The 54,686-nt window shown below is 67.2% G+C and carries 63 protein-coding genes and 3 tRNA genes (2 of these 66 only partly in view); 38 read left to right on the top strand and 28 right to left on the bottom strand.

Translation table 11 applies throughout. The annotated features are described in order from the left end of the window. Positions 1–119: the beginning of an FCD domain-containing protein gene (locus tag H4Q84_RS10850; protein WP_248583398.1), read on the bottom strand. It extends 616 nt beyond the left edge of the window; 119 of the gene's 735 nt are visible here — the first part of the coding sequence; its start codon is at positions 117–119; the stop codon falls past the left edge of the window. Between the two features lie 104 nt (positions 120–223). Here H4Q84_RS10850 and H4Q84_RS10845 point away from each other — a divergent pair, with 104 nt between their 5' ends. The 6 genes from H4Q84_RS10845 to H4Q84_RS10820 all read left to right on the top strand — a co-directional run bounded on the left by H4Q84_RS10845 (position 224) and on the right by H4Q84_RS10820 (position 3,947). Continuing rightward, positions 224–619: a hypothetical protein gene (locus H4Q84_RS10845; RefSeq protein ID WP_248583397.1), complete on the top strand. Its 396-nt coding sequence runs from the start codon at positions 224–226 to the stop codon at positions 617–619. A 4-nt stretch (positions 620–623) separates the two neighbouring features. Further along, entirely contained in the window at positions 624–1,793 is a 1,170-nt protein-coding gene (locus H4Q84_RS10840) for a CoA transferase (protein ID WP_248583396.1), read from the top strand. Then, a complete protein-coding gene (locus H4Q84_RS10835; RefSeq protein WP_248583395.1) occupies positions 1,790–3,232 on the top strand; it encodes an acetyl-CoA carboxylase carboxyltransferase subunit alpha/beta in 1,443 nt (480 codons plus the stop codon). The genes H4Q84_RS10840 and H4Q84_RS10835 overlap by 4 nt, the downstream gene beginning before the upstream one ends. 57 nt (positions 3,233–3,289) lie before the next feature. Next, positions 3,290–3,362: transfer RNA gene (locus H4Q84_RS10830), tRNA-Glu, on the top strand. Positions 3,363–3,449: 87 nt separating this feature from the next. Beyond that, a tRNA-Asp gene (locus H4Q84_RS10825) sits at positions 3,450–3,523 on the top strand. 70 nt (positions 3,524–3,593) lie between these two features. After that, positions 3,594–3,947, top strand: a complete 354-nt coding sequence (locus H4Q84_RS10820; protein WP_248583394.1) for a metallopeptidase family protein — start codon at positions 3,594–3,596, stop codon at positions 3,945–3,947. Here H4Q84_RS10820 and H4Q84_RS10815 read toward each other — a convergent pair. Genes H4Q84_RS10815 through H4Q84_RS10805 form a run of 3 tightly spaced genes read right to left on the bottom strand, consistent with a single transcriptional unit; the run spans position 3,938 to position 5,606 of the window. Continuing rightward, positions 3,938–4,270 (bottom strand): CrcB family protein, encoded by a 333-nt coding sequence (locus H4Q84_RS10815; RefSeq protein ID WP_248583393.1) that lies wholly within the window; start codon positions 4,268–4,270, stop codon positions 3,938–3,940. The two genes, H4Q84_RS10820 and H4Q84_RS10815, sit on opposite strands and share 10 nt — an antisense overlap. Next, positions 4,267–4,674, bottom strand: coding sequence for a CrcB family protein (locus H4Q84_RS10810; RefSeq protein WP_248583392.1), 408 nt, complete (start codon positions 4,672–4,674; stop codon positions 4,267–4,269). The genes H4Q84_RS10815 and H4Q84_RS10810 overlap by 4 nt, the downstream gene beginning before the upstream one ends. Continuing rightward, positions 4,671–5,606, bottom strand: a complete 936-nt coding sequence (locus tag H4Q84_RS10805) for an ATP-binding protein (protein WP_248583391.1) — start codon at positions 5,604–5,606, stop codon at positions 4,671–4,673. Before H4Q84_RS10805 ends, H4Q84_RS10810 begins: the two co-directional genes overlap by 4 nt. Before the next feature lie 202 nt (positions 5,607–5,808). Between H4Q84_RS10805 and H4Q84_RS10800 the strand changes: the two genes are divergently transcribed. From H4Q84_RS10800 to H4Q84_RS10790, 3 genes are read left to right on the top strand one after another with little or no spacing between them, the layout of a single operon-like run. Then, positions 5,809–7,278, top strand: a complete 1,470-nt coding sequence (locus tag H4Q84_RS10800; protein WP_248583390.1) for an NAD(P)/FAD-dependent oxidoreductase — start codon at positions 5,809–5,811, stop codon at positions 7,276–7,278. Positions 7,279–7,282: 4 nt separating this feature from the next. After that, a complete protein-coding gene (locus tag H4Q84_RS10795) occupies positions 7,283–7,804 on the top strand; it encodes a GNAT family N-acetyltransferase (protein WP_248583389.1) in 522 nt (173 codons plus the stop codon). A 33-nt stretch (positions 7,805–7,837) separates the two neighbouring features. After that, complete coding sequence (locus H4Q84_RS10790; protein WP_248583388.1) at positions 7,838–8,866, top strand: arginine deiminase-related protein; 1,029 nt, start codon at positions 7,838–7,840, stop codon at positions 8,864–8,866. 17 nt (positions 8,867–8,883) lie between these two features. Here H4Q84_RS10790 and H4Q84_RS10785 read toward each other — a convergent pair. Next, a tRNA-Lys gene (locus H4Q84_RS10785) sits at positions 8,884–8,956 on the bottom strand. Positions 8,957–9,091: 135 nt separating this feature from the next. Here H4Q84_RS10785 and H4Q84_RS10780 point away from each other — a divergent pair. The 3 genes from H4Q84_RS10780 (at position 9,092) to H4Q84_RS10770 (ending at position 10,582) form a co-directional block, all read left to right on the top strand. Then, a complete protein-coding gene (locus H4Q84_RS10780; RefSeq protein WP_248583387.1) occupies positions 9,092–9,745 on the top strand; it encodes a maleylpyruvate isomerase N-terminal domain-containing protein in 654 nt (217 codons plus the stop codon). A 252-nt stretch (positions 9,746–9,997) separates the two neighbouring features. After that, on the top strand, positions 9,998–10,201 hold the full coding sequence (locus H4Q84_RS10775) for a cold-shock protein (protein WP_028636594.1): 204 nt from the start codon (positions 9,998–10,000) through the stop codon (positions 10,199–10,201). Positions 10,202–10,417: 216 nt separating this feature from the next. Beyond that, entirely contained in the window at positions 10,418–10,582 is a 165-nt protein-coding gene (locus H4Q84_RS10770) for a hypothetical protein (protein ID WP_248583386.1), read from the top strand. Positions 10,583–10,597: 15 nt separating this feature from the next. Here H4Q84_RS10770 and H4Q84_RS10765 read toward each other — a convergent pair whose 3' ends face one another. Next, entirely contained in the window at positions 10,598–11,632 is a 1,035-nt protein-coding gene (locus H4Q84_RS10765) for a hypothetical protein (RefSeq protein WP_248583385.1), read from the bottom strand. A 45-nt stretch (positions 11,633–11,677) separates the two neighbouring features. Between H4Q84_RS10765 and H4Q84_RS10760 the strand changes: the two genes are divergently transcribed. From H4Q84_RS10760 to pstB, 5 genes are all read left to right on the top strand, one after another. Continuing rightward, entirely contained in the window at positions 11,678–12,532 is an 855-nt protein-coding gene (locus H4Q84_RS10760) for an NUDIX hydrolase (RefSeq protein ID WP_248583384.1), read from the top strand. A gap of 168 nt (positions 12,533–12,700) precedes the next feature. Beyond that, positions 12,701–13,819 (top strand): phosphate ABC transporter substrate-binding protein PstS, encoded by a 1,119-nt coding sequence (gene pstS, locus H4Q84_RS10755; RefSeq protein WP_248583383.1) that lies wholly within the window; start codon positions 12,701–12,703, stop codon positions 13,817–13,819. A gap of 107 nt (positions 13,820–13,926) precedes the next feature. Next, positions 13,927–14,877, top strand: coding sequence for a phosphate ABC transporter permease subunit PstC (gene pstC, locus H4Q84_RS10750; RefSeq protein WP_248583382.1), 951 nt, complete (start codon positions 13,927–13,929; stop codon positions 14,875–14,877). Then, positions 14,874–15,965 carry a phosphate ABC transporter permease PstA gene (pstA, locus tag H4Q84_RS10745; RefSeq protein ID WP_248583381.1) on the top strand — a complete coding sequence of 364 codons (1,092 nt, stop codon included), beginning with the start codon at positions 14,874–14,876 and terminating at the stop codon, positions 15,963–15,965. Before pstC ends, pstA begins: the two co-directional genes overlap by 4 nt. A gap of 24 nt (positions 15,966–15,989) precedes the next feature. After that, positions 15,990–16,769, top strand: a complete 780-nt coding sequence (gene pstB, locus H4Q84_RS10740) for a phosphate ABC transporter ATP-binding protein PstB (protein ID WP_248583380.1) — start codon at positions 15,990–15,992, stop codon at positions 16,767–16,769. Between the two features lie 66 nt (positions 16,770–16,835). Here pstB and H4Q84_RS10735 read toward each other — a convergent pair whose 3' ends face one another. The 7 genes from H4Q84_RS10735 to H4Q84_RS10705 all read right to left on the bottom strand — a co-directional run bounded on the left by H4Q84_RS10735 (position 16,836) and on the right by H4Q84_RS10705 (position 23,286). Further along, a complete protein-coding gene (locus tag H4Q84_RS10735; protein WP_248583379.1) occupies positions 16,836–17,735 on the bottom strand; it encodes a hypothetical protein in 900 nt (299 codons plus the stop codon). Between the two features lie 242 nt (positions 17,736–17,977). Continuing rightward, positions 17,978–18,979, bottom strand: a complete 1,002-nt coding sequence (locus H4Q84_RS10730) for an inorganic phosphate transporter (RefSeq protein WP_248583378.1) — start codon at positions 18,977–18,979, stop codon at positions 17,978–17,980. A 3-nt stretch (positions 18,980–18,982) separates the two neighbouring features. After that, on the bottom strand, positions 18,983–19,600 hold the full coding sequence (locus tag H4Q84_RS10725) for a DUF47 family protein (RefSeq protein WP_248583377.1): 618 nt from the start codon (positions 19,598–19,600) through the stop codon (positions 18,983–18,985). A gap of 77 nt (positions 19,601–19,677) precedes the next feature. Beyond that, positions 19,678–21,873, bottom strand: a complete 2,196-nt coding sequence (locus tag H4Q84_RS10720) for an RNA degradosome polyphosphate kinase (protein WP_248583376.1) — start codon at positions 21,871–21,873, stop codon at positions 19,678–19,680. 49 nt (positions 21,874–21,922) lie between these two features. After that, positions 21,923–22,291 carry a hypothetical protein gene (locus tag H4Q84_RS10715; RefSeq protein ID WP_248583375.1) on the bottom strand — a complete coding sequence of 123 codons (369 nt, stop codon included), beginning with the start codon at positions 22,289–22,291 and terminating at the stop codon, positions 21,923–21,925. 78 nt (positions 22,292–22,369) lie between these two features. Further along, positions 22,370–22,879 carry a hypothetical protein gene (locus H4Q84_RS10710; protein WP_248583374.1) on the bottom strand — a complete coding sequence of 170 codons (510 nt, stop codon included), beginning with the start codon at positions 22,877–22,879 and terminating at the stop codon, positions 22,370–22,372. 44 nt (positions 22,880–22,923) lie between these two features. Continuing rightward, positions 22,924–23,286, bottom strand: coding sequence for a DsrE family protein (locus H4Q84_RS10705; protein ID WP_248583373.1), 363 nt, complete (start codon positions 23,284–23,286; stop codon positions 22,924–22,926). A gap of 23 nt (positions 23,287–23,309) precedes the next feature. On the opposite strand from H4Q84_RS10705, the gene H4Q84_RS10700 reads away from it, so the two are divergent. From H4Q84_RS10700 to H4Q84_RS10690, 3 genes are read left to right on the top strand one after another with little or no spacing between them, the layout of a single operon-like run. Further along, positions 23,310–23,804 carry an FABP family protein gene (locus H4Q84_RS10700; RefSeq protein ID WP_248583372.1) on the top strand — a complete coding sequence of 165 codons (495 nt, stop codon included), beginning with the start codon at positions 23,310–23,312 and terminating at the stop codon, positions 23,802–23,804. Then, positions 23,804–24,253 carry a transcriptional repressor gene (locus tag H4Q84_RS10695; RefSeq protein WP_248583371.1) on the top strand — a complete coding sequence of 150 codons (450 nt, stop codon included), beginning with the start codon at positions 23,804–23,806 and terminating at the stop codon, positions 24,251–24,253. The genes H4Q84_RS10700 and H4Q84_RS10695 overlap by 1 nt, the downstream gene beginning before the upstream one ends. Next, entirely contained in the window at positions 24,246–25,175 is a 930-nt protein-coding gene (locus tag H4Q84_RS10690) for a folate-binding protein (protein WP_248583370.1), read from the top strand. The genes H4Q84_RS10695 and H4Q84_RS10690 overlap by 8 nt, the downstream gene beginning before the upstream one ends. 106 nt (positions 25,176–25,281) lie before the next feature. Here the strand turns inward: H4Q84_RS10690 and mshD are convergent, their stop codons facing one another. Both mshD and H4Q84_RS10680 read right to left on the bottom strand, forming a co-directional pair. Further along, on the bottom strand, positions 25,282–26,094 hold the full coding sequence (gene mshD, locus H4Q84_RS10685) for a mycothiol synthase (protein WP_248583369.1): 813 nt from the start codon (positions 26,092–26,094) through the stop codon (positions 25,282–25,284). A 1-nt stretch (position 26,095) separates the two neighbouring features. Then, positions 26,096–26,842 carry a response regulator transcription factor gene (locus H4Q84_RS10680; protein WP_248583368.1) on the bottom strand — a complete coding sequence of 249 codons (747 nt, stop codon included), beginning with the start codon at positions 26,840–26,842 and terminating at the stop codon, positions 26,096–26,098. A 44-nt stretch (positions 26,843–26,886) separates the two neighbouring features. Between H4Q84_RS10680 and H4Q84_RS10675 the strand changes: the two genes are divergently transcribed. The 7 genes from H4Q84_RS10675 (at position 26,887) to H4Q84_RS10645 (ending at position 32,469) form a co-directional block, all read left to right on the top strand. Next, positions 26,887–27,192, top strand: coding sequence for a MoaD/ThiS family protein (locus H4Q84_RS10675; RefSeq protein WP_248583367.1), 306 nt, complete (start codon positions 26,887–26,889; stop codon positions 27,190–27,192). A gap of 188 nt (positions 27,193–27,380) precedes the next feature. Then, the gene (locus H4Q84_RS10670; RefSeq protein WP_248583366.1) at positions 27,381–29,543 is read left to right on the top strand and encodes a carboxypeptidase-like regulatory domain-containing protein; all 2,163 of its coding nucleotides are present in this window, start codon (positions 27,381–27,383) and stop codon (positions 29,541–29,543) included. 183 nt (positions 29,544–29,726) lie between these two features. Then, on the top strand, positions 29,727–30,185 hold the full coding sequence (locus H4Q84_RS10665; RefSeq protein ID WP_248583365.1) for a thioredoxin family protein: 459 nt from the start codon (positions 29,727–29,729) through the stop codon (positions 30,183–30,185). Positions 30,186–30,443: 258 nt separating this feature from the next. Further along, positions 30,444–30,938: a DUF4395 domain-containing protein gene (locus H4Q84_RS10660; RefSeq protein WP_248583364.1), complete on the top strand. Its 495-nt coding sequence runs from the start codon at positions 30,444–30,446 to the stop codon at positions 30,936–30,938. A 20-nt stretch (positions 30,939–30,958) separates the two neighbouring features. Then, positions 30,959–31,807 (top strand): sulfurtransferase, encoded by an 849-nt coding sequence (locus tag H4Q84_RS10655; protein WP_248583363.1) that lies wholly within the window; start codon positions 30,959–30,961, stop codon positions 31,805–31,807. Further along, positions 31,807–32,103, top strand: coding sequence for a DUF1416 domain-containing protein (locus tag H4Q84_RS10650; RefSeq protein ID WP_248583362.1), 297 nt, complete (start codon positions 31,807–31,809; stop codon positions 32,101–32,103). The genes H4Q84_RS10655 and H4Q84_RS10650 overlap by 1 nt, the downstream gene beginning before the upstream one ends. A gap of 99 nt (positions 32,104–32,202) precedes the next feature. Further along, a complete protein-coding gene (locus H4Q84_RS10645; RefSeq protein ID WP_248583361.1) occupies positions 32,203–32,469 on the top strand; it encodes an acylphosphatase in 267 nt (88 codons plus the stop codon). 120 nt (positions 32,470–32,589) lie between these two features. Here the strand turns inward: H4Q84_RS10645 and dtd are convergent, their stop codons facing one another. Further along, entirely contained in the window at positions 32,590–33,012 is a 423-nt protein-coding gene (gene dtd, locus H4Q84_RS10640; protein ID WP_248583360.1) for a D-aminoacyl-tRNA deacylase, read from the bottom strand. Between the two features lie 34 nt (positions 33,013–33,046). Here dtd and H4Q84_RS10635 point away from each other — a divergent pair, with 34 nt between their 5' ends. From H4Q84_RS10635 to H4Q84_RS10605, 7 genes are all read left to right on the top strand, one after another. Beyond that, the gene (locus H4Q84_RS10635) at positions 33,047–33,892 is read left to right on the top strand and encodes a 3-keto-5-aminohexanoate cleavage protein (protein WP_248583359.1); all 846 of its coding nucleotides are present in this window, start codon (positions 33,047–33,049) and stop codon (positions 33,890–33,892) included. A gap of 16 nt (positions 33,893–33,908) precedes the next feature. Beyond that, the gene (locus H4Q84_RS10630) at positions 33,909–34,991 is read left to right on the top strand and encodes an alpha/beta fold hydrolase (RefSeq protein ID WP_248583358.1); all 1,083 of its coding nucleotides are present in this window, start codon (positions 33,909–33,911) and stop codon (positions 34,989–34,991) included. 368 nt (positions 34,992–35,359) lie between these two features. Further along, positions 35,360–36,199, top strand: a complete 840-nt coding sequence (locus tag H4Q84_RS10625; protein ID WP_248583357.1) for a class I SAM-dependent methyltransferase — start codon at positions 35,360–35,362, stop codon at positions 36,197–36,199. Between the two features lie 66 nt (positions 36,200–36,265). Beyond that, positions 36,266–36,505, top strand: a complete 240-nt coding sequence (locus H4Q84_RS10620; protein WP_248583356.1) for a hypothetical protein — start codon at positions 36,266–36,268, stop codon at positions 36,503–36,505. Positions 36,506–36,594: 89 nt separating this feature from the next. Beyond that, positions 36,595–37,023 carry a VanZ family protein gene (locus tag H4Q84_RS10615; RefSeq protein ID WP_248583355.1) on the top strand — a complete coding sequence of 143 codons (429 nt, stop codon included), beginning with the start codon at positions 36,595–36,597 and terminating at the stop codon, positions 37,021–37,023. Between the two features lie 76 nt (positions 37,024–37,099). Further along, on the top strand, positions 37,100–38,242 hold the full coding sequence (locus tag H4Q84_RS10610) for an aminotransferase class I/II-fold pyridoxal phosphate-dependent enzyme (RefSeq protein ID WP_248583354.1): 1,143 nt from the start codon (positions 37,100–37,102) through the stop codon (positions 38,240–38,242). Next, the gene (locus H4Q84_RS10605) at positions 38,239–38,850 is read left to right on the top strand and encodes a sugar transferase (protein WP_248583353.1); all 612 of its coding nucleotides are present in this window, start codon (positions 38,239–38,241) and stop codon (positions 38,848–38,850) included. Before H4Q84_RS10610 ends, H4Q84_RS10605 begins: the two co-directional genes overlap by 4 nt. Positions 38,851–38,968: 118 nt before the next feature. Here the strand turns inward: H4Q84_RS10605 and H4Q84_RS10600 are convergent, their stop codons facing one another. The 11 genes from H4Q84_RS10600 to cysC all read right to left on the bottom strand — a co-directional run bounded on the left by H4Q84_RS10600 (position 38,969) and on the right by cysC (position 51,518). Next, positions 38,969–39,724 carry a metallophosphoesterase family protein gene (locus tag H4Q84_RS10600; RefSeq protein WP_248583352.1) on the bottom strand — a complete coding sequence of 252 codons (756 nt, stop codon included), beginning with the start codon at positions 39,722–39,724 and terminating at the stop codon, positions 38,969–38,971. Then, positions 39,721–40,611, bottom strand: coding sequence for an NAD(P)-dependent oxidoreductase (locus tag H4Q84_RS10595; protein ID WP_248583640.1), 891 nt, complete (start codon positions 40,609–40,611; stop codon positions 39,721–39,723). Before H4Q84_RS10595 ends, H4Q84_RS10600 begins: the two co-directional genes overlap by 4 nt. A 20-nt stretch (positions 40,612–40,631) precedes the next feature. Further along, positions 40,632–41,597, bottom strand: coding sequence for an ATP-grasp domain-containing protein (locus tag H4Q84_RS10590; protein ID WP_248583351.1), 966 nt, complete (start codon positions 41,595–41,597; stop codon positions 40,632–40,634). Positions 41,598–41,645: 48 nt separating this feature from the next. Further along, positions 41,646–42,926, bottom strand: a complete 1,281-nt coding sequence (locus H4Q84_RS10585; RefSeq protein ID WP_248583350.1) for a hypothetical protein — start codon at positions 42,924–42,926, stop codon at positions 41,646–41,648. Continuing rightward, positions 42,923–44,101 carry a hypothetical protein gene (locus H4Q84_RS10580; protein ID WP_248583349.1) on the bottom strand — a complete coding sequence of 393 codons (1,179 nt, stop codon included), beginning with the start codon at positions 44,099–44,101 and terminating at the stop codon, positions 42,923–42,925. Before H4Q84_RS10580 ends, H4Q84_RS10585 begins: the two co-directional genes overlap by 4 nt. Positions 44,102–44,105: 4 nt before the next feature. Then, positions 44,106–44,774, bottom strand: a complete 669-nt coding sequence (locus tag H4Q84_RS10575; protein ID WP_282580330.1) for a glycosyltransferase — start codon at positions 44,772–44,774, stop codon at positions 44,106–44,108. Between the two features lie 500 nt (positions 44,775–45,274). After that, entirely contained in the window at positions 45,275–46,387 is a 1,113-nt protein-coding gene (locus tag H4Q84_RS10570) for a glycoside hydrolase family 99-like domain-containing protein (RefSeq protein WP_248583347.1), read from the bottom strand. Positions 46,388–46,447: 60 nt separating this feature from the next. Continuing rightward, complete coding sequence (gene cysN / locus H4Q84_RS10565; RefSeq protein ID WP_248583346.1) at positions 46,448–47,731, bottom strand: sulfate adenylyltransferase subunit CysN; 1,284 nt, start codon at positions 47,729–47,731, stop codon at positions 46,448–46,450. Continuing rightward, a complete protein-coding gene (gene cysD, locus H4Q84_RS10560) occupies positions 47,731–48,645 on the bottom strand; it encodes a sulfate adenylyltransferase subunit CysD (protein WP_248583345.1) in 915 nt (304 codons plus the stop codon). Before cysD ends, cysN begins: the two co-directional genes overlap by 1 nt. Positions 48,646–48,729: 84 nt before the next feature. Continuing rightward, the gene (locus H4Q84_RS10555) at positions 48,730–49,740 is read right to left on the bottom strand and encodes a sulfite exporter TauE/SafE family protein (RefSeq protein WP_248583344.1); all 1,011 of its coding nucleotides are present in this window, start codon (positions 49,738–49,740) and stop codon (positions 48,730–48,732) included. Then, positions 49,740–51,518, bottom strand: a complete 1,779-nt coding sequence (gene cysC / locus H4Q84_RS10550) for an adenylyl-sulfate kinase (protein ID WP_248583343.1) — start codon at positions 51,516–51,518, stop codon at positions 49,740–49,742. Before cysC ends, H4Q84_RS10555 begins: the two co-directional genes overlap by 1 nt. A gap of 41 nt (positions 51,519–51,559) precedes the next feature. On the opposite strand from cysC, the gene H4Q84_RS10545 reads away from it, so the two are divergent. The 4 genes from H4Q84_RS10545 to H4Q84_RS10530 all read left to right on the top strand — a co-directional run bounded on the left by H4Q84_RS10545 (position 51,560) and on the right by H4Q84_RS10530 (position 54,018). Next, the gene (locus H4Q84_RS10545; protein ID WP_248583342.1) at positions 51,560–52,534 is read left to right on the top strand and encodes an asparaginase; all 975 of its coding nucleotides are present in this window, start codon (positions 51,560–51,562) and stop codon (positions 52,532–52,534) included. A 62-nt stretch (positions 52,535–52,596) separates the two neighbouring features. Beyond that, complete coding sequence (locus H4Q84_RS10540; RefSeq protein WP_248583341.1) at positions 52,597–52,995, top strand: helix-turn-helix domain-containing protein; 399 nt, start codon at positions 52,597–52,599, stop codon at positions 52,993–52,995. A gap of 24 nt (positions 52,996–53,019) precedes the next feature. Continuing rightward, complete coding sequence (locus H4Q84_RS10535; protein WP_248583340.1) at positions 53,020–53,556, top strand: hypothetical protein; 537 nt, start codon at positions 53,020–53,022, stop codon at positions 53,554–53,556. A 171-nt stretch (positions 53,557–53,727) separates the two neighbouring features. Continuing rightward, positions 53,728–54,018, top strand: a complete 291-nt coding sequence (locus H4Q84_RS10530; RefSeq protein ID WP_248583339.1) for a DUF2516 family protein — start codon at positions 53,728–53,730, stop codon at positions 54,016–54,018. A 19-nt stretch (positions 54,019–54,037) separates the two neighbouring features. On the opposite strand, the gene H4Q84_RS10525 is transcribed toward H4Q84_RS10530, so the two are convergent. Then, on the bottom strand, positions 54,038–54,686 hold the final stretch of the coding sequence (locus tag H4Q84_RS10525; protein WP_248583338.1) for a polysaccharide biosynthesis tyrosine autokinase. It continues 821 nt past the right edge of the window; the window shows 649 of its 1,470 coding nt (coding positions 822–1,470); the start codon falls outside the window, past its right edge; it ends in the stop codon at positions 54,038–54,040.

Raw genomic sequence — 54,686 nt, 5'->3', positions numbered from 1 at the left:
TTCTGGGAGATCCACGTGGTGATCTGCTCGGCCACCTGCTCGTAAAGGCGCGTGCGCATCAGGCGGACCGGGAACTCTCGCGAGGAGCCGGTCTCCGGGGGGCGTGGTGCATCCGACATTCGGCCAGCCTATTGACCAGTGGGCAATTGTCCTATTGGCTAGGCCACTGCGCCAACTGCGATGGCAGTCACCGATCTGCGGCTCCGGAATGAGAGGCACACCGATGGGACCGGAGTGGGTAGCGATCCTCGCGCTCGTCGTGCTCCTGGTCGCCGGTGTCAGCACCTACGCGACGATCCTCACCGCTGCGGGCTCCCCTGAGTTCGTGGGCAAGTGGGCGGCCGGCCTGGGCGCGATCGCCATCGGCGCACTGATCCTCTGCTACCCCCTGATCGCGGACGGCGGCATCAGTGCGGGGCTGTTCGTCGCGGCGCTCGCCGTGTCGTTGACCATCGTCGACGTCAGTCCCTTCTCGACCAACGGCGCGCTGATGCTGGCCAACAAGCCCGACTCCATCAGCGAGCCGGTCTACGACAAGCAGATCCTGACCGACGGCGTGATCGTCACGCTCGCCGGTCCCCTCCTCGTGTGGGCGGCCCTCGTGCTGCCGGAATGGTGACTCAATGACCGGTCCGCTCTCCGACGTCCTCGTCGTCGACCTCTCCCGCGCGCTGGCCGGCCCGCACGCCACGATGATGCTGGGCGACCTCGGAGCGCGCGTGATCAAGGTCGAGACGCCCAGCGGCGGCGACGACACCCGTGGCTGGGGACCGCCGTTCGTGGGCGAGCCCGACGCGCGCCAGTCGACGTACTTCCTCTCGACCAACCGCAACAAGGAGTCGATCGCGCTCGACCTCAAGAACGACGACGACCGAGCGCTGCTGCTGCGGCTCGTCGACCGCGCCGACGTGCTGGTCGAGAACTTCCGCACCGGCGTGCTCGAGCGGCTCGGCCTCGGCATCGAGAGCCTGCAGGAGCGCAACCCGCGCCTGGTCGTGCTGTCGATCACCGGCTTCGGCCACGACGGCCCCGAGGGTGGCCGCGCCGGCTACGACCAGATCGCCCAGGGCGAGGCAGGGCTGATGTCGCTGACCGGCTCGGGTCCCGACGACCCCCAGCGCGTCGGCGTACCCATCGCCGACCTGCTCTCCGGCATGTACGGCGCGTACGGCGTCGTCGCGGCGCTGAACGAACGGCATCGCACCGGCAGGGGCACGGTCGTGCGTACGTCGCTGCTGGCCTCGGTCGTGGGCGTGCACGCCTTCCAGGGCACCCGGTGGACCGTGGCCGGCGAGGTCGGCCGGGCGGCGGGCAACCACCACCCGTCGATCGCGCCGTACGGCCTCTTCCGCTGCCGCGACGGCTCGGTGCAGATCGCGCTCGGCAGCGAGAGCCTGTGGCGCCGCTTCTGCGCAGGCTTCGAGCTCGACCCCGAGGCCGAGGGCCTGGCCACCAACGCCGAGCGGGTCGGCGCCCGCGCCCGCGTCATCGAGATCATCGAGGGCGCCTTCGCCGAGTGGGACAGCGAGGCGTTGCTGGCCCGGCTGGCGGAGGTCGGCGTACCCGCCGGCAAGGTGCGCAACCTCGACGAGGTCTACGCGTGGGACCAGACGGTGAGCCAGGGCCTGCTGGTCGACGTCGAGCACAGCACGCTCGGCCCGATCACCCTGCCCGGCCCCCCGCTGCGGTTCTTCGCCGCCGACGGCGACGAGGTCACCCGGCGAGACCACCTGGCTCCGCCGGTGCTCGACCAGCACGGCGGCTCCGTCCGCGCCTGGCTGGAGGAGTCGTGACGGCGACCGCTCGTGAGCTGCTCGGGCTGGTGCTCGACGACGGCTCCTTCGAGTCATGGGACGAGCTGATCGACATCAGCGGGCACCCGGAGACCTACCGCGCGACGCTCGAGCGCGCCGCCGAGAAGGCCGGCACCGACGAGTCGGTGATCACCGGGCGCGGGCTGATGCACGGCCGTCCGGTTGCCGTGGTGGCCAACGAGTTCGGCTTCCTCGCCGGCTCGATCGGTCGCGCCGCCGCCGACCGCATCACCGCCGCTGTACGACGCGCCACGGCCGAAGGTCTGCCGGTGCTGGCCACCACGGCCTCGGGTGGCACCCGCATGCAGGAGGGCACGCCGGCCTTCGTACAGATGATCGAGATATCCCGGGCCCTGATGGCCCACCGGTCGGCCGGCCTGCCGTACCTCGTCTACCTCCGCAACCCCACGATGGGTGGCGTCTTCGCCTCCTGGGGCTCGCTCGCGCACGTCACCGTCGCCGAGCCCGGGGCGCTGGTGGGCTTCCTCGGTCCGAAGGTCTACGAGGCGCTCAACGGCGAGCCGTTCCCGAGCGACGTGCAGACCGCCGAGAACCTTGCTGCGCGTGGGGTCATCGATGCCGTCGTGGCCGCCGAGGACCTGCCAGAGCTCGTAGACCGGGCGCTTGCGGTGCTGGTCGACGCCCCCGATGAGCCGACGCTGCCGCGTCGTACGGGCGAGGTCGGTGACGAGGGCTCCGCGTGGGAAGCGATCCAGCGCACGCGGGCCGAGGGTCGTGTGAGCGTGCGCGACCTGTTGCGCCGCGCTGGCTCGCGCACCCTGAGGCTCGCCGGCACTGACGAGGGCGAGCGCGACGAGACGTTGATCGTGGCGCTGACGAGGCTCGACGGCCAGCCCTGTGTCATCGTCGGGCAGGACCGCACTCGCCAGACTCCGGAGACGCCGATGGGCCCCGGTGCCCTGCGTGAGGCGCGGCGCGGGATGCGGCTGGCCGAGGAGCTCCGGCTCCCGCTGGTCACGGTCATCGACACGCCGGGGGCCGCGCTGTCGCAACACGCAGAGGAGCGCGCCATCGCCGGCGAGATCGCCCGCTGTATCGCCGAACTGGTCACTATGACCGTGCCGACGCTGGCCGTCGTACTCGGGCAGGGCTGTGGGGGAGGAGCCTTGGCGCTACTTCCCGGCCAGACCGTCATCGCCGCCGAGAACGCCTGGCTCTCGCCGCTGCCGCCCGAGGGTGCGAGCGCGATCGTGCACCGGGGCGACACCAGCCATGCGGCTGAGATGTCGGAGCAGCAGGAGGTGCGTGCGGTCGACCTCTACCGCTCCGGCACGGTGCACCACGTGGTGCCCGAGGTGGAGGGCGAGTCGGCCGAGCAGCTGGCCCTCGCCGTGGCGGCCGAGTGCGCCGTCCGACTGCACGAGATGACCACGGCGGCAGGGCCTCGGGGAGCCTGACATTTGTTGGCTCACCGGACCCGCCCCTATGCTGTCCGGGCGCTCGCGAGAGCGCAGGCCCCCATCGTCTAGCGGCCTAGGACGTCGCCCTTTCACGGCGGTAGCACGGGTTCGAATCCCGTTGGGGGTACACCAGTTCTGGCCGGTCATCCCGATTGGGAAACGCCGCCAACGATGGGTTAGAGTTCCACCGCTCCACGAATCACCAGCACCACAAGGCCCCGTAGCGCAGTTGGTTAGCGCGCCGCCCTGTCACGGCGGAGGCCGCGGGTTCGAGTCCCGTCGGGGTCGCAAGCAGGACGCTCCGGATCACCAGATCCGGAGCGTCCATCGGTTTCCCCGGGTCTTCTAGGCTCGGCCCATGCCGGTCGACGTACCTCCTGAAGAGTTCGAGACGATCGTCGACCGTGCGCTCGACGAGATCCCCGACGAGCTGGCCGTGCTGATCCACAACGTCGTGGTGCTCGTCGAGGACGAGCCGCCAGCCGCCGACCCCGGGCTGCTGGGCTGCTACGACGGTGTCGCGCTCACCGAGCGGGCAAGCAACCACGCGTTCGAGCTGCCCGACCGGATCCTGATCTTCCGTGGTCCACTCTCGCGGATGTGCGAGTCCGCGGACGAGCTCGTCGACGAGGTGCGGATCACCGTGGTGCACGAGATCGCTCACCACTTCGGCATCGACGACGACCGTCTCCACGACCTCGGCTACGCCTGAGTGCCCACCACGAAGCCGATGGTGCAGCCGGCCATCGCCAGTGCGAGCGTGAGCACGAGGTAGCGGCTCCCCGCCGACCACCCCCTGTCATGCGTCTGCACGGCCAGCGAAGACCACGTCGTGAAGCCCCCGCAGAGGCCGACGCCCAACAGGGCCAGGGCGTGCTCGCCGGGCGCGACTGCCGACAGGAAGCCGAGCAGTGTCGAGCCGAGCACGTTGACGAGCAGCGTGCCGACCGGCAGCTCGTCGTCGAGCAGGTGCGAGATCGCGTAGCGCGCGGGCGCCCCGACCGCCGCCCCGAGCGCCACGAGCAGCACGATCATGGGTCGACCTCGTCATCGGCAACGGGCCCGGTCGTGAGCCGCCGACCCACGTGTACGGCGACCAGGCAGGCCGCGACGGTGCCGAGCAGGTAGGCGAGGGCCGGCCCGGGGCGACCGTCACCGAGCAGACCGCGCCCCTGCCCGGCGTACGCGGAGAACGTCGTGAACCCGCCGAGCAGACCTGGGCCGAGGGCCAGCGTCAGCAGGTGCCGTCGACGGATCACGGCGGCGGCGGGCAGCAGCGCCAGCGCCAGCGAGCCGGCCACGTTGATCGCGAACGTGGTCCAGGGAAAGCCGGAGCCGTCGGGCACGGCGTACGTCGCGGCCCAGCGGAGCACCGCACCCAGTGCGCCACCTGCTGCCACCGCGGCCAACGCCGCGGCGCGCAGGGGAGATCGGGTCACGACACCCGGTGCCCGGCGGAGCTCGGCCGCGCCGACCACGGCGTCGGCGCCTCGCCGGCGGCCTGGCGGATGAACTCGCCGAGGAACCACATCTGGAACTCGCGCTGGCTGGCCGTTCGAGCGGTGGAGAGCAGTCGCTCGGCGCGGCAGAACGCATCGGCCAGGTCGAACATCTCGAGCATCGTCGTGAAGATGGTCGCTGCCGACTGCGTGGTCTCGACAGTGAGGTCGACGCGCGTGGCCCCGCGGCGTTGCTGGGCGGCGATCTGCTTGTCGGCGCCGGGCGGGATCTGTCGTTCGAAGGTGATGAACATCGTCGACAGGTCGCGCGCCAGCGGGTAGTCGGCCTCGTGGGCGAGCGAGAGCAGCCGCAGCTCGCGGCGCAGGTCGCTGTACTGGTTGCGGGTGCCGATGAAGAGCTTCACGTCGACGCCGAGCAGCTGGACCTCGACGGCGTCGGCGGGTGAGCTCCACTGAGGCTCGTCGGTGCGTACGTCGATGACGCCCTCGCGATAGGCGTCCTCGTGCATCTCGGCAGCGGGCTCGAACCACACGACCTTGCCGTCGGCCTCCATCGAGGCGCCCCAGGTCACCGATGACATGGCCACGATCGACAGGCCGCGCCCGAACGTCGCCAGGAAGCCTTCCTCGGAGTCCTCGTCGTAGAAGGCGGGCTGCGGCGCCTCGGGCTGCGTCGGGGACGCGTCGGCGACCTCGATGCGGGGATGCTCCTGGGTGCCGCGCACCCGCACCCAGAGTGGGGGCTGGCCGTGCAGCACGGCGTTGGTGACCAGCTCGGAGACGCCGAGCTCGGCACACTCGATCAGGTCTTCGCGCTCGAGCTCGTGGCACACCTCGACCACCCAACGTCGCGCGTCGGCGACGGCGCTGGGCTCCGCGTCGAGCGGCAGCGCTTGCTTGTCGAGCGGCACGAACCTTCCTCATTCCGGGGGGCGGAGGGACCAAGCCAATCACGGCTCGTGTACCCATGGGACGCGACACGTAAACGTCTGGGACGCGGAAATGGCACGCGGCTCGCTCGTGTGACCAACAGAACCACGACGCCGGTTGGGATCTGGCCGGCTCCAGGCGGGACAATGAAGGCTCCGAGAGACGCACACAGGAGGGCATCAGATGTCCGACAAGAAGACTCCCGACCGTCACCGTGTAGTAGTGATCGGCTCCGGTTTCGGTGGCCTGTTCGGGGCGAAGGCGCTGCGCCGCGCCGACGTCGACGTCACGATGCTCGCGAAGACCACCCACCACCTCTTCCAGCCACTGCTCTACCAGGTGGCGACCGGCATCCTGTCCGAGGGCGAGATCGCGCCGCCGACGCGTGAGGTGCTCAGCGGGCAGGACAACGCCCGGGTGCTCCTCGGCACGGTCACCGGTATCGACCTCTCATCACGCACGATCACCTCGCACGTGCTCGGCCGCGAGACGGAGACGTCGTACGACTCGCTGATCGTGGCCGCTGGCGCCGCCCAGTCCTACTTCGGCAACGACCACTTCGCCGAGCACGCGCCGGGCATGAAGAGCATCGACGACGCTCTCGAGCTGCGCGGCCGGATCTTCGGCGCCTTCGAGATGGCTGAGCTCGGTGCCAACCGCGGCGACAACGTCGACCACCTGTTGACCTTCGTGGTCGTGGGTGCCGGTCCGACCGGTGTCGAGATGGCCGGCCAGATCGCCGAGCTCGCGCACCGCACGCTCCGCAAGGACTTCCGCCTCATCAACTCCCGCCAGGCCCGCGTCATCCTCGTCGACGCCGCGGGCCAGGTGCTGCCGCCGTTCGGCGCGCGGCTGGGAGAGGTGACCAAGCGGGAGCTCGAGAAGCTCGGTGTCGAGGTCATCCTCGGCGCGATGGTCACCGACGTCGACGAGCGCGGCATCGAGATCAAGTACAAGAACGGCACCACCGAGAGCATCAGGACGGTCACCAAGATCTGGGCCGCCGGTGTGCAGGCGTCGCCGCTCGGCAAGACCCTCGCCGAGCAGTCCGGTGCCCATCTCGACCGCGCCGGCCGCATCGGCGTGAATCCCGACCTGACACTGCCCGGCCACCCCGAGGTGTTCGTGGTCGGCGACATGATCGCCCTCGACAACCTCCCCGGTGTCGCGCAGGTCGCGATCCAGGGCGCGAAGTACGCCGCGAAGACGATCGACGGCCGCCTCAAGGGCAAGGCTCCGCAGGAGCCGTTCAAGTACTTCGACAAGGGCTCGATGGCGATCATCAGCCGCTTCAACGCGGTCGCGATGGTCGGCAAGCTGCGCCTCACCGGCATCGTCGCGTGGTTCATGTGGCTGCTCGTGCACCTCGTCTACATCACCGGGTTCAAGAACCGCATCACGGCGATCCTGCACTGGTTCATCTCGTTCCTCGGCCGGGGTCGCTCCGAGCGCACCTCCACCGAGCAGCAGATCTTCGGCCGGGCTGCACTCAACCGGCTCAAGCGCGGGGCGACCGATCTCGTCTCCGAGCCCGGAGCGTACGACGCAGCGCGCGACCTGCTCGAGACCTCGCGGCGTGCGGAGCTCGAGGCTCAGGCGATCGAGGAAGCGCGACTCACCGACGCCGGCGAGCGCGGCGCAGCGGTCCGCTGAGCTCGTGCCCGTGATCGAGCTGGTCCTGCCGGACCTCCGGTACGCCAACTCGTGGATCGCCGCGGTGCGCGAGTTCGCCGCCACGACGATGCACGGCAGCGGCCTGTGGGACCTCGCCGTCGACGACGCGACGGTGGAGACCCTCGCGGACCGCATCCCCGGTCTCCTCGCCCAGTCCGACCACGCGACCGAGCTGCCAGAGGGGCGGGTCCACAGCGACTACTGGTGGATGGTCGACGGGACTGCGTTCGTGGGCTATCTCGCGATTCGCCACGACCTCACCGAGTTCCTTCTCAACGAAGGTGGCCACATCGGCTACGGCGTACGCCCCTCGCGTCGTCGCGAAGGCCACGCCACCCGCGCTCTCGAGCTGGCCCTCGTGCGCGCCCGTGAGATCGGCCTCGACCGCGTGCTGCTCACGTGCGACGAGGACAACACCCCCTCGCTCCGCACCATCGAGCGCAACGGCGGGGTCCTGGAGGACATCCGCAACGGCACGCGTCGTTACTGGATCTCCCTGGCCTGAGGAGTCGTCGAGGCATGGTCTACATTCCGTCCCGTGAGTGCCCAGGCCCCTTCCGCTGTCATCTTGATCCGAGCCGAACGGTTCACCCCGAACCCCGCGACGGCAGCCGACAACGCGTTCCAGGCGGACGCCCCGGACGGCCAGTCCGACGACGCGACGGCTGCCCGGGCGCTGGCCGAGATGGATGCGGTCGCCCAGGCCCTGCGTGAGGCAGGGGTGAGGGTCCACGTCTTCGCCGACGAGGACCACAGCCGGCCGGACAGCGTCTTCCCCAACAACTGGCTGTCCACGCACGCGGGGGGCAACATCGCGGTCTACCCGATGTATGCGTCCAACCGTCGCCACGAGCGTCGGGCCGACGTGCTGGAGATGCTCAAGTCGTCGTACCGGGTGCAGACGATCGTGGACTACTCCGGTCTCGAACCTGACGGCATCTTCCTCGAGGGCACGGGCGCGATGGTGCTCGACCACGTGTCGCGGGTCGCCTACACGGCACGCAGCCACCGGGCGGACACCCACGTCCTCGAGCGGTTCTGCACCGACTTCGGCTACGAGCCGATGGCGTTCAACGCGGTCGACGCCGACGGCGTGCCCGTCTACCACACGAACGTCATCGCCTGTATCGGCACGGACGTCGCGATGATCGCGCTGGAGATGATCCCTGACGCGGATCGCCGCGCCCAGGTCCGTGAGCGACTCTCGGTCAACGGGCGGACGGTCGTCGAGATCACCGAGGACCAGGTCCGCGAGTTCGCCGGCAACGCCGTCGAGCTCTGCGGCCGCACACCGGACGGCCGACGCCGCTACGTCATGGCCATGTCGGCGCGGGCGCGCCGCAGCCTGCGACCCGACCAGGTCGAGGCGATCGAGGAGTCCTGCGAGATCGTCGCGATCGACATCCCGACGATCGAGCTGGCCGGTGGCTCCGTGCGTTGCATGATCGCCGGCGTCCACCTCGACCGGCGCCCGGCCGTCGAACCCGAGCCCACCGCCGCCGTCGAGGCGATCGACGATAACCCGGTCACCGCCGACGGTCGCGAAGCGGCGACCGCGGACATCTGACTCCTGGTCTGCTTCGGTAGGCCTCCAGGGGCTCGAACCCTGAACCAACGGATTAAAAGTCCGCTGCTCTACCCATTGAGCTAGAGGCCCGGGACCTGGGATCGGCACAGGCGCGTCCCAGTTCCACTGCACGCATCTTGTCAGGGACCCGCCAAAGTGCCGAGTCGGGATGACCGGCTCGTTTCCCGGACGCACCTCGTCCGGATCCTGGCCTAGCCTCCCTGCATGACGCTCACCTTCGCCGGAACCCTCGACCACGCCGCCGTCACGCATGCCGTCGACCTGCTCGTCGACCTCGTGTCGGCGCCGGAGGTCGCAGCGGCCTGGGACAGCGAGTCGGCCCTGCCGGCCATGACGATCGGCGGTCTGGTCAGGCATCTCGTCAGCCAGCCCGAGTGCGCGGTCGAGTTCCTACGCGCCGAGTCGCGGCCGGGCGCCGAGACCGTGTCGTTGATGGACTACTTCGCCCGGGTGGACTGGCTCCACGCGCCGGTCGACAGCCCGGAGAACACCTCCATCAGGGACGAGTTCAACGCCATGGCGGCCGGTGGGCAGCCGCACTCGAACGCCATCCTGGAGCAGTCGCGGGGCGAGCTGCCGGCTGCGATCGCGGCGGCCGGCCCGACGACGTACGTCCCGTGGCAGGACTGCGCCCTGCCGCTCGACGACTTCCTGGTCTGCCGGCTCGTGGAGATCGTGGTGCACGCCGACGACCTCGCCACGAGCATCGGCCGGCCGACGCCAAGTTTCGCCGACGAGGTCCGCGATCCGGTCATCGCCCTGCTCGCCGCCCTGTCCGTACGACGCCACGGCCAGGACGCCGTCGTACGGACTCTTGCGCGATCCGAACGTGGCGGCGGGCCGATTTCGGCCTTCTGAGGGACAAGTTTGGGCACTGTTCACGCTCGACGCTGAGATCTCATCGGCCAGGACGTAGCGATTCCGGGAATGGTTGGTACTGTTGTTGACGCAACAGGTGCAAGTTCCAAGTGGTCTGACGCCCGCGGAGTTTGTGATCCAACGGCGTTTCTTCTCATGGGTACGACTCTTGGGTCGGAGCGACGTGTCACCGCATCTGATGCGGGGTCGTCGAAGTGACGATCTTTCGCCCGATAACAGGAGTAACCAGCAATGGCTCAAGGTACCGTGAAGTGGTTCAACGCCGAGAAGGGTTTCGGCTTCATTGCGCAGGAGGACGGCGGCGACGACGTTTTCGTGCACTACTCGGCCATTCAGTCGCAGGGCTACAAGTCCCTCGACGAGAACCAGAAGGTTGAGTTCGACGTCACCCAGGGTCCCAAGGGCCCCCAGGCGGAGAACGTCCGCGCGATCTGATCGAGCGGATTGACTCGGACAGCACCTGTCCGTGACTTTCTCAAGACAACGAGGCCCCACCCTCTCGGGTGGGGCCTCGTTGCGTCCCTGACGTTGTCCAGAGCCCACCTGGGTGGTGCGGCACGGCACGATTGGGCCAATTTCTTTGGCGGGGATGTTTAACCTCGAATGAACAGGGCATGGTGGATCCGTACACATGTCTGAAGGGAGGGTTGCGTGCACGATCAGTTCGACGTGACGCTTGAAGACGGCGACCTCCTCGGCGAGGTCGAGCTCACCACGACGTTGATCATCGCGGCGAGCGAGTGCGAAGGGCGCTTGAGCACTGAGGAGATCGATCGACTCCTCGGTGTCGTACCCGTGCCCAAACAGCGCGGCTGACGCCCTCCCACCACTTCAGCAGGTGGCGAAGAGCACCGGACCAGACGAGAGGTCCGAGAGCACGTAGCTGCCTTCTGTGGGCGCGAGGGCGAGTACGACGACCCGGCCGCTGGCCCGCACCTCGACCATGTCGAAGCGGTCGGTGAAGTCGCCGCCCTGACCCGGTGCCGGCCCGGACGCGAGCCTTGAGCGGCTGTCGGCGTTGGTCTTGGCCTGATCGTCGGTCTCGAAGGAGAGCGCGACGCGGATGTCACCGTCGAGCTGGGCCGACATCGCGAAGCCGGTCAGCGGCGACACCTTCCCGGCGGCGTCGACGAGTGCGTCGGCCTGCGCCTGATCGGTCTCGTCTGCCTGTGACATCGCCAGCTTCGAGCAGGCGTAGTCACCCGAGTAGACCGACGCCGCCAGCGGGGACCCCGTCTCCGAGACCACGTCGTCGACGTCCTCGATGCCGTCGGCAGCCAGCGCTGTCCTCAGGTAGGAGACCGTGTCGGAGGTGCGGATCTGACCGTTGCCCTCGTCGAGGGCGAAGTGCTGGAGCTCGGGCGTCAGCGTCGGGTCGATGCGGGCCAGCAGGTCTCCGCCGCCCTCCCAGATGCCGTCGTCGGACTTCGGCTTCGTGAAGCCGAGAGCAGCGAGGCGGCCTGCGAACGCGTCGAAGTCGAATGACTCCGGCACCTTGAGCACCTCCACGGCGCCGTCGGGGGACTGCGCGAACATCTCCCACTCCACCGAGGCCGGCGAGATCCCGAAGCGTGCCTGCAGGGCCACCGCCGACTGGCCGAGGGCCGAGGTCGAGCTGAGGTCGCGCTCGAACGCGTCGTCCAGGAAGGCGGTCAGCTCGGCTGACGACGACGTCGACGACACCTCAGAACCGAGCTCGCGGCGTACGCCCCGCCAGTCGGTCCACGAGATGCGCTCGGTGCCGACGGGGGCCAGTGCCACCGCCTTCTCGAACGTCGTGCCGCGCTCGGTGCGCCACCACACGAGAGCGCCCACTGCGACCACGAGCACGACTCCGGCTAGGAGCAGCGCGAGCGAACGACGCATGGGCAGGTCTCCTGGACGAGCGGGAAGTGGTGTGAGACTACTTCCATGCCCTACGACGTCGTCGCCGCCGGTGCTGTCGTGACCCGCCGTGGGGGAGAGGTGCTGCTGGTCCACCGGCCGAGGTACGACGACTGGTCGTTCCCCAAGGGCAAGCGTGACCGCGGCGAGCACATCCTGGCCACCGCGGTGCGCGAGGTGGCCGAGGAGACCGGGCTGCACGTCCGGCTGGGACCGCGGCTGGACAGCCAGCGCTACCCGAGCGGCAAGCGGATGAAGACCGTGCATTACTGGATGGGCCGAGCGGTCGGACCCGACGACATCGGCAGCTACCTCGTCAACGACGAGATCGACGAGCTGATGTGGCTGCCGTGGGAGGAGGCCTCCGCCAGGTTGACCTACCCGCACGACCGCGACACCCTGGCGCAGGCGCGACCGCTGCGCCGCAACTCCCGGGCCCTGGTCGTGCTGCGGCACGGCCTGGCCCGCTCTCGCGATGCTTGGCGGCGCGACGACCGGCTTCGCCCGCTGCTCCGGACCGGGACGATGCAGGCCGAGCGCCTCGTGCCCTTGCTCGCGGCGTACGACCTCTCGGTGATCGCGTCGAGCAGCAGCCAGCGCTGCGTGAAGACCGTGGCGCCGTACTCCGAGACGACGGGCTGGCCGCTGGCGACCCACGACGCGCTGACGGAGGAGGACGCGACAGCCCAGGGGGTGCTCGAGCTCGTCGACCAACTGGTGTACGCCAAGGAAGGTGCGCTCGTGTGCACGCACCGGCCCGTCCTGCCGACCGTGTACGACGCCCTCGGCGTCGACGAGGCGAAGCTCGAACCGGCGGCGATGCTGGTGGTGCACCACCGCAAGGGCAAGGTCGTCGCGACGGAGCAGCACACGCTTCTCTGAGGCGGGCGGGCCGGTCCCGTTCATGTGATGGTCGTCTCGTCACCGGGTGGGCGTCGCCTGATGGGCGATTCGAGTTCACCGCTCGTTCACCGGTGCCCGCGCGGCCGGACACCTGCGCTCCGCACACTTCGTGATGTCAGCCTCCACTCGACTTCAGGAGATTCCGAAGTGACCACCACTTCCATCCGCCGGGCGATCGTCCCCGGCATCGCTGCCCTGGCTCTGGCCCTGTCCGCCTGCGGCGCGGGAAATGAGACCGCCGCCAGCGACGGCACGGGCTCGGGCGACACCGGCAGCGGCTCGCTGACGGGCACGCTCGCCGGTGCGGGCTCCTCCGCCCAGGAGAAGGCGCAGGAGGCCTGGGCGACCGGCTTCCAGGGTCTCAATGACGGCGTCACCATCACCTACGACCCCGTCGGGTCCGGCGACGGCCGCACCAACTTCATCAGTGGCGGCGTCAGCTTCGCCGGCTCCGACTCCTACCTCAGCGACGACGAGGGCGAGCTCACCGGCGCCAAGGAGCGCTGCGGTGGCGAGGACCCGATCGAGGTGCCGGCGTACGTCTCGCCCATCGCGGTCGTCTTCAACCTCGAGGGCGTCGACTCGCTCAACCTCTCGGCCAAGACGATCGCCCAGATCTTCGACGGCAAGATCACGAACTGGGACGACCCGGCCATCAAGGCCGAGAACGACGGCGCGTCCCTGCCCGACCTGGCCATCACTCCGGTCCACCGGGCCGACGACTCCGGCACCACGAAGAACTTCACCGACTACCTCGGCAAGGCCGGCGAGGGCGCCTGGACCTACGAGGCCGAGGACGCATTCCCGGTGGAGGGCGGCGAGGCGGCCGACGGCACGTCGGGCGTCATCACCGCGGTGACCCAGGGCAAGGGCACCATCGGCTACGCCGACGAGAGCCAGGCCGGTGGCCTCTCCGTGGTCAGCGTCAAGGTGGGTGAGGAGTACGTCGCTCCGTCGGCCGAGGGTGCTGCCAAGGTCGTCGCCGTCTCGCCCGCGACCGAGGGACGTCCCGAGGTGGACATGGCGGTCGACCTCGACCGCGAGACCACCGAGGCCGGCGCCTACCCGGTCGTGCTGCTGTCCTACCTGATCGCCTGCCAGACCTACGACTCGGCCGACGAAGCGGCACTGGTCAAGGGCTACCTGGCCTACGCCGTGTCCGACGAGGGCCAGTCTGCCGCCTCGGAGAACGCCGGCTCAGCGGCGCTCGACCCGGCCGTCGCCGAGCGTGCCCAGGGCATCGTCGACGCGATCTCCGCCAAGTGACCGAGGTCGACAACTGACCCGGCAGAGCATCGAGTGCGGCGGGCCGGTCTCCGGTCCGCCGCATTCAGCATCCTTCCCCCGACCGCACAGGACCTGAGGACCTACCGGTGACCACCACGCTCCTTCCCACAGAACCCGACGTCGGGACGGCGAAGCCGCGCATCGGGGACCGCGTCTTCGAAGGCATCTCCCGGTCCGCGGGCATCACCATCCTTGTCGCGCTGGCCGCGGTGTTCGTGTTCCTCCTCATCGAGGGCTGGCCCGGCCTCAGCCAGCAGGCCTCGGTCTACGGTCCACGAGCCACGAACTTCTTCAATTACGTCGGCCCGCTGCTGTTCGGCACGGTGCTGGCCTCGGTCATCGCGCTGATCATCGCCGTACCGCTCGCCTGGGGCATCGCTCTGGTCATCAGCCACTACGCGCCGCGGTCGGTCGCGACCCCGGTCGCGTACGTCGTCGACCTGCTCGCCGCCGTACCCTCGGTGGTCTTCGGCCTCTGGGGCATCACCGTGCTGGCGCCCAGGCTGGTGCCGGTCTACGACTGGCTCGCCACCCATGCCTCGTGGCTGCCGTTCTTCGAAGGCCCTGCATCGGCCACCGGCCGCACCATCCTGACTGCCGGCATCGTGCTGGCGATCATGATCCTGCCGATCATCTCGGCCATCTCGCGCGAGGTCTTCGCGCAGACCCCGCGTCTGCACGAGGAGGCTGCTCTCGCGCTGGGCGCCACGCGCTGGGAGATGATCCGGATGGCGGTGTTCCCCTACGCACGCTCGGGCATGGTCTCGGCGGTCATGCTCGGCCTGGGCCGGGCCCTCGGCGAGACGATGGCTGTCGCGATGGTGCTGTCCGCCGGCGGCGGGGTGTCGCTCAACCTGATCTCGTCGAGCAACCCGGCGTCGATCGCCTCGAACATCGCCACCAGCTACAAGGAGAACACCCCGGCCAAGCTCTCCGTGCTGATCGCCACCGGTCTCGCGCTGTTCCTGCTCACCTTCTTGGTCAACTTCGCCGCTCGCTGGGTCGTGAGCCGCAACGAGCGAAGGATGTCGCGATGAATGCCATCGACCTCGTCGAGGCCACCGCCCACGACTCCGTGCCGATGGTGCACCCTCGGCTGCCGCGCTACGCGCCCGCGATCGTCGGCGTGCTGGCGGCCGCTGTCTCCGGTCTCGCCACCGTGCTGCTCGGCTGGGGCCCGGTTGCCTGGGCGATCGTCGCCGGCCTGGTCTACGTCGTTGCGATGCCGCTGTGGTCGTTGGTCATCGAGAACCGTCGCGCCGCGGTCGACCGGCTGATGACCTCGGTGATCTGGGGCGCGTTCGCGATCGCCGTCGTACCCCTGGTGTCGCTGATCTGGACCGTGATCGCCCGCGGTGCCCCGCGCATCGACGGGACCTTTTTGACCTTCTCGTTCTTCCGCACCGACCTGTCGCAGCCGATCGGCATCTACCACGCGCTGATCGGGACGCTGCTGATCACCCTGTTCGCGGCTCTCATCTCGATCCCGGTGGGAGTCTTCACCGCGATCTACCTGATCGAGTACGGCAAGGGCTCGCGGCTGGCGAGCGCTATCACGTTCCTGGTCGACGTCATGACGGGCATCCCGTCGATCGTGGCCGGCCTGTTCGCCTTCGCGCTGTTCACGCTGATCTTCGGGCCGGCCGTGCGGCTGGGCTTCGGCGGCTCCGTGGCGCTGGCGCTGCTGATGATCCCCGTGGTCGTCCGGTCCACCGAGGAGATGCTGCGGTTGGTGCCCGACGAGCTCCGCGAGGCGTCGTACGCGCTGGGAGTGCCGAAGTGGCGCACCATCGCGAAGGTCGTGCTGCCCACCGCCCTCGGCGGCATCGTCACCGGAGTGACGCTGGCGACCGCGCGGGTGGTCGGTGAGACCGCGCCACTGCTGCTGATCGCCGGTCTCACGACCCGCACGAACTGGAACGTGTTCAGCGAGCGGATGACGACGCTGCCCGTGCTGATCTACACCCAGGTGTCCAACCCCGGCATCCCGCCGCCGGGTGGCGGCCCGGCGCCGGGCATCGCGATCGCGTGGGGCGCCGCCCTGGTGCTGATCGTGATCGTCATGGCCCTCAATCTCATCGCCCGCATCATTGGAAAGATCTTCGCGCCGCCCAGCGGGCGCTGAGTCCGGCTAAGAGGAAGCAACGCAATGGCCAAGAGCATCGACATCAGTGACCTGAACATCTACTACGGGGACTTCCTCGCGGTGGAGGGGGTCAACATGACCATCAAGGCGAAGTCCGTGACCGCCTTCATCGGACCCTCCGGCTGCGGGAAGTCGACCTTCCTGCGCTCACTGAACCGGATGCACGAGGTGATCCCGGGCGCGCGCGTCGAGGGGAAGGTGATGGTGGAGGGGCAGTCGCTCTACGACTCCCAGATCGACCCGGTCGCCGTACGCCGGCAGATCGGGATGGTCTTCCAGCGACCCAACCCGTTCCCGACGATGTCGATCTACGACAACGTGCTGGCCGGCAACAAGCTCAACTCGAAGCGGATGCCGAAGTCGGACCAGGACGCCGTGGTCGAGAAATCGCTGCGCCGGGCGAACCTGTGGACCGAGGTGAAGGACCGGCTCGGCAAGCCCGGCATGGGCCTCTCGGGCGGTCAGCAGCAGCGGCTGTGCATCGCCCGCGCCATCGCCGTGGAGCCGCAGGTGCTGCTGATGGACGAGCCGTGCTCGGCCCTCGACCCGATCTCGACGTCGGCGATCGAGGACCTGATCCACGAGCTCAAGGAGGACTACACGATCGTCATCGTGACCCACAACATGCAGCAGGCCGCCCGGGTGTCCGACGACACCGGCTTCTTCAACCTCAAGGCCGCCGGCGAGCCCGGCCACCTCGTGGAGTTCAACTCCACCCAGAAGATGTTCGCCAACCCCGACAACTCGTCGACCGAGGCGTACATCTCGGGTCGGTTCGGCTGACGTTCCGGGGTAGTCCAGTCACAATTTGTCGTCCAGACGGGGGTTTGACGACCGAAGCCGACTGGACTATCCGGCGTGACGATAGCGCAGGAGCCGCTCACGGGCGGACTTGTCGAGTGCCCGCCGAGCGGCCACGGATTCGGTGGGGATCCACCACGGTGGCGGCTCGAGGGTCCACCCTCGAGGTCTGCCGGACGAGGCGCTCGCGCGCGCATGCGCGGCCCGGAAGCGGCGGGTCGTCGACTCGGCGGCCAGGTCGCCGGCCATGACGACGACGTACTCCAGTCCCACGTGGCGAAACGCTTCCTCCCGGTTGCGGTCGTGTCGCCGCTGGCTGGTCCGCAGGTGTACGGCGCCGTCGTACTCCACGACAACTCCCGCCACGGGCTCCATCAGGTCAGGTGTGCCGAGCAACTGGCCTTCGAGATCGAACAAGGGGCGGTTGCAGGCGAGCGGTGGCAGATCGGCCCGCAGCCAGTACAGACGGGTGGCGGTCTCCTGTGGGGACCAGCTGTTCTCATCGGCCAGGGCCACCGCGAGACGGGCCCGTCCGACACCGGTGCGAGGGCCGTGGTTGCGGACGAACTCGTCCAGCTCGTCGATGCTGACCAGGTCTGAGAAGCAGGCCATGTCGAGCGCGATCACCGCTTCGACGAGCGACGACGCGAAACGCATCTCGTAGTAGACCGAGCGTGCAGCCGTCGTCACGCGGACTCCGTCGACCTGGAGTACGTCGGACTCGGGGCACCAGCCCTCCTGGCTGATGCGCAGTCCGGGCTGGGCCAGGTGCTTGTGTCGACAGGAGATGGCAACGGGCCGGCGCTCACCCGCCCGACCGAGGCCTCCGAACCACGTACCGCCGAGCCATCTCAATGCTGCCCATTCGGTGACGGCGCCGTGGGGCACAGCCGTCGCAGCCTCGAGGATCCGCTGCTTCGGGGTGTCGTCGGAGACGGATGCGGGCACGAAGAGTCCCCGGCTCGTGGACCGATATCGAGGTCCACGCGCCTGCCCCGGAGTCGGACCCGCTACGCCCGTCGGGTCGACGTGCACGGGGCGCGTCAGGCCGGTGTGGTCCATCCGAGGAGCCTGAACCAGATCCGTCCACGGTGTCGGCCGTCATCCACAGGCCCGGTAGTCCAGTCACTTCTTGTCGCTGTTGGGCCGCCCGAACGACAAGTTCCGACTGGACTATCCCGGCGGAACGGTCAGGGGAGCTGGAAGAGGAAGTGCGCCACGAAGTAGCAGATGGCGGCCATCGCGCCGGCCATCGGGAAGGTCAGCACCCAGGCGGTGAGGATCGAGCGGGCGACACCCCAGCGGACGGCGGAGACGCGCTTGGTGGCACCGACGCCCATCACGGCGGAGGTGATGGTGTGGGTGGTCGAGATCGGGGCCTCGAAGACGTACGCCGTCGTGTACAGCACCGATGCCGCGATCGACTCGGCTGCGAACCCGCGAGGCGGGTCGAGGTGGATGATCCGGCGACCCAGGGTGCGCATGATGCGCCAGCCGCCCGACCAGGTGCCGAGCGAGATGGCCGTGGCGGCCGCGATGATCACCCAGATCGGGAGATCGTCGGAAGCGCCGACGTACCCGCCGGTGAGCAGCGCCAGGAAGATGACGCCCATCGTCTTCTGGGCGTCCTGGAGGCCGTGGCCCAGCGCCATGGCGGCGGCAGAGACGGTCTGAGCGATGCGGAAGCCGCGGTTGGCCTTGCTGGGGCTGACTCGCCGGAAGATCCACATGATCGCCAGCATCAGCGCGAAGCCGAGGGTGAACGCGACGAGCGGTGAGAGCACCATCGGGATGACGACCTTGTCGATCACGGTGGTCCAGTGGACCAGGGTGCCCGATGCGAGCGCGGCGCCCACCAGCCCGCCGATCAGGGCGTGCGAGGACGACGACGGCAGGCCGAAGTACCAGGTGATGAGGTTCCAGGCGATCGCGCCCAGCAGACCGGCCATCACGATGGTCAGCCCGTGGCTGCCCGATGGTGGCGCGATCGTGTCGGCGACGGTCCCGGCGATCTTCTGGCCGAGGAAGGCGCCGACGAAGTTCATGACGGCAGCCATGGCCAGGGCCACGCGAGGGGTCAGCGCCCGCGTCGACACCGAGGTGGCGATCGCGTTGGCCGCGTCATGGAAGCCGTTGGTGTAGTCGAAGACGAGGGCAACGACGACAACCGCGATGATGATCGCGAGTTCCACCGCTCAGGACTCCTTGACCGCGATCTGCTCCACCGTGTTGGCGACCTTCTCGAACGCATCGATCGCGCCTTCGAGTGAAGTCACGATGTCCTTGAGCTTCAACACCTCGATGGCCTTGAAGTCGCCGCTGAAGAGATTGGCCAGGATGCGGCGGTAGCTCTTGTCGCCGGCGTTTTCGAGGCGGTTGATCTCGATCCAGTACTCCTCGAGGTCATGCATCGACTTCAGCCGCGGCATCGCCTCGGCGGTCAGCTCGGCGCAGCGCTGGAGCACCTCGACCTGGTTGGACAGCTCGGCCGGCAGTTGCTTCACCTCGTACAGCAGGATCAGGTCGACCGCCTCGTCCATCATGTCCATGATGTCGTCCAGCCCGGAGGCCAACGAGTAGATGTCCTCGCGGTCGAACGGCGTTACAAAGGTGCTGTTCACCCGCTTGACGATGGCGTGGGTGGTCTCGTCAGCGGCGTGCTCGGCAGCCCGCATCTTGCGGGCAATCTCCTCGCGTTCGTCGCCGTCGGCGAGCATCTGCGCGAGCAGATCGGCACCGGTGACGAGGTGGTTTCCGAATTCGGAGAACAGTTCGTAGAACGAACCGTCGACAGGGCGAAACTTCAAACGCACGGAGAACTCCTGATGAGGAGGATCTGAACGCGTCACATGCTAGGGCCTGATCCTCGCCGGAGCACAAGCGAGGACTCCTATCGCCTCCGGCGCTGCCGCTCGATGATGGCCTGATGAAGGTGTACGTCGCCCTCATTACGGTGCCACACGCCGTCGGCGTGGAGCTCCCACGCCACCGTTGTCGGGTCGAAGGCGAGGTCCAACATCGACCCGATCCGCCCGGTGTCGTCCCCCTCGGGCAGCCGCACGAGCACTTCGACGCGGCGGTCGAGGTTGCGGTGCATCATGTCGGCGGAGCCGATCCAGGCGGCCGGTTCGCCGCCGTTCTCGAACCAGAAGACCCGGCTGTGCTCGAGGAAGCGGCCCAGCACGGATCGGACCTCGATCGTCTCCGACAGGCCGGGCACGCCGGGGCGCATGGCGCAGATGCCGCGCACCAGGAGCTGCACGGGCACGCCCGCCTGTGAGGCGAGGTAGAGCGCGTCGATGGTGGCTTCGTCGACGACGGAGTTGGCCTTGAGTCGGATCCGCGCCGGGCGGCCGGCCTGGTGGTGGGCGATCTCCTGCCGGATCTGGTCGACCAGCCCGGTGCGCACGTTGTCGGGCGCGACGAGCAACGTGTTGTAGGTGGCGTTGCGGCTGATGCCCGAGAGGTTGTTGAAGAGGTGGGCGACGTCTTCGCCGATGACCTCGTCGGCGGTGAGTAGGCCGATGTCCTCGTAGAGGCGGGCCGTCTTCGGGTTGTAGTTGCCGGTGCCGATGTGGGTGTAGCGGCGGATGCCCTCGGGCTCGTCACGCACCACCATCGACAGCTTGCAGTGGGTCTTCAGGCCGACCAGGCCGTAGACGACGTGACAGCCGGCGTGCTCGAGCTTTCGGGCCCACCGGATGTTGTTGGTCTCGTCGAAACGAGCCTTGATCTCGACGATGACCAGCACCTGCTTGCCGGCCTCGGCGGCGTCGACGAGGGCATCGATGATCGGCGAGTCACCCGACGTGCGGTAGAGCGTCTGCTTGATCGCCAGCACGTGCGGGTCGGCCGCCGCCTGCTCGAGGAAGCGCTGCACCGACGTGGCGAACGAGTCGTAGGGATGGTGGAGCAGGACGTTGTGCTTGCGGGTCGCCTCGAACACGTCGACCGGCGACGAGCTCTCGACCTCCGCCAGGAAGGGGTGCGTCGTCGGCACGAACGCGGGGTACTGAAGGTCCTCGCGCGGCAGGTCGGCGATGCCGTGCAGTCCGCGGAGGTCGAGCGGGCCCGAGAGCTTGAAGACCTCGTCGGCCGAGACGCCGAGCTCGGAGACGAGCAGGTCGAGCACCTTGGGGTCGATCGACTCCTCGACCTCGAGCCGGACCGGCGGGCCGAACTTGCGCCGCAGCAGCTCCTTCTCCAGTGCCTTGAGAAGGTTCTCGGCGTCGTCCTCCTCCACCTCGAGGTCCTCGTTGCGCGTGACCCGGAACGTGTGGGCAGCGACGACCTCCATGCCCGGGAACAGCCGCTTGAGGTGCTCACCGATGACGTCCTCGAGCGGCACGAAGCGCTGGTTGCCGAGCGGCACGAAGCGCTTGAAGATCGGCGGCACCTTGACCCGTGCGAAGTGCTCGGTGCCGAGCTTGGGGTGCCGGATGAGGACGGCAAGGTTGAGCGAGAGCCCGGAGATGTACGGGAACGGGTGGGCCGGGTCGACGGCGAGCGGCGTGAGCACCGGGAAGATGCGCTCCTTGAACAACCGCTTGCAGTGCTTCTGCTCCTCGCGGTCCAGCTCGTCCCAGCGCAACAGCTCGATGCCCTGCTCGCGCAGCTCGGGGAGCAGCGCGTCGCGGAACACCCGTGACTGTCGCTCCATCAGCTCACGCGTATTCGTCCAGATGCCCTCCAGCACCTCGCGTGGCAGCATCCCCGATGCCGCGCGTACGGCGACGCCCGCGGCGATCCGGCGCTTGAGACCGGCCACGCGCACCATGAAGAACTCGTCGAGGTTGCTGCTGAAGATCGCCAGGAACCGGGCCCGCTCGAGCAACGGCAGGGAGGTGTCCTCGGCCAGCTCGAGCACCCGCTGGTTGAAGCGCAGCCACGAGAGCTCGCGGTCGAGGAACCGGTCGTCGTACTTCTCGACGGCGGCGAGCTGGGCCTCATCGGGCACGTACGGCGGCTCGACGTCGAACGTGTCGTGGGGGTGACCGACGTGGTCGGCCTGCGGTGGGCCTTCCTCGCTGACCGCACCGACCGTCGCAGGCAGGGAGCTCTGATCGGTGGCTGGCGAGGGGGGCATGGAGTGAGTCTCGCAAACACCGGTGAACAACGAGTGACGCTGCGGCCGTTCAGCTCTCGGGCGGCTGCTCGGCGGCGGTCTGCCGCTGACGCGCAAGCTGCGCGTGTACGACGGCGCTGAAGAGCGCGAGCCCGCCCGGCTCGTCCTGCGGGCTGGCCCAGAAGGCCGCCCAGGTCAGGCGATCCTCGTGTACTCGCTGGTGCAGCGACCGGAAGTCGGCCCGGGCCGACTCGGCGCCGCTCAGCTCGTCGAACAGGGCTGCGATCTCCGGGTCCATGCCCTCCTCGGCCTCGCGGGCAATGAGGTCGGAGAAGAGCCCGTCGATCCGGTCCATCGCGAGTCGCAGGTCCTGGTCGGCGTGCTCGGCCTGCATCTGCCCGAGCTGCTCCCACTCCAGCGCCAAGGTCCCCTGGCTCATCGCCTTTCTCGATCGGCCCGGCCCCGTGGCCGATGCTGTGAACCCTTCCCTGGAAGGGGTGTGACAAACGTGTGGGTGTCAGCGGGTGTACGCCGCGGCGATCTGCGTGGACATCTCTTCCAGCGTCTTGCTTGTGACGGCCGCATCCACGCCGGCCGTGGTGGCGTTGACGATGAGGGTCTGGGCCCCAAGGACGGTGACGACCTCGGCTACCCGGGGGCCGACTACGGTGCCCGTGAGCAGCCTCGCGGGTGTCGACTCGCCGAGCTGGATCGAGCGCCGCTTCAGCCCCGGCAGCTCCGCGGCCTCCCCCTCCGTCTCCAGTGAGTTGACGAGTGGCTTGAAACGCCAGCTCAGCACCATGTCGTCATCACTGACCTTGGTCCCGCAGCGGATGAGCACGCCTCGGACGCTCGGCTCGAGCATCACCTGCTCCGTGCCCGCCCATTCGGTGAGCTGGGCCTCGGTGACCTTGGCGCACGGGTTGTCGGCTGCCGGTGAGCTGCTGGAGGGTGAGGTGCGGGGCTCCGGGTCGTCGGAACAGCCGGACAGGACCAGCACGGCAGAGACGACGACGAAGCAGAGCACCGAGTCATGGCAGGCACGCTATCTGGACCGGGCGACGTACCGGCTCAGTAGACGAGCGCCTGCACCTCGGGCTGCAAGATCTCTTCGGCGAACGACGCGGCGCCGGCGATCACCGCTCCCTCGACCAGGTCGCCCTGGACGATCCCGCGGCGGGCGGCGCACTGCGAGCACACCGTCACGCGGCCACCGGCGAGCACGGCATCGCGCAGCTGGGCCAACGGAGGGGCGAGGTCGAGCTCGAAGTCCTCCGCGCGGCCGGGCACGCCGAACCACGCCGCGTCCCCGGTCAGCCACAGCGACACCACGGCGCCCGAGGCGATGGCGGACGCGGCGACGGTGAACCCCTGGTTGCACCGCTCGGGGGCTTCGGCACCGCAGGTGATCTTGACGACGAGTGGGCGAGACATGCGATCACACTAAACTCACCACCATGGCGTTCGAGCTCCCTGACAACCTGCACCCCAACTGCGGCCCGATCGCCTGGCTGCTGGGCACCTGGCGCGGCAACGGACGCGGTGACTACCCGACGATCGAGCCCTTCGAGTTCCGGCAGGAGCTGATCTTCACCCACGACGGCCGGCCGTTCTTCCATTACATGGCCCGCGCCGAGATCATCGACGAGGCAGGCGACAAGGTCCGCGACGCAGCCATCGAAACCGGCTTCTTGCGGTGCCCCGAGCCGGGCAAGGTCGAGTTCCTGCTCAGCCACAACACCGGCTTCGTCGAGACCTGGTACGGCGACGCCGAGGGCGGCAAGCTCCAGCTCACGACCGACGCGGTGGTCCGCACGGCCAGCGCCAAGGAGTACGTCGGCGGCACCCGGCTCTACGGCAACGTCGAGGGTGACCTTCTCTACGCCTACGACATGGCGGCGATGGGCCAGGAGCTCCAGTCGCACCTGTGGGCCCGGCTGCAGCGGGCGTGATGAACGACGACCTGGCAGACCGGCTGCGGGGCAGTGGCTACCGGCTGACCGCCCAGCGTCAGCTGATCCTGCGGGCCGTCGAAGAGCTCGGTCACTCGACTCCCGACGAGGTGCTGGCACACGTGCGCCACCAGTCGTCCGCAGTGAATGCCTCCACGATCTACCGCACTCTCGAGGTGCTGGAGGAGCTGGGCCTGGTGCGGCACACGCACCTGAGCGACCGAGCCCCGACCTACCACTCGACCGCGGGCCCGACCCACTTCCACCTCGTCTGCCGGAATTGCCACCGGGTCCAGTCGGTTGCACCAGACGTGGCCGCACCCCTGGTCGAGACACTGCGCGCCGATCACGGCTTCGTGATCGACCTCGGACACCTCGCGGTGTTCGGGGCGTGTGAGACCTGCGAACCACCCGCCGACCCCCACCCAGAGGACCACTCCCATGGTTAGCCCGCTGCTCGACCTGCCCGGCGCCGTCGCCGGAGACGGCATCGACGCACCCGTCGCTGCCCACTACGGCTCGTTCAACGGCGAGCAGCGCACCCTGGTCGGTGGTGACGGCTTCGTCGACCTCTCGCACCGCGACGTCATCCGTGTCTCCGGGGCCGACCGGCTGACCTGGCTGCACTCGCTCACGACCCAGCACCTGACCGACCTCGCGCCGGGCACCTGGACCCAGGCGCTGATCCTCAGCCCGCAGGGGCACGTCGAGCACGCGTTCACCGGCGTCGACGACGGAGAGTCGTTCACGGCCCACATGGAGCCCGGCGCCGCGGCCGGCGCTGTTGAGTTCCTCGATCGGATGCGCTTCATGATGCGCGTCGAGGTCAGTGACGTCACCGCCGAGATCGCGACCAGCTGGCGGGGCGGACGCTACGAGCTCGTGCCTCGCGACCGACTCACCGAGTACGCCGCGGCGGCAGGCCCCGCGTGCGGCTTCTGGGCGTTCGAGGCACTGCGCATCGAGCGCGGCGAGGTCCGCTACGGCATCGACACCGACCACCGGACCATCCCCAACGAGGTCGGCGCGATCCCGGTCGCCGTACACCTCGACAAGGGCTGCTACCGCGGCCAGGAGACCGTCGCGCGGGTGCACACCCTCGGCCGTCCGCCGCGTCGGCTGACGCTGCTGCACCTCGACGGTTCAGAGAACCGGCTGCCGCCCGCGGGCAGCGACGTACTTCACGGCGACAAGGTCATCGGGTTCGTCGGCACGAGCGCCCGCCATCACGAGCTGGGCCCGATCGCGCTGGCCCTGGTCAAGCGCAACGTGCCGCTGGACGCCACGCTCGGTGTCGACGGCATGCCGGCCGCTCAAGAAGCTGTCGTCGACCCCGAGATCGGCCTGCACGTCCGCCCCAAGCTGCGTTGAGTTGCGCCTCCCGAACCGTTGAGTTGCGCCTCGTGCACTTCAGCGGGGGACGGGGCCGCATCTCGACAGGTACGCAGGCGCATGTGAACGGGTACTGAGGCGCAACTCAACGGGCGTACATCACGTGCGTGTCGGCGTCAGCGTGGGTGAAGCCGAGCCCGGAGTAGACGGCGAGCGCAGGCGCGTTGTCGGCCTCGACGTAGAGCAGCACCGACTCGACGCCGATGCCGGCCAGGTGGTCGAGCCCCGCGAGCGTGAGCGCCTTGCCCAGCCCCTTGCCCTGGGCGGCGGGGTCGATGCCGACGACGTAGACCTCGCCGAGCTCGGGTGAGTGCTGCTTGGTCCAGTGGAAGCCCAGCACCCGCCCTCCCTCGGTCGCGACCAGCAGGCCGGCGGGGTCGAACCACGGCTCGGCCATCCGGGTCGCGAGGTTGTTGGCGTCCATCGCCCCCTGCTCCGGGTGGTGCGCGAAGGCAGCGGCGTTGACGCGAATGATCTCGGCCGCGTCGTCGTCGCGATAACTCCGGATCGTGATGCCGGGCAGCTCTCGTCGCGCGGAGAGTGGCAGGTCGGTCGGTCGCCGCATCACCCAGAGGTCACGCACCCGGGCGAAGCCGTGACGCGCGGCCAGGACCGCAGCCGCGGGGTGCCCGCCGTGCGACCAGGCGCGCACCGGTCCCTCCACTCCGGCCAGGGCCTCGGCCACCAGTCGGCCGCCGACTCCGTCGCCACGCCGGTCGGGCGTGACCACCACGGCCAGCTCGGCGTCGTACAGAAGGGAGAACCCGCTGTCCTCCACGTGTACGACGACGCCCGGGGCCGCGTGCCGCAGCGCGAGCCAGATGGCCTCGTCGAGCGGCTCGGCGCCGTCAGCAGCCGTGGCCGCAGCGGAGATGTCGGTGATGCGGTCGAGATCCACGTCAGGCGTCGGAGCTCACGTGATCGGCCGCCGTCTGCTCGGCCGGCTCGTCGGCGGCACCGGTCGCTTTGCTGCGCAGCACGAACCGGTAGCCGACGTTGCGCACGGTGCCGATGAGGGTCTCGTTCTCGGGCCCGAGCTTGGCCCGCAGACGGCGTACGTGCACGTCGACAGTCCGGGTGCCGCCGAAGTAGTCGTAGCCCCACACCTCCTGCAGCAGCTGCTGCCGCGAGAAGACCCGACCCGGGTGCTGGGCGAGGTACTTGAGGAGCTCGAACTCCTTGAACGTCAGGTCGAGCGAGCGGCCGCTCACCTTCGCTGTGTACGTCGCGTCGTCGACCACGACCTCACCCGTGCGGATCACGTGCGACTCGGGGTCGTCGGCCTCCCGCTGGGCACGGAGCCGGCCGATGGCCAGCTTGATGCGAGCCTCGAGCTCGGCCGGACCACAGGTGTGCAGCACGACGTCGTCCATGCCCCAGTCGTGCTGGACGACCGCGAGGCCGCCCTCCGTGACGACGAGGAGTACCGGGACGTCGGTGCCGGTGGTGCGGATCAACCGGCACAGGTCACGGGCGTGGGCGAGGTCTTGGCGCCCGTCCACAAGGAGCAGGTCGGCGCCGGGTGCGTCGAGCAGCGCGCTGCCCTCGGCGGGCAGGATGCGGACCTGGTGACCGAGCAGTCCCAGCCCTGGCAGCACCTCGGCCGACGGCTGGAGGGCGCTCGTCAGCAGCAGCAGAGTGCTCATGTGGGCCTCCTCGCGGCGGGGCGGATACGCAAGGATATCGAGCCATGAGCAGCACACCCGGCCAACCGACGTCAGTTGAGACCGCTTCGTCGGTCACCGTGCACTACTGGGCGGCGGCCCGCTCGGCTGCGGGCACCGACTCCGACACGTTCGTCGTGGACGGCCCGGTGACGCTGCGCGACGTGCTCCGGATGGTGACGACCGCACGCCCCTCGCCCGAGCTGCTGCGGGTCCTCGACGCCTGCGCGATGCTCGTGGGTGACCGGCCGGTCGGAGCACGCTCACCCGACGACGTCGTGGTCCAGATGGGTGAGACGGTCGAATTCCTCCCGCCATTTGCCGGTGGTTGAGAGGTGTGGACCGGCCATTTGCGGGTAAAAGGCCCGGCGTTACCGGAAAGAGATGAAGAAACTCGTGTGTCTGGCGCAACCCGGACTGGCTATTTCGAGTCTTCTTCCTGTAGTTAAAGACATGTCAAACGACGGGGGTCGACGATCACCGTCCGTATGCGCATATATCCATGCGAAAGGTGGAGCGTGTGATCAAGCAAGAACTGCGGCGGGGGATTCGTCGCCTGACATCGCTGGGAGCGCTCACTGCGCTCGCCGGTGGTGCACTCACCATGGGCCTCGTGGCCCCGGCCCACGCGGCCGACAATGTCTCCGGAAGCGTGGTCGATGCGGCCGGTAACCCGGCCCAGGGCACGGTCAGCGTCTACGAGCTCGATGGCAGCGAGTTCACCAACGAGTTCGTCAGCAACGGGCACATCGGTCTGTCGCTGCCCGCGGGCAGCTACAAGCTCCAGTTCGCCCCCTTCGACTACGAGCTCCAGTCCGAGTACTACCTCAACAAGGCGGACTTCGCGACGGGTGACACCGTTGTCGTCGCTGGCGCGGGCGCAGCCCTCCAGCCGTGGACCATCGACCGTCGCCCGTTCGTGACCGGCACGGTCACCGACGCGGCGGGTCGACCCGTTGCCGATGCCACGGTCACGGCCACCAACTCCGCGACCAACGCGGGCGCCGGCCAGACCAGCACCGACGAGAAGGGTGTCTTCACCCTGCCAGTCGGCACGCCCAGCGTGAAGCTGAGGTTCCGGGCCGAAAAATTCGCCACCGAGTACTTCAACGACAAGCAGTCCCTGGCGACCGCTGACGTCGTCACGGCGACCAGCGCGGGTGCCAATGTCGGCGCCGTCGTGCTGACTGCCGGTAGCTCGATCAACGGTGTCGTGACAAGCGACGCGGGTGCTCCGCTCGAGCTCATCACGGTGTTCGCCACCGACGCGACCACGGGTGCCACGCTGGGCTCCGACCGTACCGACAAGACCGGTACGTACCACGTCGAGAACCTGCCTGGCGGCAGCTACAAGCTGGAGTACTTCGACAGCCTCGACGAGTACATCGGCGAGTACTACAACAACGTCGCCACCGCGGCCGCCGCGACTCCCGTCGCGGTTGCCCCGAACGCGCCCGCGGGTCTCCCCACGGTCACCCTGACCCCGGCTCCGGTCGTCGCTCCTGACTCGCCTGTCGACGTCACGGGCGCCGTTCTTGACGCGTCCGGCGTGCCGATCGCGGGCGTCGACGTCACGGCGTTCAACACGCCGGCCGACCCGGACGACCGGATCGACGTCGAGTCGACCGTCACCAACCGTGCGGGTAACTACTCCTTCACGACGCTCGACCAGGTCCCCAACGAGACTCAGTTCAAGGTGCTCGCGTCCGGCTTCAGCGAGCGTGAGGACACCACGTTCGGTGCCCGCTCGAACTGGTACGGCGACTCGGTCAGCTTCGAGAACGCCGCTGTTGTCACCTACCCGGCCGCACCGGTCGCTGGTGTCAACATCTCTATGGAGTACTACGGCGGGGTCTCTGGCACCGTCACCAGCGAGGCCGGACTCTCTGTCGCCGACGCCGGCGTCCTGTTCTACAGCGCCGATGGCGTTGAGGCCGGGTTCGCCGATGTGAAGACCGACGGCACCTACGAGGCCCGCGACCTGGTCCCGGGCAGCTACAAGGTGCTCTTCTACGAGAACGAGCACGTCCTGGAGTGGTACGACAACGCCCTCGTCGAGGACGCCAAGACGATCAACGTCAAGACGAACACGATGATCGGTGGCATCAACGCCGCCCTGGGCAACGTCCTCAAGGCCGTCGAGCGTCCCACGACCTCGAAGTACCCGTGGGTCGGCACGGCCATCACGGCCGACAAGGGCCGCTGGAACCAGGAGACCAACTCCAAGTTCACCTACGAGTGGCTCGCCAATGGTGTGGTTGTCGCGACGGGTCAGTCCTTCGTGCCGACCACGGCGCTTATCGGCAAGAAGCTGTCGGTGCGCGTCACCAACCAGAACGGCAAGCTGAAGGCCTCGGCCACGAGCGCCTCGACCCAGAAGGTCGGGCTCAAGCCGAAGGTGAAGGCCAAGGCACAGGGCAAGTCGCTGGCCATCAAGGTCAAGGTGAAGGGTCTCAAGACCAAGAAGGTCAAGGGCACCGTCATCGTCAAGGAGATCGTCGGCGTCAAGGACAACGGCGAGCTCAAGCTCAAGAAGGTCGGCAAGGCCAAGGTCAAGAAGGGCAAGGCCACCGTCTCGCTCGCCAAGCTGAAGAAGGACAAGGCCAAGGACAAGCTCCAGGTCGTCTTCATCGGCAAGGGCAAGGCCGGCTCGACCGAGATCACCAAGAAGGTCAAGCGCTGAGCGCATGATCTGCTGATCTGAACCAAACATTCGAGGGGCTCCGGCGACACGTTCGCCGGGGCCCCTCGTCGTGGTGTGCCCGGAGTAGTCCAGTCGCTTCTTGTCGCCTCACCGGCCACGGACAACAAGAAGCGACTGGACTATCCCGGGAATGGGGACGGCTGCCACCGGTGTTGTGCCAACATGTCGACCGGTCAGTGGGTGCTCGCGGGCGCCGTACTCCTCGCCGTCGCGTTCGGCGGCTGGCGCCTGATCGTCGACGGAAGATTCCGGGGGACCCATCGCGTGGCCGGAGCCGGCGAGCCCGGCCCGACGGTCGAGTCACCGGCGGCGGTCAGCCTCCTCGACTCCACGCCGTACGCCGGCCGGCTGGGGGAGCGCGCGACCCTGCTCCAGTTCTCCAGCGCGTTCTGTGCGCCCTGCCGGACCACCCGGGTCGTCCTTGCCGACGTCGCGGGCACGGTGCCGGGAGTCACGCACGTGGAGGTCGACGCCGAGGAGCATCTCGAGCTGGTCAGGCGCGTCGGGGTGCTGCGCACGCCCACGACGCTGGTGCTCGATGCGACCGGTGTCGAGGTGACCCGGGCAGCGGGTGCTCCGACGCGGAGCCAGGTGCTCACCGCGCTCGCCAAGGTCGACTGACCACGATATGGACATATGGTCCAAATATCGAGACGATCGCTGGGTGCGCGGCAAGGGCTCGCCTACTGTTCTCGTCATGTCCTCGACCATGCTGACCCGCCGACGCGCAGTGGACCACTGCCGCGTGCGGTCGTCGCTGTGTCGAATGTCCTGACGGGCGCGCACTCTCAACCACCCTTTTGTCTAGTCATTTAGTTGACTATGGTGGAGTCGTGCGCTCGTGCCGCCGCCTTCCCGCGCAGGACATCAGGAGACTCCATGACCCACCAGACGATCGCCTCGACACCCGTCGAGTCACCGGCCACGCCGGTCGGCATCGACCCGCGGGGACCCCAGCTCTCCGCGGGCCTGACCACGATCGTGCTCGCCGCGGTGCTGTCCCTGGCGCCGGGAGCGATCGCCACCGTGCTGCTCGCTGGACAGGCAGCGGTCTTCGCCATCGGTGCGACCCTCGGCGTCCAGCACACGCCGTACGCACTGGTCTTCCGCACTCTCGTGCGGCCTCGTCTCGCGCCGCCGGCGCACCTCGAGGACGCGCGTCCACCGCGCTTCGCCCAGGGAGTCGGCCTCGGCTTCGTCGTCGTCGCCCTGGCCGGTTTCGTCCTCGGCGCCACCACGCTCGGCCTCGTGGCGACCGGCTTCGCGCTGGCCGCCGCTCTGCTCAACGCGGCCTTCGGCTTTTGCCTGGGCTGCGAGCTCTACCTCATCGGTGTCCGGGTGTTCTCCCGCGCCGCCACCACCACCGCCCGCTGATCGCAAGAGAAAGAGAAATCATGAGCCGCGAATCCGCACTCGTCTCCACCCAGTGGGTGGAGGACAACCTCGAGACCGACGGCATCGTCGTCATCGAGGTCGACGAGGACACCACGTCCTACGACAAGGGCCACATCCGTGGCGCGATCAAGCTCGACTGGACCACCGACCTGCAGGACCAGGTGCGCCGTGACTTCGTGAGCAAGGCGCAGTTCGAGGAGCTTCTGTCCAGCCGCGGCGTCGCCAACGACGACACCGTGGTGCTCTACGGCGGCAACAACAACTGGTTCGCCGCATACGCGTTCTGGTACTTCAAGCTCTACGGCCACCAGGACGTGAAGCTGATGGACGGTGGCCGCAAGAAGTGGGAGCTCGACTCGCGCGAGCTGACCGACGAGCTCCCGACGCGCGACACGACGTCGTACACCGCCCAGGAGCAGGACCACTCGATCCGCGCGTTCCGCGACGAGACGGTCGCGGCCATCGGCGTCAAGAACCTGATCGACGTGCGCAGCCCCGACGAGTACGCCGGCCGGCTGCTCGCCCCGGCCCACCTGCCGCAGGAGCAGGCGCAGCGCGCCGGCCACGTGCCGACGTCGCTCAACGTGCCGTGGAGCAAGAACGCCAACGACGACGGCACCTTCAAGAACGACGACGACCTGTTGGCGCTCTACGCCGAGGTCGGCATCGACGACTCCAAGGACACCATCGCTCTGTGCCGCATCGGTGAGCGCTCGTCGCTGACCTGGTTCGTGCTCCGCGAGCTCCTCGGTCACCAGAACGTCAAGAACTACGACGGCTCCTGGACCGAGTACGGCTCCCTGGTCGGCGTCCCCGTCGCCCTCGGCGACGAGCCGGGTGTTGCCTGATGTGCGGCGCGACCGAAGGCGGCCTCTCGCTCGACGGGGTCAACGTGGCCAAGGAAGCGGTGATCCAGGGCCAGGTGACCCGCGACGGCGAGGCTGTGTCCTCGGCGTACGTCCGGCTCCTGGACCGCACGGGCGAGTTCACCGCCGAGGTGCCTACCTCGGCGACCGGGCACTTCCGCTTCTTTGCCGGCGAGGGGGACTGGACGCTGCGCACGCTGGCGCCGAAGTCCGAGCCGGTCGACACGGCCGTGACCGCAGCTGTCGGGAGCGTGGCCGAGGTGGCCGTCGCGATCTGACACCGTGACATCGATGGTCGAGCAGTAGCGCCAGCGAGCGTCCAGACCGGAGGCCCCGTTCCTGTTCCAGGGACGGGGCCTCAGTCCTACGCTGGTGCGATGATCCGTCGTCGCGTGGTGGTGCGGGGACGAGTGCAGGGCGTCTTCTTCCGGGCGTCGTGTGCGCAGGAGGCGGCCGGCCACCAGGTGGCGGGCTGGGTGTCCAACGAGCCCGACGGCTCGGTCGCGGCCGCGTTCGAGGGAGAGCCCGACGACGTCGAGGCGCTGGTCGCGTGGTGCCAGATCGGCCCACCGGCGGCGGTTGTGGAGAGTGTCGACGTTGCCGACGAGGAGCCGCGGGGAGCGCAGAGGTTCGACGTCCGCTGACGCGTGCGCTCTCGGTCAACCAACGGACCAATCGCGGTCAATCCGTCTGCCTTCACGCTCGAGGTCGCGGGTCGAACGCCCGATAGGTCCGTTCGTTGACGGGTTCGAGGCCGCAAGTGATCACCGCTCGAGCAGGACGGTGAACGGCCCGTCGTTGACGGACTCCACGCGCATGCCCGCGCCGAAGAGCCCCTCCTCGACCCGAGCGCCCAGCTGCCGTAGCTCCGCGCAGTACGACGCGTAGAGCGGCTCGCTCACCTCGCCCGGCGCGGCCGCCTGCCAGGTCGGACGGCGGCCCTTGCGCGCGTCGCCGTACAACGTGAACTGGCTGACGACGAGGATCGGGGCGCCGACGTCGGAGGCCGACCGCTCGTCGCGCAGGATGCGCAGGTCCCAGACCTTGCGGGACATCCAGGTGACCTCTGCCGGGCCGTCGGTATGGGTGATGCCGAGGTAGACCAGCAGGCCGGTGCCGATCTCGCCGGTCGCCTCGTCGTCGACGGTGACCCGGGCGGAGAGGACTCGCTGTACGACGGCACGCATCCCGACATTCTGGGGCACCGGATCCTCTGAGAGCATGACGCCCATGCCCGACGTACCCGCCGACCGCCTTCTCGTGACCGTCGCGCCCACCGGCGCCGAGACGACCAAGGCTGACTTCCCACAGCTGCCCACCACCCTCGACGAGCTGGTCGCCACCGCGATCGAGTGCGAGGCGGCCGGGGCGGCGATGATCCACGTGCACATCCGCGACGACGAGCACGCACCGACGCTCGACCTGGGCCGGCTGAAGGAGACCGTCGCGGCGCTCAAGCAGGGCACCGGCCTGGTCGTGCAGCTCTCCACCGGCGGCTCGGTGCACGACCCGCTCGACAACCGGCTCAAGGTGCTCGACGCCGAGCCCGACTCGTGCAGCCTGACGATGGGCACGACCAACTTCGGCGACGACGTCTTCTCCAACCCGTGGCCGTTCGTGTGCGAGCTCTACCAGCTCGCCCAGGAGCGCGGGGTCGTGCCGGAGTTCGAGCTCTTCGACCTCGGCCAGGTGCACGCGCTGACCCGGCTGCTGGCGAAGTACGGCCTGCCCGCGGGCGGCAAGGTGCACTGCGACCTGGTGATGGGCGTGCCCGGCGGCATGAACGGTACGGCGGACGCGCTGGTCGCCTCGGTGCGTGACCTGCCCGCCGAGGTGACCTCCTGGTCGGCCACCGGCATCGGGCGCTCCACGCTGCCGGTCGCGTTGGCTGCGCTGTCGAAGGGCGGCCACCTGCGCGTCGGCATGGAGGACGTGCTGACCATCAGCCGCGGCGTACCGGTCGACAGCAACCGGCAGCTCGTCGAGCGCGCGGTCGAGCTCGGCCGCGTCGTACAGCGCACTCCGATGACTCCCGACGAAGCACGCACCCTGCTCGGCATCGGCTGAGGTCTACCATCCTTGGATGGGTGGGGAGGCGCCACAACAGGAGATCAGGTTCGCGCGCGCGCCTGACGGCGTACGGATCGCCTACGCCGTGCACGGATCCGGACCTCCGCTCGTCGTCGACGCGTGCTGGCTGAGCCACCTCCAGCACGACTGGGTCTCACCGGTCTGGCGACACCACCTCGCGGAGTGGAGCAGCTACTGCACGGTGGTCCGGTACGACGAGCGCGGGCACGGCCTGTCCGACCGCAATGTCACCGACTTCTCGCTCGAAGCCCGGCTCGGTGACCTGGAGGCGGTGGTCGAAGACGCCGGCCTCGAGGACTTCACGCTGTTCGCGATGGCGCAGGGTGGTCCGGTGGCGATCGCCTACGCCGCAGGCCATCCCGAACGGGTCTCGAAGATGGTGTTCTACGGCAGCTACGCCGCCGCGCAGCGGGACCCCACGCCTGACGACGCCGAGCTCGACGCGGCCTTCGAGGCGCTGATCCGCGTCGGCTGGGCGCGGCCGGAGTCGGAGTTCCGCCGGGTCTTCACCTCGATGATGATCCCGGGGGCGACTGAGGAGCAGCGCGTCTGGCTCGACGAGCTCCAGAGGGTCGCGGTCGATGCCGAGACCGCCCTGGTCTCGCGGCGCGAACGCAACCTTGCCGACGCCTCGGCCCTGCTGCCGCAGCTGACCATGCCGACGCTGGTCATCCATGCGCTGGGTGACCGGATGAACGACTTCGGCCAAGCCCGTTACCTCGCCTCCGAGATCGCGGGCGCCCGGCTGGTGGCGCTCGAGAGCGACAACCACATCCTGCTCGCGGACGAGCCCGCGTGGCCCGTGTACGCCGCCGAGCTCCGGGCCTTCCTGGCGCCCGACGCCGAGCCGTCGACAGCACGTCCGCGCACGATGACCGGCCTGTCGCCACGCGAGATCGAGGTGCTGGCGCTGGCCGCGGAAGGCCTCGGCAACGTGGCCATCGCGGAGCGGCTCACCCTCAGCGACCGCACCGTCGAACGCCACCTCCACAACGTCTACGCCAAACTCGGCATCGAGGGCCGGACCGCCCGCACGGCGGCCGTCGCGAGGTACCTCGCCACGCCCGCTGGTTGAGGAAGGCGCGCAGCCGGTCCGCTGGTTGGGGTGCGAGCGGAGCCGGTCCGCTGGTTGGGGTGCGAGCGGAGCCGGTCCGCTGGTTGGGGTGCGAGCGGAGCCGGTCCGCTGGTTGGGGTGCGAGCGGAGCCGGTCCGCTGGTTGAGGTGCGAGCGGAGCCGGTCCGCTGGTTGAGGTGCGAGGGCATCCGGTCCGCTGGTTGAGGTGCGAGCGCATCCGGTCCGCTGGTTGAGGTGCGAGCGCAGCGAGCCTCGAAACCAAGGATCACGCGACTACGTGCCAGCCGCCATCCCGCACGACGCGGCCGAGCCGCAAATGCGTGGCAGCACCGATGCCCGGACCGGCCGGCCAGGGGCAACGTGGCACCCATGACAACCAACACTGCGACAGACGAAGACCGAACCCTCAAGCAGCGCCACGCCACCATGTGGGCGCTCGGCGACTACACCGATGTCGCCACCGAAGTCATCCCGAGCCTTGGCCCGGTGCTCGTGCAGGCCTGCGGGGTGTCCGAAGGCCAGCGCGTGCTCGACGTGGCGGCCGGCGCCGGCAACGCGGCCATCCCGGCCGCTCGCACCGGCGCAGCCGTCTGGGCCACCGACCTCACCCCCGAGCTGCTCGACCGCGGTCGAGCGACAGCCGAGGCCGAGGGCCTCGAGCTGACCTGGCGGGTGGGCGATGCCGAGGCGCTGCCGTGCACCACCGGCGAGTACGACGTCGTGATGTCGTGCGTCGGCGTGATGTTCGCGCCGCACCATGAGGAGTCGGCGGCCGAGCTGCTGCGGGTGTGCCGCCCCGGCGGCACCATCGGCCTGCTGAGCTGGACGCCGTCCGGCTTCATCGGACAGATGTTCGCGACCATGAAGCCGTACGCCGCGGCCCCCCCGCCTCCCGGCAGCCAGCCCCCGCCGCTATGGGGCGACGTCGACCACGTGCGCGGCCTGCTGGGCGACGGCGTTCGCGACCTGACGGCGAGTACGGCGGTGCTCGAGGTCGACCGGTTCGACGGCCCATCCGGGTTCCTGGACTTCTTCAAGTCGAAGTACGGCCCCACCATCACGGCGTACAAGGGACTGGCCGGCGACGAGGGCCGGATCGCAGCCCTGGACCGCGAGCTCATCGAGCTGGCCGGGCGCTTCGGGCGGGACATCGATGCGGGGTTCCGCATGGAGTGGGAGTACCTGCTGGTGACGGCGACGCGGGCCTGAGCCTGCCTGCCAGCTCAGGGGCCGAGGTTAGATTCGAACCGAACGCCCCAACTGTGAGGAGCCGGCATGGACCAGCAGCAGGAAGCACGCGTGGAAGCCCTGCGCAACGTGGTGGAGCGGGTGACGTCGTGGCAGGAGTCGGCCACCGACGGCACCGTGCACGAAGAGCTCGAGAGGGGGCTGCGAGAGTCCGCGGTCACCCTCACGCCCGAGCAGCTCGACCGGGTCGCCCAGCAGATCTCCGACGGCGAGGACATCGACGTCGAGGCACTGGCGTCCGACTCCGAGGGTGGTGGCCCGGCCTAGTCTCCGGCACCCACGTGCGCGCGCAGCCCGGGCTCGGTCGAGCTCAGCCCGATTCGAGTCTGGGGCGGGAGACGTCCCATCATGTGCAAGTGTCCTCCCGCCTCCGACCGCTGCTCATGGCTACGTGGCTGGCCTACGTCGCATTCCTGGCCACGGTGCTCCTCCGGCCGAGCGGGGCGCAGGCCACCGGAGTGGTCATGAGGGTGGCGGAGCGCCTGGTAGCCCTCGGCGTCCCGGCCGAAATCTCGGCGCCCGTCAGGGTGGAGTTCCTGCTCAACGCCGCGATGTTCGCGCCCCTGACGCTCCTGGCCGCCCTCATTCTCCCGCGGCATCCGTGGGCCAACTGGGTCGTCTACACCTTCGTGGCCTCGGCGGCTGTCGAGGTGGTCCAGGGGTTCCTGCTCCCTTTGCGTTCGGCGCAGTTCGTCGACGTGGTGGCCAACACCCTGGGCGGACTGGTCGGGTCGTTTGCCGCTTTGATCGTGGTGCGGACCGTGCACGTGATCCGGGGTCGTTGAGCCGGCAACGATTCTGGCTGAGCGACTTCGTTGTTTACACTCGCTCAGGCAACGCATACGGGGTGAGGACAGGAAGATGGCTTCGAACGGGAACGAACCCATCCTGCTCTCGACACCGGACGTCAGTGAGCTGGAGCAGCAGTACGTGCTGCGAGCCATCCAGTCCGGATGGGTCGCTCCCGCGGGACCCGACCTTTCAGCGTTCGAGGAAGAGGTCGCCGACCGTGTCGGCGTAGCCCACGCCGTGGGCCTGTCATCGGGTACGGCGGCCCTACACCTGGCGCTGGTCTCGTGGGGTGTCGGACCGGGTGACGTCGTACCGGTGTCGACCTTCACCTTTGCGGCCACGGTCAACGCCATCAGGTACGTCGGCGCGGTGCCGCACTTCGTCGACTGCGACGAGGAGACCGGCAACATCAGCCCCACCCTGCTGTCGGAGGCCATCCAGACCCTCAGGTCTGCCGGGGCGAATGTGCCGGTCATCGTGCCGGTGGACATGCTCGGCAAGTGCGTCGACTACGACGCCATCACCCAGATCGCCACCGACGCAGGGGCACGGCTGCTGTGCGACGCAGCCGAGTCCTTCGGAGCGACGTACGACGGCTCGCCGGCCGGGTCGTTCGGTGACGCGTCCGTGCTGTCCTTCAACGGCAACAAGATCATGACCACCTCGGGTGGCGGCATGCTTCTCACCGACGACCAGCGGCTCTCCGACCACGCACGCAAGCTGTCGACCCAGGCCCGGGAGCCGGTGGCGCACTACGAGCACACCGAGGTCGGCTACAACTACCGGCTCTCCAACATTCTTGCGGCTCTTGGCCGTGCGCAGCTGGTGCGTCTCGACGACATGCTCAAGCGTCGCCGCGAGTGGCGTGAACGCTACCGACGCCTCTTCGCGGACCAGCCGGGTGCGCGCATCCTCGGTGGGGCGGACGACGTCGGGGACAACTGCTGGCTCACCGCGATCGTCGTCGATCCGGAGGTCTCCGCGTGGAGCGCCACTGACCTCGGATCGGCCCTGGGCGAAGCGGGTATCGAGACCCGCCCGGTGTGGAAGCCCATGCACCTCCAGCCGGTGTCTTCCGGCCTGGCAGGAACGCTGGACGGCTCCTCCGAGCGCATCTTCGCGCACGGTCTCACCCTGCCGGCCGGCTCTGCCTTGACCGACGCACAGTTCGAGCGCGTCGAGGCCGCAATCCGGGTGGTTGTCTCCGCGTGAAGCCCTACGACCCGTTGAAGCGGGCGATCGACGTGGTCGTGGGCGGGGTCGCTCTTGTCCTCTCCCTTCCCGTGCAGCTGGCTCTTGCGGTCCTCGTACGTCGCAAACTCGGTTCGCCCGTCCTTTTCCGACAGCAGCGGCCGGGCAAGGACGAGAAGGTCTTCGAGCTGGTGAAGTTCCGGACCATGCTCGAGACCGACGACGCGCGCGGGCTCGTTACCGATGAGGAGCGGATGACTTCGTTCGGGTCGTTCCTGCGCTCTACCAGCCTCGACGAGCTACCTACCCTGTGGAACGTCGTGAAGGGTGACATGAGTCTGGTCGGGCCGCGCCCATTGATGGTGCGCTATCTGGACCGATACACGGCCGAGCAACGTCGGCGACACGAAGTGCGACCCGGCGTAACCGGGCTGGCGCAGGTGGGCGGGCGCAACGCCATCGGCTGGGGTGAAAAGTTCGCCAAGGACGTCGAGTACGTCGACACGAGAAGTCTTCATCTCGATATCTTGATTCTGGTCCGGACAGTTGCGACTGTTTTGCGACGGCATGGAATCTCCGATGGGTCAACACGGACGATGGCTGAGTTCATGGGGGACGAGCCGGCTTAGACCGATGAGTTCATTTGAGCGTGGAGGTCCAGAAATGGATGGAGTTCTGGCGCTCATCAGCGCTCTCCGCTGGACGGCGCAACGAAAAGCGATGCATCATTGCTGGAGGTGTCCGGAACTACTCTGGCGGCTCTCGACGGAGGAAGTACGAACTCAGTTTCCTGAGTGTCTCTGGAGAAAGCGCGGCCCGTCCAAGTGCCTGGACATGTGCGTCGACGGAGTAATCGATGGTCTCGACCGAAACATGAGGCGCGTCCGTGCCAACGACGATGCGCAACATTGTGGACCGGTTGTCTTGACCGCGAGGCTGGCCGATTGACCCGGTGTTTGCGATGGCTGCATTCCCTTGCGACGGGAGTGGCTCAGTGAGCGCGCGATGTGTATGGCCGAAGACGCCGAGCACCGCGCCGCGCGAGATCAGGACCTCGCGAGCGCGACGGCGGTCGGCCTCGTCGTTGAGATAGGTCCAGTCACCGAACTGGAACGGATTGGCGTGAGCAAGCACCACATCTCTCGTAACCACTTCCGTCGACCAACTCAGGCCATTGAACGCGATCCGATCCAGTTGCGCGAACGTGTAGTCAACGCTTTCGCGCAACCATGCGGGAAGCCGGTCATAGTAGACTGTGTCGCCACGTTGGAGATCGAAGTAGAGCTGGTCGTGGTTGCCAATGACGAGGGCTGCGCCGCGCTCCTGCTCGGCGGCCACGAGCTCAACGATCTCCGCATTATCAATGCCGTATGTGAGCAGATCGCCAAGAATAACTAACCGATCGAATCCCACGTTTCGGGCTTGACTTAAAGCAGCACGAAACGCCCGCGCATTACCATGCAGGTCGCTTATGACGACAATGTCTTCCTGCGTCGCACTCATGACGCCAGGGCAGAGAGATAGGAGTGCAGTCCCTCACGTAGCGTCCGCGGGGAGTAGTTTAGCTTGTCGCGGGCCTTCGAGATATTGAGGGCAGAGTAGCCCACTGAGGTGGGCCTGTCGACGGCATCGTGAATTTCGATCAAGTCTTGGCCGTGTCCAGTGAGGGACAGGAGTTCAAGTGCCAATTGCAGAACTGACGTCGGACGTCCGGAACCAACATTGAAGATTCCATCAGCGCGTTGCCGGACAGCACCCACTATTGCTGCCACAACGTCGTCAACGAACACCAGATCAGTCTGGAAACGGCCACCATCTAGTATAGTGATCCGTTCGCCCCGGGACAGATGATCCACGAAGCTCCACACGAGTCCGCCTGGGGTCATGCCGGGTCCGAACACCGATGACAGCCGTAGAATTGCAAGCTGTAGGTCACTGGTGCGTCGAAGGTGGTCCGCAAAAATTTCCGCGCAAACTTTGCTCGAAAGATAGTAGGGCGCACTACTCGACGGGAAGAGGGCATCGTCTTCGACGACTTCACGCGAAAGCGGGCGATAACTGTTTCCAGTCGACAGGTGGACTACATGGCCAACTGAGGCCACGTTCGCCGCCTCGAACAGGCGTAGGGTGCCGAGGGCATTCAGTCGCCAGCATCGTTCTGCCTCATCGGAGCTGGCCTGCGATCGCGGGATGTACGCAGCGGCGTGGACGAGTGCTCCGAGGTCGGCGAGCGCACCCAAGTCGCCACCCGACTCGAGATCCCAAACAGCATGGTCCACGCCGCTCGGTAGGCCCGCACTTCGCGTCCTGCCGAGGGCCCGCACCCGGTAGCCATCCCGCGACAATGCCGCGACGACTCGTCGACCAACGAACCCTGTTGCTCCGGTCACGCCAATGGACAGACCCGCAGTCAACGCATGACCTCTTCAGGCAGGACGACTGTCTCAACAAGATGACGAAAGATCGACATCGGTCTAATCATCGGCTGCGTGATCGCTTCACCAAGCACAAGATGCCGAAGAACCATCTCAACCTCGTTGAAGCCGGCAAGCCGCCGCAATGGCGTTGTACCCGAGAACCGGCCGTTGATCTCGAACACCCGAGCCTTCCCGTCATCAGCCCGGAACTGAAAGTTTGCCGGGCCCCACGCTCCCAGGACGGTCGCCATCTCCCGCACCTGCATGTCGAGTTCAGGGAAGTCTTCAACGTACGCACGACTTGTGTTGCCATCGCGCAAATCTCGCCGCATAACAATTGACGCGAGGCACGGCCCGCCGAAAGTGATCGTGCCGGCCGTGTACTCCTCACGATCCGTGGCCACGTGTTCCTGGACCATCAGACCGTCCCTGGCGGAAATCGCATGCTTGAGTTCCTCTTCGCTCCACACGAGGCTCAGTCCCACGGAACGCGCGCCCACGCGTGGCTTCACGACCAATGGAAACCCGAATTCTGATACCAAGTCACCGGCCTCAAACGGAAGACGCGAGACAGGTGGTGAAAAGCCATGGTCACGCATAAACTCGTAGGTCAAGAATTTGTCGTCTGCGATCGCCACCACATCAGAACTGGCTATGACGATATGGGTGCCGTGCCGCGCTTCGAGTTCGTGACGATGGCGGGCAAAGAGTGGCAATTCCACGTCCGTGCCGACGAGTAGCGCGTCGGGCTTCTCGCTCGCCAACAGTTTATCGATTGCGCCTATGTACCCGGGGTCGTCCGCCATCGGGATGAGGTACCGGTGGGGAGTCCAGTAGAGTCCGGCAGCCAAGGGGCTCGGATCGGCTGCGACGAGCGTAACGTCAAGCTGTGAATCCGCCAAGCTCCGAAGCATTCCTTGTCCAAGAAGCGCACCCGCTCCGGTGATGATGACTTTCATGCACGAAACTCCCTAATCGTACGCGGTTCGAATAGACTAAGAACGCGGTCAGCGCTTCTGCAGTTTCCGAGACCCTCGAGGAACTAAAGAGTGCGGCCTTGATAGCGATACGGCGACCCAAAAAGCAAGCAAGACTCCGTTCGATAACAACCCAGCAAGGGCTGGCCCGCTAATGCCAAGTTGACTTGTGATTACGACGGACAAAAGGATGTTAGAGATAGACGTGATGACGAGCACCGCCGCGTACTTCGATTCCCACAAACTGCCAGGAATGACGGACTGGAACGCCATTCCGATGCTGAGAAAGAGAGCCGAAACGGTGAACAAGGCGTACAACAAATAGGGAGATCCCGCGTTCGTCGCGCCGAGGGCGCGGCCTATCGTAACACCTCCCAGAACTAGCAAAATTCCGCCCGGCAGCGCAAGCAATCCGTAAAGCTTGGCGGAAGTACGCAGGCCACGAAGTTGGTCAGAAGAATCTTGATTGATTCGAGCACGGTTCCACAGAATTGGCCTGAAGGCTAGAGGGGCGATAAGAACAAGAATCCCCACGCGATTCGCGATTGAGAAGTCCGCAACGGCGCCGGTTCCCAGGAAGTGAGCAACGACGAAGGGGTCCATGGCTGTGGCAAAGAATCCGAGCAGCGGTGCGACGACTACAGATAAGCTGCTCCGGGCTAGTCGAGTGCTGAGGTTACGGTCATCTTCTGTTCCGCCGACGAGCAGCCTTGCCAGCAGAGGAGGCACGATAGCCCCTGCTGCCCAAGCAAGACTCGCACTTTCTACACTCATCCCCTTCAAAAGCAGCCCGAGAGTCAGGGCTAGGCCGCAAAAGGGCGCGAACCCCTTCAACAAGTGGCTCATTGCGGTTCTACCTGTAGCCTCCAAGATGCCAAAGTAGGGAGAAAAGTGAGTTGCGACGCAGCCGAGGAAGGCGCACAACACCACTAGTGCGAGGAGTCTCCAGCCCAGCGATGGAAAGGACTCAAGCGCAGCGACGGATGCAGTGACAACCTCATAAATGGCCAAACCGATCAAGGCGATGGCGATTGCAGCCCAAGTTCGCCGCAGGAGGCCTTGGATCTGACGTGCAGAGTGAAGTCTCTCACTCGGCGAAGTCTGGCCGGAAGTCATTGATCGCGCCAGGTCCGCGACGCCCAGTCCGAGGGTGGTGAAGAGTGACGTCTCCACTCCCAAAAGAAGTACTTTGCCAAAGCCATCGTGGCCTAGTTGGTCGAGGCTGATGGGGATACGGGCCACTTGCCCAATCAAAGCGAGGGCTTGACCGACGCAATAGCCGAGCAAAACGCCAGAAAGGGTCCTGTTCATACACGGACCTCTACAGGAAGTTTAGATTTCCTGCGGACAGTCCTGACCAGCAACATTAGCCCGATCGCAACTAGTGGTGCTTCAAGTGGAATTAGCATGGCTCGAATTCTAAGCATCGACCCATAGTTCCCACTGGAAGCGGCGATCGACAACGCGAGAACCAGCGCGGCATAGTAGAGAGGGCGCGCCGTTGATCCTGCGGCTCTCGCACCAACGATTGCGAGAACGAAAGCGGACGACCAGAGAATTGCTTCGAAAGCCGCGATTCCCGCGGATGAGCGTTCCCCAGGCAAAGGCCCCATGAGTACTCGGACCATGGCGACTAACATGTCTGTCGGATTAGAGGTGTCAGGGGCAATGAATCCGGACGATGAACTTGCCAATTCCTGGCGCGAGACGTCAATTTGGTCATTCCCGAACTTGACAAGCACGCTTGCGAATCGATCCTGCAGCAGAAGATAGGCGCCATACGCGCCGACAGCGAATAGAGTGGCTCGAGTTGGCGAGAATCGGCCACTGAATACACAGCCGAGCGCGAGCGCTGCCGCCGCAATTATGGCTATGGGTCCACGAAAGTAGAGAAGCGCGATAGCCGTGACAATGAAGACCAACCAACCCGCGACCGCGCTTGAAGAACCGCGTGAGATCTTTAGGGCCGAAAGTCCGAGGGTTCCGATGAGCAGCCAAACACAAGCCTCGCGGAGCGGCTGCGGACCCCAAAAGGTCACCGCTGGAAACAGCGATGCGATGAACATGGCCAACAGCCCTGCCCCTGCACGCAACTCTTCAGCGGTTGCACGCACCACCAACAGCAGGAGCCCTAACAAGTTTGCGTTGATGGCGACCGCCACGAGAGGGGATGATCCCAGGGCTATGAAGCCCACGGCAAGGAGGTAGACGTATCCTTGCTTTCCGTCGGCGAGGACCGTCGAAGAGACACCGATAGTTGAAGCTAGTGAACTGGCCGCGAGAGTGTCTGCGGCCTTAACATAGGCGAGGCCATCTACGCCAGGAGACCGCAGCCAGAGAAATGTGCCGATCACGAATTGCAGGCACGTGTACGCGCCAACAAATATGATGACTCGGGTGCCTGAGTTTCGGGCGTGGGACACTAGCCCGACCAGCAGCGCACCAGCGATCATTACGAGGAATGCATATGCGACTTCAAGCGACATGTGGCTACCGGGCCTCCGAGTTCAATGTTGACTCGACACCAGTCGCGCGTTCAAGCAGGACCTTCCAGTGGCTCAGAACACCTGACCGCTCATAATGACTCAACGCATATTCACGACCGCGAGTACCCATGTCAACAGCCCTAATCGGATCGGCCAACAATTGTGTTAGCGCTATAGCAAGATGTTCGGCATCTGCGGGCGGAACCAAGAGCCCAGTGACCGATGAAACAACGGTGTCCCTCGCCCCCGTTACATCGGACGCGACTACCGGAAGACCTGTGGCGGCCGCCTCTAATGCGGCGAGGCCAATACCCTCGCGATAGCTGGGGAACGCGAAGATGTCAAAGCCCCTTAGCAGGGTTTCTGGGCTGTCAATCTCCCCGAGATAGACGATGTGGCGGGATCCTCGAATGCGTTCCAGTGTGATCGGCATCAAAGGATCAGTCTCGTCGGTTGGTCCGGCAATCACGAGGAGCGGTGTGACATCAGCCCGGATTAGCTCCAAGGATGCCGTGAGTTCTTCAATTCCTTTATCCTTAGCTAGGCGTCCGATGAATCCAATAATCGGACGGTCGTCGTGCACCCCCAGTTCCCGCCGAACGCTGTCGCGTTCAGATGCAGTAGCAGGGCGAAATCGCTCCGTGTCGATACCTGCGAGACTTCCACTGCCCATTACGATCGATCGATCGCGTGTGGTAACTCCCTCCCGGAGGGCGGCTTGATGGAGGCTTGGGCTGACGCAGACCGTTTGAGTTGATAGTAGACTGGCGAGGTGGTCCGTTGTTCTGACTATCCAACGCATCGGGTTCTTGAGGGTTTCGTGCCGAAGTCCGTGAAGAATGAAGTATCGATTCGGTACTCGGTTCAGAAAGCCGGCGACGGAGCAAAGTAGGGCAGCCTTCGGAGTTCCGTAAACTAACGTTTGAACTTGTTGACGCCGCATCCAAACTGTCACTCGAAGAAGGGCCCTCAAATCCGCGATCGGGGACGGCTCTCGACGCATCGGGATGCAAGTAATGTTTGTGTCGGGCAAGCTTTCGAAGCGAACCTCTTGCCTGTCGCCCCTGAGAACAAGAACATCAATGCCGTCAAGGTTGCCAATGATCGGTTTCAAAAGCCTTGCCGACGCCGAGGTCGTCGTGGCGAATAAGATTCTTGGGCGAGCCTGTGATTTCACAGATTTAGTTCTTCGCCAATTGCTTCGATCCAAGCCCGGCCGTCTTTCGCATCAGGCTCGACATAGTTTCCTTCCGCCCACTCGTTCCAACTCTTAAGAAACATGATCGCCTCTGAGTTTACCGAATGAGTTCTGGCTCTAGCGTAAGATATTTCTTCGCGAAGGGCTGCGGGCGAGGTATTTTCTACGACTATTCCGCCACGCCCTCGTCTTGGAGTATTGTCCCAGTTCGGGATGACCCCTAAGTGAGTCGGGTCGCCGGAAGCACGTGCATGTGTGACGTCTCGCCGAAATGAAGTCATTAAGTCGGCGTAGTCGACTCGGACGGGCCCGCCGGCGTTAAAGAACTTCCGGGCGATCGCAGCACGAGTCGATTTGGGAGAGCTCAGGATGGCTGTTATGGAAGTCAGGCTTGGCTGCAAGTAGTTCGCGTCAAAACCCGTTTGGCTCAGCGGGACTAAGTTATTCCCGCCGACGAGATAGATCCCAGTGAGGCCAGAATCCGTTGCAAGCGAACGGAATACGTGGTTGAACATTTGAGGATCGGGAAGATCTTGTGGTCTGTAGACCACGAAGAGCGGCTTGCCGTCGACTCGGATGTAGCGTGGGTCGTGAAAAGCAACTTCGATAGCACGGAAGTGCTCCTCGAAGTCTTTCTTCCCGGGATAGAGTTGTTGCTTCAGAATGGTTTGGTCATTGGCATTCCAGCGTCGCGACCATGACTCGTTCGCCCATGCGAGGCAGAAGGGGAAATCTGGTTCGCCGGTCATCAAAATGTCTGCCATAGGTCGCTCTAAGATTCGATCGCCAGATCCAAACCAATAGTGCCAGTAGACGAAGCCTTCGATTCCTGCTTGCCTCGCCAAGGCTGTTTGGGCCTCGCGCGCCTCGGGAAGGCGAAGATCATAGAAGCCGAGATCTGCTGGCAACCGTGGCTGCCGATGCCCCTTGTACAGAGGGCGAGCCTTTGCCACAGTGGTCCATTCGGTGAACCCTTTTCCCCACCATTCGTCATTTTCCGGGATCGGATGATATTGAGGTAGGTAGTAGGCGAGAAGTCGGACTTTGGCTTTGGTCGTGAGATCGGTTGACCCAACGTGATCTTGCACTAGTCCCCTCGATTCCCGCACTGACGCCTAGCTTTGTACTTCTGGTACTAGCAAGTCGATTCAATTCCCACTGTTGATCATCCCCGCACCGACAGTGACCCCGGTGGCCTCGTCGATCAGGATGAACGAGCCGGTGGTGCGGTTCTTGGAGTAGGGGTCGCAGAGCAGCGGCACTGTGGTGCGCAGCTGGATGCGACCGATCTCGTTGAGACCGATCTCCTTGGTGTCCTGGTCGCGGTGCAGGGTGTTGATGTCGAGGCGGTACTGGACGTCCTTGACCATCGCGCGCGCCGTACGCGTGGTGTGCTTGATGGCGAGCTTCTGGCGCGGACGCAGCGGCTCGTTGGTCATCCAGCAGATCATCGCGTCGATGTCCTGGCTCGGCTTTGGGGCGTTGTTGGCCCGGGCGATCATGTCGCCGCGCGACACGTCGACGTCGTCCTCGAGACGCACGGTGACCGACATCGGCGGGAACGCCTCGTCGACCTCCTTGTCGAAGAGGTCGATGGCCTCGATCGTCGACGTCATGCCCGAGGGGAGTACGACGACCTCGTCGCCCTTCTTGAGCACGCCACCGGCCACCTGGCCGGCGTAGCCGCGGTAGTCGTGGTAGGCGTCGGACTTCGGCCGGACGACGTACTGGACCGGGAAGCGGACGTCGACCAGGTCACGGTCGGAGGCCACATGGATGTGCTCGAGGTGGTGCATGAGCGTCGGGCCGGAGTACCACGACATGTTCTCGGAGCGGTTCACCACGTTGTCACCCTGGAGCGCCGAGATCGGGATGACCTCGAGGTCGGGGATGTTGAGCTTGGTGGCGAACTGCGTGAACTCCTTGTGGATCCGCTCGTAGACCTCCTGCGAGAAGTCGACGAGGTCCATCTTGTTGACCGCGAGCACGAGGTGCGGGACCCGGAGCAGCGACAGGATCACCGCGTGCCGGCGGGACTGCTCGGTCAGGCCCTGGCGGGCGTCGACGAGCACCAGGCCGAGGTCGGCCGTGGAGGCGCCGGTGACCATGTTGCGGGTGTACTGCACGTGGCCCGGGGTGTCGGCGATGATGAACTTGCGGCGGGGCGTCGCGAAGTAGCGGTAGGCCACGTCGATGGTGATGCCCTGCTCGCGCTCGGAGCGCAGACCGTCGGTGAGCAGCGCGAGGTCGGTGTAGTCGTAGCCCTTGTCGCGGCTGGTCGACTCGACCGACTCGAGCTGGTCCTCGAAGATCGACTTGGAGTCGAGCAGCAGCCGCCCGATGAGGGTGGACTTGCCGTCGTCGACCGAGCCGGCGGTGGCGAAGCGGAGCAGGTCCATCTGCTCCATCTGCTGGAGGGTGTCGTCAGCCATCAGAAGTAGCCTTCCTTCTTGCGGTCTTCCATGGCCGCCTCGGAGAAACGGTCGTCGCCGCGGGTCGCGCCGCGCTCGGTGACCCGGGCGATGGCGACCTCGTCGATGATCTCGGCGGTGGTCGAGGCCTCGCTCTCGACGCAACCGGTGAGGGTCATGTCGCCGACGGTGCGGAAGCGCACGGTCATGTTCTTGATGGTCTCGTTGCCCTTGGGCTGGACGGCGTCGGAGGCCGACAGCAGCATGCCGTCGCGGGCGATGACGTCGCGCTGGTGGGAGAAGTAGATCGTGGGGATCTCGATCTGCTCACGGTCGATGTAGTGCCAGATGTCGAGCTCGGTCCAGTTGGACAGCGGGAAGATCCGCATGTGCTCGCCCTCGTGGATGCGGCCGTTGTAGAGGCTCCACACCTCGGGGCGCTGCATCTTGGGGTCCCACTGGCCGAACTCGTCGCGGTGGGAGTAGACGCGCTCCTTGGCGCGGGCCTTCTCCTCGTCGCGGCGGCCACCACCGAAGGCGGCGGTGAAGCCCTCGACCTCGATGGCGTTGAGGAGGCTGCCGATCTGCATCCGGTTGCGGCTGGTCTTGCCGTCGTCGACGATGACGCCGCTCAAGATGTCGTCGTCGACCGAGGCGACCACGAGGCGTACGCCGAGGCGGTTGACCCACGAGTCACGACACGACAGCACCTCGGGGAAGTCGAAGCCGTTGTCGACCTGGAGCACCGGGAACGGGATCTTCGCCGGGTAGAACGCCTTCTCCGCCAGGCGGAGCATGACGATGGAGTCCTTGCCTCCGGAGAACATCAGGACGGGCTTCTCGAACTCTGCAGCGACCTCACGGAAGATGTGGATCGACTCCGCCTCGAGCTGGTCGAGCTGACTCAGCTGGTAGTCGGCATGCGTTTGTGTCATGACTGACGGGGGACCTCTCGTCGGAATGGCAACGGCCATGCTATCCGTGGGGAGGGGCGAGGCGAGAACCGGCGCTTTCGGTGGTCAGGTGTCGTCGGTCTTCCTCATGCCGATCAGTCCCGGCCGGTAGGACGGATCCTCCAGCTCGGCCACGGTCGGGGATCCGAACATCGGGAGCCCCGTCGTACGCCGGATCAGGCCCCAGACCAGCGGCACCAGCACCAGCGTGGCCAGGCCGACGCCGGCGATGAGGATGGGGTGGGTGTCGTCCTCGCCCGCGCCGAGCGGCGGCCAGCCGGCCTTGTCGAGCAGGGCTACGCCGGACATGGTGAGTACGACGACGATGCCGCGCCGGATGAACGACTGCGGCACGCGCGGCGCGATCAGGGAGCCCAGGATCGTGCCGGGCACGGAGCCGATGACCAGCGGGATCGTCACGGTCCAGTCGAGGCCGTGCAGGGCGATGTTGGAGATCGCGGCCGCCATCACCAGCGGCACGGCCTGCACCAGGTCGGTGCCGACCAGCTTCACCGCGGAGAGGCCCGGGTAGAGCATCAGCAGCGCGATCATGATGACCGAGCCCGAGCCGACGCTGGTCACGCCCACGAGCAGGCCGCCGAGCGCGCCGACGAGCAGGGTCGGGATCGGCCGCACCTTCGGGTGCTCGTCGCCCCCGCCCCCGCCGCCGCGCACGCGGAGCAGGTTGACGTAGAGGCGCAGGGCGTAGGTGAGCGCCGCCATCAGCAGCGCGAAGCCGATGCAGAGCTTGAGCACCTTGTCGAGGTCGCCGGGGTCGGCCAGCCAGGAGATGAGGTGCGGACCCAGCAGGGCCATCGGCACCGAGCCGAGGATCAGCCACTTGGCCAGCGCCATGTTGGGCGAACCCTCGCGCTTGTGCACGATCGCGCCACCGGTCTTGTAGATCGCCGCCGCGGTGAGGTCGGCCGTGACCACCGTCGCCGCGTCGCCCACGCCGAGGAAGATCAGCGCCGGCGTCATCAGCGCGCCGCCGCCCATGCCGGTGAGCCCGACGACTGTGCCGACGAAGAAGCCCGCGGCCAGGATCGACAGGAAGGTCGTGGTCAGCCAGTCCATCAGGCCTCCTCGGTCAGGGCGGGGATCACGGCATCGAGCAACGACGAGATGCGCTGGCCGCAGTCTGCCGCAGCCTGTGGGCCACGCCGGTAGGGATCGCTGATGTCGTGCTCGGGCTTTGCCGCGGCCCGTTGGGTGCCGATGTCGGCGATCAGTGCCCGCCCATGCCGGTTGCTGGTGCTGGCGGCCTCGGCGAACTGGGCGAGCGTGAAGATCTTGCGGAACGCGGCCGGGTGATCCTCGATCAGGTCGGCGCGGTGGCTGGACTCGGCGGTCAGGATCACATCGGCCTCGTCGACCAGCTGGCGGGTGACCGGGCGGCTCGTGAAGCCGGCGTGGTCCGCGCCGGTCGTCAGGGCGCCGGCCATGTCGGCATCGAGGGGCTTGTCGGTGAATCCGCGGGTCCCGGCGCTGGAGAACTCGATGTCGTCGCGGTCGCCGACCAGATGGCGGGCGGTCACCTCCATGAACGCCGAGCGGCAGATGTTGGCGGTGCAGACGAAGAGGACCTTGAGTGGTCTCGACACGCCGGCCCGGCCCTCGCCGGCTACTCGACCAGCGACGCTGGCCAGTGAGAGGTGCCCGCTCTCCCGCAACTCCGCGAGTACGTCGCCCAGGGCAGCCTCGATGGTGCGGCCGGTGGTGTCGACCCGAACCGCCGCGTTGTCGGGCTCCTCGTAGGGCGAGGAGATGCCGGTGAACTCGGGGATCTCGCCGGCACGTGCCTTGGCGTAGAGGCCCTTGCGGTCTCGGCGTTCGCACTCCTCGAGCGGCGTGGCCACGTGCACGAGGAAGAACGCGCCGCCGGCCTCCCCGACCATCTCCTCGACCTGGCGTCGCGTCTCGTCGTACGGCGCGATCGGGCTGCACACGGCGACCCCACCGTGCCGGGAGATCTCGGCCGCCACCCAGCCGATGCGGCGGATGTTGGTTTCGCGGTCGGCCTTCGAGAACGTCAGCCCGGCCGAGAGGTTGCGGCGTACGACGTCGCCGTCGAGGCTCGTCACAGTGCGCTCGCCCTGCTCGAGGATGCGATCCATCAGGGCCTGCGCGAGGGTCGACTTGCCGCTGCCGGAGAGGCCGGTGAAGAAGACGACAAGCCCCTGCTCGCCGGGCTCGGGCTGGTCGTGGGCCACGACCTCGGCGATGTCGCCGGGCCAGCTGTCGGCTTCGTGCGGCTCGTGCAGCGCGTGCACCGGGTCGCCCGAGGCGTAGTTGTCAGCCACGCGCACTCCCAGCGCGTGGTCGGCAGAGGCCTCCCCGTGCGAAGCCAGGGGTACGACGACCACGTGGGCGTCGCGCAGGCGGCTGGCGGCGGCCAGGGTGGCTCGGACGAGACCCACCGGCGAGAGCGCGGACGTGCCGTGGCCGGCGTACGTGAGGAGTACGACGCGGTCGAGCTCCGCGAGGTCGTCGAGCTGGCCGGTGGTGAGCGCGTCGTCGACCGGCACGAAGGTGGCGCCGGTGTGGAGCTCGCGCACCTGGTCGGGGGAGAGGTGGAGGCGGCGGAAGGGGCCGTGCTGGGCGGGCGTGAGCGGCTCGACCGCGCCGGTGGCCGGGTTCACCCGGGCCAGCGGCAGGCCTTCGGGGTCGATCAGCTCGACGATGTCTGCGCCGGCCAGCTCGTCGGGCAGGGTCAGAGTGACCGGGCTGCCCCATTCGTTGAAGGCGTTGGTCGGCGCCAGCGCACCCGACGTCAGCAGCTCGAGGTCGTCGAGCTCCGTCTGGGTGGGGCAGTGCTGGGGAACCGACTGGGTCGGCGCGGGGGAGGATGACACGGGCGTCATCCTGCCACTCGGCGGTCGATAGCCTGCCCTCCATGTCTGCTGTCGCTTCTGCCTCGGCGCCCGTCGTCGCCGAGATCGTCCGCTCCGGGTTCGTCGAGGGCCACCACTACGGGTCGCTGGTCGCGCTCGACGCGGCCGGCGAGGTCGCCTGGTCGGTGGGTGAGGTCGCGACCCCGATCCTCCCGCGCTCGTGCAACAAGCCGCTGCAGGCGCTGGCGATGGTCCGGCTCGGCCTCGACCTGCCGCCCGACCTGCTCGCGCTGACCTGCGCGTCCCACTCAGGGGAGCCGTTCCACATCGAGGGCGTACGCCGCATCCTTGCCTGCGCCGGCCTCGACGAGTCGGCGCTGCAGACGCCGCCCGACTTCCCGCTCGACGACGACGCCCGTGAGGCCGTGATCCGGGCCGGTGGGTCGAAATCGCCGATCCTGATGAACTGCTCCGGCAAGCACGCCTCGATGCTCGCGACCTGCGCCATCAACGGCTGGGACACCAAGACGTACCGCGACCCCGGGCACCCGCTGCAGCAGGCGGCGGTGCACACGTTCGCCGAGCTCACCGGCGAGGACGTCACCACGGTGGCGGTCGACGGGTGCGGTGCGCCTTTGCTCTCGGCCTCGCTGACCGGGCTGGCGCGGGCGTTCCGGGCACTGGCCATTGCCGAGTCGGGCGACGAACGTCGGGTCGCCGACGCGATCCGCACGCACCCGGCGTACGTCTCAGGGAGCACGCGCGACGAGCTCGTCCTCCTCACCGCGATCCCGGGCGCGATCGGCAAGGCCGGCGCGGAGTCCTGCTACGCCGTGGGGCTGCCCGACGGGCGGGCGTTCGCGCTCAAGACCGACGACGGCGCCCCTCGGGTGCGGCCCGTGCTGATGGCCGAGATGCTGGCCCGCAGCGGCGTGCTCGAGGACGCGGGCGTCGACGCCGACGCCGTACGCCGGACGGGTCAGGTGACGCTGCTCGGCGGCGGGCTGCCGGTCGGCGAGATCCGCGCCAGCTTCTGATGTGACTCGCTTCACGCTTGCTCAGTTTGCATTTTGCTAGCAAGAGTTAGCACGATGGGGGCATGGCAAAGGGCAAGGTCGGCAAGTCGGTCGAGGACCTCGGCGACTACCTCAAGGAGCAGCGCGTCAAGGCGCGCCTCTCCCTGCGGCAGCTCGCCGATCTCGCCGGCGTGTCCAACCCCTACCTGAGCCAGATCGAGCGGGGCCTGCGCAGGCCCTCCGCCGAGGTGCTGCAGCAGATCGCCAAGGCACTGCGCATCTCCGCCGAACAGCTCTACGTCCGGGCCGGCATCGTCAGCCCCGAGGACAACCCCCCGCGTGAGGGAGCCGCTGCGGTGGAGCTCGCGATCCTCGGCGACGCCGGGCTCACCGAGCGCCAGAAGCAGTCCCTGCTCGACGTCCACGCGTCGTTCCTCGCTCTCAACCGGGCCGCCGGACGCACCGCCGACGACGACAGCTGATCACCCAACCCAGAGGAGAACCCCATGGCCAAGGCCACGTTCGACGTCAAGACCGAAGCGACCCGCGCGTTCTACGCCGGTGTCGGCGCCAACGACCTCGCCGTCGAGGTCGTCCGCGACTTCGTCGCGACCGCCCAGAAGTCGGTCACCCAGATCGACCTCGACCCCAAGACCCTGCGCGATCAGGCCGTCACCGTCGTGACCGCCCGTCGCAAGGCGATCGAGGCCCGCGTCGCCGAGCTGCTCAACGACAACACCGCGGCGTACGGCGACCTCGTCTCGCGTGGCCAGAGCCTCGTCGGCCGGATCCGCAAGCAGGAGTCGACCGTCGCGACCACCACGTCCGCCAAGACCACGGTGGCCAAGGCCAAGAGCACGAAGACCCAGGCCGCCAAGACCGCCGCCGCCCGCAAGGCGTCGGCCAAGAAGGTCACCCCGGCCACCAAGAAGAAGGCCACCGCGACCAAGTCGTCGGCCAAGGCCACCGCGACCGCCGCGACGAAGACCGCGACCAACGCTGTCGACGCCCTCGTGGACGCCGCCCAGAAGGTCGGCGACTGAAGAGACTCAGACGACGGGCAGCTCGCGCTGTTCTGAATCCTGCGTGAGGCGCAGACCCCGGTCGTATGTGGTCCGGGGGTCTGCGCCTTTCGCATGCGAGAGGGTCTCGATGCACCCGCTCCGTTCCTCGCGGGCACTCGACCACCGGGGCCAGCCGCGTAGGCTGTGGGCGTGACTGTGTTCGAGCTCGAGGGCTGGGTGTATCTCGTCGTACTGCTGGTGATGCTGGCGGTGAAGGGGTTTGCCCTGATCAGCGCCCTCACGTTCAGCGGCCCGGCCTATGAGGCCGCCGGCAAGCTCACGAAGCCCGGCTGGTCGATCCTGCTCGCGGTCGGCTTCGCCGCCCAGCTGATCATGCTGAGCTCGTCGCCGATCAGCCTGATCTCGCTGGCGTTCACCATCGCGGCCTTCGTCTACCTCGCTGACGTGCGGCCTGCCCTGGCCGAGGTGACGCGCCGCTGAGAACGACTACGGGAGAGGCTCAGCCGCGCTTACGACGCGAGCCCACTGACTCCTGCTTGTCGGCCTTCTTCAATGCCTTGGCCATCGCCTTGGTCTCGCGGGCGGAGCGCTTGCTCTTGCCCGCCTCCTGCTCGTAGCCATACCCGTAGCCATACCCGTAGCCATATCCGTAGCCGCTCGTGTTCTTCCTCGACGGCGACATATTGATGATCACGCCCAGGGTCTTGGCGTCGACGGCCTCGAGTCGTTCGACCGCGTGGGCCAGCTGGTCACGCGTGGTGCGCCCGTGACGAGCCACGATCACGGCGCCGTCGACCTGAGTGGAGAGCAGCGCGGCGTCGGTGACGGGAAGCAGCGGGGGAGCGTCGAGCACGACGATGTCGAAACGGTCGCGCAGCTCGCCGAGGAGCTTCTCCATGGCGGTCGACTGGAGGAGCTCCGACGGGTTGGGCGGGATCGGGCCGCAGGCCAGCACCTGGAGCCCCGTGTTCGCGTACTCCAGCAGCGCGTCGTCGAGGGAGACCTTGCCGATGAGGATGCTCGTGGTGCCCACGGCGCCGTCGAGACCGAGCCGCGGAGCGATCAGGGGGCGTCGCAGGTCACACTCCACGAGGGCGACGCGCTGCCCGGCCTGGGCCATCGTGATCGCGAGGTTGATGGCCACCGTC

This window comes from Nocardioides sp. InS609-2, from assembly GCF_023208195.1.
Lineage (GTDB): Bacteria > Actinomycetota > Actinomycetes > Propionibacteriales > Nocardioidaceae > Nocardioides.
Note: the sequence above shows the minus strand (reverse complement) of the source record. Positions and strands in the feature narration are given on the sequence as shown.

Bases quoted from the DNA above. Each gene is read 5' to 3' on its own strand.
- H4Q84_RS10845 (WP_248583397.1), top strand. From the start codon at position 224: ATGGGACCGGAGTGGGTAGCGATCCTCGCGCTCGTCGTGCTCCTGGTC.
- H4Q84_RS10840 (WP_248583396.1), top strand. From the start codon at position 624: ATGACCGGTCCGCTCTCCGACGTCCTCGTCGTCGACCTCTCCCGCGCG.
- H4Q84_RS10820 (WP_248583394.1), top strand. From the start codon at position 3,594: ATGCCGGTCGACGTACCTCCTGAAGAGTTCGAGACGATCGTCGACCGT.
- H4Q84_RS10815 (WP_248583393.1), bottom strand. From the start codon at position 4,270: ATGATCGTGCTGCTCGTGGCGCTCGGGGCGGCGGTCGGGGCGCCCGCG.
- H4Q84_RS10800 (WP_248583390.1), top strand. From the start codon at position 5,809: ATGTCCGACAAGAAGACTCCCGACCGTCACCGTGTAGTAGTGATCGGC.
- H4Q84_RS10780 (WP_248583387.1), top strand. From the start codon at position 9,092: ATGACGCTCACCTTCGCCGGAACCCTCGACCACGCCGCCGTCACGCAT.
- H4Q84_RS10775 (WP_028636594.1), top strand. From the start codon at position 9,998: ATGGCTCAAGGTACCGTGAAGTGGTTCAACGCCGAGAAGGGTTTCGGC.
- H4Q84_RS10765 (WP_248583385.1), bottom strand. From the start codon at position 11,632: ATGCGTCGTTCGCTCGCGCTGCTCCTAGCCGGAGTCGTGCTCGTGGTC.
- H4Q84_RS10760 (WP_248583384.1), top strand. From the start codon at position 11,678: ATGCCCTACGACGTCGTCGCCGCCGGTGCTGTCGTGACCCGCCGTGGG.
- pstA (WP_248583381.1), top strand. From the start codon at position 14,874: ATGAATGCCATCGACCTCGTCGAGGCCACCGCCCACGACTCCGTGCCG.
- pstB (WP_248583380.1), top strand. From the start codon at position 15,990: ATGGCCAAGAGCATCGACATCAGTGACCTGAACATCTACTACGGGGAC.
- H4Q84_RS10720 (WP_248583376.1), bottom strand. From the start codon at position 21,873: ATGCCCCCCTCGCCAGCCACCGATCAGAGCTCCCTGCCTGCGACGGTC.
- H4Q84_RS10715 (WP_248583375.1), bottom strand. From the start codon at position 22,291: ATGAGCCAGGGGACCTTGGCGCTGGAGTGGGAGCAGCTCGGGCAGATG.
- H4Q84_RS10705 (WP_248583373.1), bottom strand. From the start codon at position 23,286: ATGTCTCGCCCACTCGTCGTCAAGATCACCTGCGGTGCCGAAGCCCCC.
- H4Q84_RS10700 (WP_248583372.1), top strand. From the start codon at position 23,310: ATGGCGTTCGAGCTCCCTGACAACCTGCACCCCAACTGCGGCCCGATC.
- H4Q84_RS10695 (WP_248583371.1), top strand. From the start codon at position 23,804: ATGAACGACGACCTGGCAGACCGGCTGCGGGGCAGTGGCTACCGGCTG.
- H4Q84_RS10690 (WP_248583370.1), top strand. From the start codon at position 24,246: ATGGTTAGCCCGCTGCTCGACCTGCCCGGCGCCGTCGCCGGAGACGGC.
- H4Q84_RS10680 (WP_248583368.1), bottom strand. From the start codon at position 26,842: ATGAGCACTCTGCTGCTGCTGACGAGCGCCCTCCAGCCGTCGGCCGAG.
- H4Q84_RS10675 (WP_248583367.1), top strand. From the start codon at position 26,887: ATGAGCAGCACACCCGGCCAACCGACGTCAGTTGAGACCGCTTCGTCG.
- H4Q84_RS10665 (WP_248583365.1), top strand. From the start codon at position 29,727: ATGTCGACCGGTCAGTGGGTGCTCGCGGGCGCCGTACTCCTCGCCGTC.
- H4Q84_RS10660 (WP_248583364.1), top strand. From the start codon at position 30,444: ATGACCCACCAGACGATCGCCTCGACACCCGTCGAGTCACCGGCCACG.
- H4Q84_RS10655 (WP_248583363.1), top strand. From the start codon at position 30,959: ATGAGCCGCGAATCCGCACTCGTCTCCACCCAGTGGGTGGAGGACAAC.
- H4Q84_RS10650 (WP_248583362.1), top strand. From the start codon at position 31,807: ATGTGCGGCGCGACCGAAGGCGGCCTCTCGCTCGACGGGGTCAACGTG.
- H4Q84_RS10645 (WP_248583361.1), top strand. From the start codon at position 32,203: ATGATCCGTCGTCGCGTGGTGGTGCGGGGACGAGTGCAGGGCGTCTTC.
- dtd (WP_248583360.1), bottom strand. From the start codon at position 33,012: ATGCGTGCCGTCGTACAGCGAGTCCTCTCCGCCCGGGTCACCGTCGAC.
- H4Q84_RS10635 (WP_248583359.1), top strand. From the start codon at position 33,047: ATGACGCCCATGCCCGACGTACCCGCCGACCGCCTTCTCGTGACCGTC.
- H4Q84_RS10630 (WP_248583358.1), top strand. From the start codon at position 33,909: ATGGGTGGGGAGGCGCCACAACAGGAGATCAGGTTCGCGCGCGCGCCT.
- H4Q84_RS10625 (WP_248583357.1), top strand. From the start codon at position 35,360: ATGACAACCAACACTGCGACAGACGAAGACCGAACCCTCAAGCAGCGC.
- H4Q84_RS10620 (WP_248583356.1), top strand. From the start codon at position 36,266: ATGGACCAGCAGCAGGAAGCACGCGTGGAAGCCCTGCGCAACGTGGTG.
- H4Q84_RS10610 (WP_248583354.1), top strand. From the start codon at position 37,100: ATGGCTTCGAACGGGAACGAACCCATCCTGCTCTCGACACCGGACGTC.
- H4Q84_RS10600 (WP_248583352.1), bottom strand. From the start codon at position 39,724: ATGAGTGCGACGCAGGAAGACATTGTCGTCATAAGCGACCTGCATGGT.
- H4Q84_RS10590 (WP_248583351.1), bottom strand. From the start codon at position 41,597: ATGAAAGTCATCATCACCGGAGCGGGTGCGCTTCTTGGACAAGGAATG.
- H4Q84_RS10585 (WP_248583350.1), bottom strand. From the start codon at position 42,926: ATGAACAGGACCCTTTCTGGCGTTTTGCTCGGCTATTGCGTCGGTCAA.
- H4Q84_RS10580 (WP_248583349.1), bottom strand. From the start codon at position 44,101: ATGTCGCTTGAAGTCGCATATGCATTCCTCGTAATGATCGCTGGTGCG.
- H4Q84_RS10575 (WP_282580330.1), bottom strand. From the start codon at position 44,774: ATGGGCAGTGGAAGTCTCGCAGGTATCGACACGGAGCGATTTCGCCCT.
- cysN (WP_248583346.1), bottom strand. From the start codon at position 47,731: ATGGCTGACGACACCCTCCAGCAGATGGAGCAGATGGACCTGCTCCGC.
- cysD (WP_248583345.1), bottom strand. From the start codon at position 48,645: ATGACACAAACGCATGCCGACTACCAGCTGAGTCAGCTCGACCAGCTC.
- H4Q84_RS10555 (WP_248583344.1), bottom strand. From the start codon at position 49,740: ATGGACTGGCTGACCACGACCTTCCTGTCGATCCTGGCCGCGGGCTTC.
- H4Q84_RS10545 (WP_248583342.1), top strand. From the start codon at position 51,560: ATGTCTGCTGTCGCTTCTGCCTCGGCGCCCGTCGTCGCCGAGATCGTC.
- H4Q84_RS10540 (WP_248583341.1), top strand. From the start codon at position 52,597: ATGGCAAAGGGCAAGGTCGGCAAGTCGGTCGAGGACCTCGGCGACTAC.
- H4Q84_RS10535 (WP_248583340.1), top strand. From the start codon at position 53,020: ATGGCCAAGGCCACGTTCGACGTCAAGACCGAAGCGACCCGCGCGTTC.